Genomic DNA, 56053 nt, shown 5'->3' with positions numbered 1-56053 from the left:
GTTGGACTGGGCCTGGTAGATCGCGTTCATCGGACCGATGCCCATGGACACGGTGGGGAATTCCCAGAAGTCCGGCATCAGGCGCGGGTGCGGGTAGGAGGACAGGGCGTGGCCCTCGCGGGACTTTTCCTGCCGGAACCCGTCCAGGTCCTCCTCGGACAGGCGGCCTTCCATGAACGCGCGGGCGTACATGCCCGGGGAGGCGTGGCCCTGGAAGAAGACCTGGTCCCCGCCGCCGGGGTGGTCCTTGCCGCGGAAGAAGTGGTTGAACCCGACCTCGTACAGGGTCGCGGCCCCGGCGTAGGTGGAGATGTGCCCGCCGACACCGATCTCGGGCCGCTGGGCCCGGTGGACCATCACGGCCGCGTTCCAGCGCATGTAGGCCCGGTAGCGGCGTTCGTATTCCTCGTTGCCCGGGAACGGTGCTTCCTGGTCCACCGGGATGGTATTCACGTAATCGGTGGTGGTCACCATCGGCACCCCGACGCTCTGCGCGCCCGCGCGCTGCAGCAGGCTCCGCATGATGTATTGGGCACGCTCGGTGCCCTGTTCCCTGATCAACGCATCCAGGGACTCAACCCACTCGGCAGTCTCTTCCGGATCACGATCAGGCAGCTGGTTAGTCAACCCGCTGAGGATATGGGAGGTATCTTCTCCTGCAGCCACGGGAGCCTCATTTCATCGTCGGATGGCCCATGTTTTCGTATTGTGGGAAAACATTCTTGCTTAGCGAGATTAGCGAGCGTCGGCCGCGCGGGTCAACGTCCACTGCGATGCGAACGGCGCCCTTCCCTTGCCAACCAATTGTGACCACCGCCAGGTTTGGCGGATCTTGACCGGGCGTGATGCAAGTCATAGTCTTGTTTTCATTATTCAATATCTTGATTCCGCAATGTGGAATAACAGAAACGGCGTGACCGCTGGCCTCACCACACACGGAATCCATCCAGAATTGAGAACCTTATGCAGACCCCTCCTCCGGTGGGCGTTGACGCGGCACCCGATCTGACAGCGCCGTCAGTTGCCCACACCCACCCATCCATCAGCGCCGATGAGCTGTGCGCGGCAGCCACCGCCGCATCAGGCACCACCATCAGCCCTTCCCTCTACAACCCGGACCTCGCCCCCACGAAACGGGCCGGCCGGAGCTGGTCCGGCTACAGCATCTTCACCCTCTGGGCCAACGACGTGCACAGCCTCGGCAACTACGCCTTCGCCATCGGACTCTTCGCGCTCGGCCTGGGCGGCTGGCAGATCCTGCTGGCACTCGGCATCGGGGCTGCACTGCTCTTCGGCCTCCTCAACCTCTCCGGCTTCATGGGCGTCAAGACTGGTGTGCCGTTCCCGGTGATGAGCCGGATCAGCTTCGGCATCAGGGGAGCGCAGATCGCCGCCCTCCTCCGCGGCGCCGTTGCCGTGGCCTGGTTCGGCATCCAGACCTACCTGGCCTCCGTCGTCTTCCGCGTCATGCTCGTGGCCATGTTCCCGTCCCTGGCAGACCTGGACAAAAACTCCGTTCTCGGCCTTTCCACCCTCGGCTGGGCCGCCTTCCTCATCCTGTGGGTTGTCCAGTTGGTCATTGTCAGTTTCGGCATGGAGATGATCCGCAAATACGAGGCTTTCGCCGGTCCGGTCATCCTGGTCACCATGGCGGCCATCGCCGTCTGGATCTTCATCGAGGCCGGCGGCGCCATCGCGTGGTCCTCCAGCAACGCCCTCGAAGGCCCCGAAATGTGGCTCACCATCTTCGCGGGCGGCGCGCTCTGGGTTTCCATCTACGGCACCTTCGTCCTGAACTTCTGCGACTTCACCCGCTCCGCCGTCTCAAAGAAAGCTGTGGTCCGCGGCAATTTCTGGGGCATCCCCATCAACATGCTGGTCTTCGGGGCCATCGTGGTTGTGATGGCCGGCGGCCAGTTCAAGATCAACGGGACCATCATCGAAAGCCCTTCGGACATCGTCCAGACCATTCCCAACACGCTTTTCCTGGTGCTGGCCTGCCTGGCCCTGCTGATCCTCACCATCGCGGTGAACCTCATGGCCAACTTCGTGGCACCCGTCTACGCCCTGACCAACCTGTTCCCCAAGCACCTGAACTTCCGCCGGGCCGCCATCGTCAGCGCCGTCATCGGTTTGGTCATCCTTCCGTGGAACCTCTACAACAACCCCTTGGTCATCGTGTACTTCCTCGGTGGGCTCGGTGCCCTGCTCGGTCCGCTGTTCGGCGTGGTCATGGCTGACTACTGGCTGATCCGCCGCGGCAAGGTCAACGTGCCCGAGCTGTATACGGCATCTCCGGAGGGCGCCTACTTCTACAAAAACGGGGTCAACCCGCGGGCGATCATAGCCATGGTGCCGGCCGCCGTCGTCGCGCTTCTCATCGCCTTCGTTCCGGCACTGGCTTCGGCAGCTCCGTTCGCCTGGTTCTTCGCGGCGGGCATCGCCGCGGCGGTGTACTACTTTGTCGCCGACCGGAACCAAAAGCTGGAAGACCGCGACGGCGAAGCCATCGCCGTCGCAAGCAAGCACTAAGTGCCCCGAACCGCAAAAGGACCACCATGCGCATCCTCGTCGCCAACGTCAATACCACCGCCACCATGACCGAGTCCATCGCCGCGTCCGCTCGCAGCGTAGCGGCTCCCGGCACCGAAATCGTAGGGATCACACCACGCTTCGGCGCCGACTCCTGCGAGGGAAACTTCGAAAGCTACCTCGCCGCCATTGCCGTCATGGACGCCGTCACCTCCTATCCCGAACCGTTCGACGCCGTCATCCAGGCCGGGTACGGCGAGCACGGCCGGGAGGGGCTGCAGGAGCTCCTGGACGTTCCGGTGGTGGACATCACCGAAGCCGCCGCCAGCACCGCCATGTTCCTCGGCCACAAGTACTCCGTGGTCACCACCCTCGACCGCACCGTCCCGCTGATCGAGGACCGGCTCAAGCTTGCCGGGCTGGACGCCAGGTGCGCGTCCATTCGGGCAAGCGGCATGGCTGTCCTGGAACTGGAAGAGGAACCGGACCGGGCAGTTGAAGCCATCATCAACCAGGCACTGGAAGCGGTCAGCCGGGACAAAGCCGAGGTGATTGTCCTCGGCTGCGGCGGCATGGCCGGACTGGATGAGCAGATCCGGCAGCGCGCCGGCGTCCCCGTGGTGGATGGCGTGGCCTCTGCCGTGACCATCGCCGAATCGCTGGTCCGGATGGGCCTGACCACCTCCAAGGTGCGGACCTATGCTGCGCCGCGGCCCAAGACCGTCGTAGGCTGGCCGCTGAACAGCGCGTCAGTGCCGGCAGCGCTCTAGCAGCAGACCCAGGAGAACAGCGTGAACAATCCCCCTTCCGCCGGACGCGTGGCCGTGGTCACCGGGGCAGGCTCCGGCATCGGGCGGGAGGTGGCCCGGCAGATGCTCGCCGCCGGCTACCGGGTGGCGCTGGCCGGACGCCGCGAGGCGCAATTGAAGGAGACGGCGGACGGCCACCCGGACGCGCTGGTGGTGCCGTGCGACGTCACCCGGACCGACGACGTCGGGCGGCTTTTTGAAGCCGCCCGGCAGCGCTGGGGCCGGGTGGACGTCCTGTTCAACAACGCCGGTGTGTTCGGCCCCGCCGCAAGCGTGGACGAGATTAGCTTTGACGACTGGAACGATACGGTGGCCGTGAACCTCACCGGGTCCATGCTGTGCGCCGCCGAGGCGGTCCGGACCATGAAGGCGCAGGAGCCCCAGGGCGGGCGCATCATCAACAACGGCTCCATCTCCGCGCACTCGCCCCGGCCCCGGACCGTCGCCTACACCGTCACTAAGCATGCGATGACAGGGCTGACCAAGAGCATCGAGCTGGACGGGCGCGGCTTTGGCATCACCTGCGGCCAGATCGACATCGGCAACACGGCCACGGACATCATGGACACCATCGGCGTGGGCTCGGGAGCGCTCCAGGCGGACGGCAGCCGCCGTGTGGAACCGATGTTCCCGGTGGCCGATGCCGCCCGCGCCGTGCTGATGATGGCCGACATGCCGGCCACGGCCAGCGTCGGCTCCGTGGTGGTCACCGCCGCGGGCATGCCCTTCATCGGCCGCGGCTGAGGCGCGGCGGGCCAGAGGCGGCTAGAGGGGCAGCAGCCCGGAGAGGTCCGCTCGCAGGCCGGAGGCGGCCACCTTGCCGGCGGCGGCGGCGTCCGCCCAGCTCAGCTGTCCGGTCACCATCGCGAGCCAGGTGGCGGCGTCGCACTCTATGACGTTGGGCGGCGTGCCGCGCCTGTGCCGCGGCCCCTCCACGCACTGGGTGACGCCAAACGGTGGCACGCGCACCTCCACGGAGTTGCCCGGCGCCCGCGCGGTGACTTCCTCAAGCGAGTAGCGCACGGCGGTGGCGAGGACGTTCCGGGGGAGGGCGGCGTTCAACGGAGACGCGGCGGCCTGGCGCCAGGCCTCCAGTGCCGCTGCGCCTTCCTGAACATTGATCCGGCGGCGTGCTACGGGCATATTAACAAGATCTTTCCGGTGGACTTTCTCAGTAGTCACGCCCGCAAGGGGCGCGTAGTGGTTGCCCGCAAAGACGGGTAGCCACAAAGGCAATTAGAGTACCTCGGGCACTGGCGGAGCATAAACCCGGTCCACCATGCTCATTAACAAGGCTCAGCGAAGAGCCGGCAGCAGAGCCCGACCCCCATGAAAACGGGGCAGTCAGGGCACACCACCCCGCCGGCTGCCCAGCCCGGCATCCCTCACTGATTTTCCGCCCAGCGAAGGACTGCCCATGATCCCCCTTGTGCTCGACGACGCCCTCACCGGCCTCACCAGAAGCAACCTCAGCGAACTGTACGCCGAGTTTTCACCCTACTTTCCGCTCGCCGTGGCCGGCGTGATCGTCTGGGGCCTGTGGCTGTACCGCTTTATCCTTTCCCACCGGGCCAGGCCTATCGTCACGGACTACAGGACATCCACGTCCGTGATCGTGCCGTCGTTCCACGAGGACCCCGACATCCTGATGAGCGCGCTGGAGTCCTGGCGGCAGCAGAAGCCCGATGAAATCATCATCGTCCTCGACGTAGAGGACCTGGACGCCTACCAACGGATCACCGCCCTTGGCGACGACTCCCTCCGCCCCGTCCTTTTCCACCACATGGGCAAACGGTCCGCCTTGGGGGCAGGCATGCGGATGGCGCGGAACGACATCCTGGTCCTCACCGACTCCGACACCTGGTGGCAGCCAGGCCTCCTGGCCAACGTCCAGATGCCCTTCAAGGATCCGCTGGTGGGAGCAGTCGGCACCCACCAAAACGTGTACCAGCGGGACACCAGCATCTGGCGCCGCATCGCGGACTGGCTGGTCAACGTCAGGTACCTGGACTACGTTCCTGCTATGGGCAGGGCAGGCGCGGTGCCCTGCGTTTCGGGCCGGACAGCTGTCTACCGGCGTAGTGCCGTCATGGGGGTCATCGAGCACCTTGAGAACGAATATTTCATGGGCAAGCGCTGTATCTCCGGCGACGACGGCCGGCTCACCTGGCTGGTCCTGGCCTCCGGCTACAAAACCGTCCACCAGTCGTCCGCCCGGGCGTTGTCCATGTTTCCCTCCAGCTTCCGCGCCTTCATGAAGCAGCGCATCCGCTGGAGCCGGAACTCCTACCGCTGCTACCTCACGGCCGTTGCCAAGGGGTGGCTGTGGAAGGTCCCGTTCGTCACCAAGGTGACGGTCCTGCAGATCCTGCTTACCCCGGTCACCATGGGCCTCACGCTGGTGTACCTGGTGTTCCACCGCCTCGACCCCACGCCGTTCGGGGTGGGTGCGGCTGTTTGCTGGCTCCTCCTGGGCCGCGGCATCCGCGGCGCCTCGCACCTCCGCCGGCACCCGAAGGATCTCCTGATCCTTCCGGTCCTCGCCGTGACTGTGATCCTCGTGGCCCTGCCCATCAAGATGTACGCCTTTGCCACCATGAACAAGCAGGGCTGGCTGACGCGGCACGCCCACCAGACCGGCGGCGACGGCCAGGACGCCGCCACCCTCACACCGGGGGAGGTGGCGGCATGAGGGCCGCCAGGGCAATCGCCGCCGCGTGCCTCACCGCCGTCCTTGGCACTGTGGGATTCATCTACGCCGGCAGCATCCAGAACGGTTCCGAGGTGGACGCCCGTGGCAGGAACGAGATCGCCGCCAACGGCAAGGTGCAGGGCGTCCTCTACCCCGGCAATCCAGCCAGCGAGGCACGGCTTGTGGAGCAGGAGGATGAACGGCTCGTGTACGTCCGCACCGTCGCCTCCGCCGCCCGCTGGCGGGTGGAAGGTTTGGAAGGGCCATACTGGGTCCGGGCAGGATCAAGCTACACGCTGGTCCTGCCCGCCCGGCCGGAGGCATACACCGTGGCAGACCTGCTGGCCCTGGCCCCCAACGCCTTCCGCCAGCAGCCGGACGGTGCCTACCTGCTCTCCGAAAGCGTCGCGGTCCTGGCCGGCGCCACGCTGTCCCTGGCCTCACCGGACCCGGCCAGGAAGCTCGACCTGCGCCTGGAAAGCGGGGCCCAAACCTTCATCTCCCTCGTTGCCCTGGGCGGCTCGCTCACACTGGAGGGAACGGAGACGGCGCGGGTCAGCGTCAGCAGCTGGGACAGCACCAAAGGCGGCCCGGACAAGAACACCGTCGACGGGCGGGCCTACGTGAGGGTGATAGGAGGCCACGCCTCCTTCTCTTTCTCCGACGTTTCCAACCTGGGCTTCTGGAGCGGCAACACGGGCGGGCTCTCACTCACCGGAACCGACGCCGTGGGCACGTTCAGCGATGAACCGCCGACGCCGGGGGAGACACAGGCGGCCAGTGGCGGTGCGCAACTGCTGCCGGAGGCTGAACTTGCAACCCTCACGCAGGAGTCGGCACAGGACTACAGCGTGGTCACAGCGGGAATCGACAACCTGCGGATCAGCAACAACGCCTTCGGACTGTTCGTGACCAACGCCCGGGACATCGTCATCAGGGATACCGTCATCTCCGGCAGCCTCGTGGACGGCCTGGTCCTGCACCGCTTCGTATCCGACGCCAGCATCACCGCAACGGTTTCCTCGGACAACGCCGTCGACGGGTTCAGCGTAGGGCGTTCCACAGCCGGCGTCAGCTTCGAACGCATCCAGGCCAGGAACAATGGCCGGAACGGTATCTCAATGGACGGCAGGCCCTTGGCTGACGGTCCCAACGCAGTGGGAACCGCGGTCGACTCCTACGGCGGCAACCAGGTCACGGCCGGGGCCTTCGAGGACAACACCCGCTACGGCATAGAAGTCCTGGGCGGGACGTCGGTGGCGGTCAGCGACAACCGGGTGGCGGGCAACGAGATGGGAATCGTCGCGGCCGACGGCACCAAGGGCGTCACCATCACCGGCAATACGCTGCTGGACAATGCCCGCCAGTCGGTCGCGGTCCGCGACGGCGGTGCGACCGCCGAAGTGAAAGCGAACATCATCGCCGGTGGAGACACCGGCATCTACATCCGCGACGCAACCGCCGACGTCACGGGCAACACCCTCGAGCGGATCTCCAACCACGGGATCACCCTGCTGGGCCCGGTCCCACAGACCACGGTCACCGGAAACACCGTGGCCGGGAACGGCTCCACCGCCATCTGGAGCGAGGCGTCAGCAGGGGCCACCCTGGGCGAAAACGATGTCCTGGCCTGGGCACCTGCCTACACCGTGGACAGCATGGTCAAGTCGGTGTTCCAGCCCCTCACCTTCATCTGGTTCGTGCTCGCCGCGCTGCTCCTGGTCACCGCCGTGGCCCGCGGCAAGAACGCCGAACGCATCATCCGCAGCCCCTACGCCGACCACGTCCCGCTGACGTCCCTGGGCAGGGGAGTAGTGGCGTACGACGACGTCAGGCAGCCAAGATGACCGGCGGCAGTGTCCGGCGGGGCACCTGGGCCGTTGCCGCCGTCGTGCTTGTCGCCTTCCTGACAGGAGTTTTTGCCGTGGTGGCCCTCCAGGAAACGCCGCCCCTGGGCGGGCCGCCGCCCTCCGCAGCCACTGGTGCGTCCCAAGGCGCCCCGCTGCCTGCGCCCGATGGCAGCCGGGTCCCGGCACAGTGCCCGCCTGCCGCGGTGGCAGTGGCCACGGCAGCGGAACTCACGGAAGCGCTCGCGGCACCGGCGCCCGGAACCGTCGTCACGCTGGCTGACGGCGTGTACCAGGGAAACTTCCGGGCCACCGGTGCCGGGACTCCAGGGCAACCCATTACCTTGTGCGGCGGATCGGCCGCCGTCCTGGACGGAGGCGGCACCGAGGACGGCTATGTGCTCCACCTTGACCAGGCCTCCTACTGGACCGTCCAGGGTCTCACTGTCCGGAACGGCCAAAAGGGCGTGATGGTGGATGAGGGAACGCACATCCTCCTCCAGGGCCTGACGGTCGAAAACACGGGGGACGAAGCCATCCACTTGCGCCGGTTCAGCTCCGACAACAAGGTCACCGGGAACACCATCCGCGGCGCCGGGCTCAGGAAACCCAAGTTCGGCGAAGGGATCTACATCGGCACCGCCGAAAGCAACTGGTGCGACGTCACCGCCTGCGAACCGGACAGAAGCGACCGCAACGAAATTCGCGGCAACACCGTCTCGGGAACCACGGCGGAGAGCGTCGACATCAAGGAAGGGACCTCGGACGGCTTCCTGGCCGGCAACACCTTCGACGGCTCGGCCATGACGGAAGCCGACTCCTGGGTGGACGTTAAAGGCAAGGGCTGGCGCATCGAAGGGAATACGGGAAGAAACTCCCCGCAGGACGGATTCCAGACGCACGAGATCATTGACGGCTGGGGCACGGAGAATGTCTTCCACAACAATGTGGCGGAGGTCAACGGGCCCGGGCTCGGCTATTCACTCAAGCCCGCGCGCGACAATGTGGTCGACTGCAGCAACACGGCCTCGCAGGCTGGGCAGGGACTGTCCAACATCACCTGTACCAGCTAGGGGAAACGCCGGCCATCCGGCACATGCTCAATCCTCCATTTGAGACGGAAGCGAGAAACCAATGAACAACCTTCCTCCCTTCAGCGCGCCCAAAATCACGGTTGTCGGCACCGGCTACCTGGGCGCCACGCACGCGATCTGCATGGCCGTCATGGGCTTCGACGTCCTCGGATTCGACATCGACAAGCACAAGACCGCGCAGCTCTCCGCAGGCGAGGTGCCGTTCTATGAGCCGGGCCTGCCGGAGAAACTGGACGAAGCGCTCGCCTCCGGCCGGTTGCGGTTCAGCACGGACCTGGACGAGGTGGCGCAGTTCGGCGACGTGCACTTCATCTGCGTAGGAACCCCGCAGGCGCCCAATTCATCCGCGGCCAACCTGACCTTCGTGGATGAGGCCTTTGCCGGGCTGGCAGCCCGGATCACCCGCAAAGCGCTCCTGGTAGGGAAGTCCACGGTGCCGATCGGAACCGCAGCCCGCCTCGCAGGCATGGTGGCGGACATTTCGCCGCTGGGGCACGAGCTGGAGGTCGCGTGGAACCCGGAGTTCCTCCGTGAGGGGTTTGCCGTGCAGGACACGCTGCACCCGGACCGCCTGGTGTTCGGTGTGGCGTCCGAGTGGTCCGAGGCCATGCTGCGCCTGGCATTCGAACCGTTGCTGGCCGCCGGCACTCCGCTGATTGTGGCGGACATGCCCACGGCGGAACTGGTCAAGGTCGCTGCCAATTCCTTCCTCGCCACCAAAATCTCCTTCATCAATGCGATGGCCGAAGTCTGCGAGGCGACCTCCGCCGACGTCAGGATGCTCGCACAGGCGCTCAGCCTGGATGACCGGATTGGCGGCAGGTTCCTCAAACCCGGCCTTGGCTTTGGCGGCGGCTGCCTGCCCAAGGACATTCGCGCGTTCAAGCACCGGGCAGAGCAGTTGGGGGTCGGCCAGGCGGTCAGCTTCCTCGCGGAAGTGGATTCCATCAACAACCGGCGGCGGGTGCGAACCGTGGACCTGGTGCGGGAACTCGCCGGCGGCGACCTGGCCGGGGTCCGGGTGGCGGCCCTGGGTGCGGCCTTCAAGCCGAACTCCGACGACGTCAGGGATGCTCCCGCGCTGGACGTGGCCCGCATGCTGTACCTGGAAGGAGCCGTTGTGACGGTGTACGATCCCGAGGCGAACGCCAATGCACACCGGGCCTACCCGGACCTCAACTATGTGGATTCCCTGGAGGCGGCGGTGTCCGGGACCGACGTGGTCGCGTTGTTAACGGAGTGGGACGAGTTCCGGTTCGCAGACCCGGAAGGCCTGGGCATGCTGGTGCGGCACCGCCGGGTTGTGGACGGCAGGCATGCCCTTGACGCAGGGAAGTACCTGGCGTGCGGCTGGGAGTACAGGGCGCTGGGCCGGCCATACCAGGCTGCGCCGGCGCGGGCCGACATGGTGGCCCCGGACTTGCCCCGTAACGCCGGATCGATACCGGGCCGTTCCGCCTAAAAGGGGTTCAGTCCAGTAGCGCGGAGACGGCCGGGCCCAGGCGGATCTTTCCTACCGGGCGGCCGCCGCCCATGACCGGCTCCACCACCCGCTCCAGGACACTGGCCACGCCGGGGATATCCACGGCGCCGGCAGCGGCAAGCAACGTCAGGGCCACCAGCGAGGTGGCCCTGATGTTGCCGTCCAGGATCTTCACAGCCACGGACACGCCCTGGGCGGTGGCCATGGCCAGGACGCCTTCCGCCCCGATCTTCGCAATGATGCCCAGCTCATCCATCACCAAGGTGTTGGCCTCGCCAACGCCCTGGACGGCCCACGGGTAATCCAGCATGGACGTGGCGATGGTGGCGGTACGGGCATTGAAGCTTTGGTCGCCCGGGGCCTTGGCCAGCTGCGAGTATCCCCTGGCCAGGCCTGCCAGTGAAACGGCAGCGACGGGGGCGCCGCAGCCGTCGACGCCAAGGTGGGCGATCCTTTCGCCCGTGTACTCTTCGATCACTGTGCGGACCCGCTGCTGCAACGGGTGGTTGGGCTCCAGATAGCTGTGCGTGTCCCAGCCGTTTTCGGTGCATGCCCACAGGAAGGCCGCGTGCTTGCCGGAGCAGTTGAAGGCCAGCCGGGACTTCCCCCGCTCGGAACGCACCAGCCAGTTGCGGGCTGTCTCGTCCTGCGGCCACGCCTCGGGGCACTGCAGCTGGTCTTCACGGACCCCCGCCGCCTTCAGCATGCCTTCCACCACGTCCATATGGTCCAGGGAACCGGTGTGGCTTCCGCAGGCCACGGCCACCTGGGCCCCGCGCAGCGGGACGCCGGACTGCATGGCGGCCAGCGCCTGGAACGGCTTCATCGCGGAGCGCGCGTATATGGGTGTGTTAATGTCGCCGAGTTCTGTGACCACGGAACCGTCCGCGGACAGGAGGACAGCCGAGCCGATGTGCCTCGACTCCACAAAGCCGCTGCGTTCGATCACGGCCAGTTCGACGGCGGAGTCCACGGTAAAGGTGGCGTGCGGATTGTGCGGCATGCTGCCAGTCTAGGGGCCGGGCAGCCTTGACACAGCTTAGGAGCGTGCAGGGTCCACAAAGTACCCTTGGAGACTGTGAAGGTACTTGTCATAGGCCCTGGAGGCCGCGAACACGCCATTGTCCGCTCCCTGCTTGCAGACCCCAACGTGTCCGAGGTCCACGCTGCGCCCGGCAACGCGGGCATCAGCAAGCTGGTCCCCACGCACAACATCAACGGCAACGATCCCGAAGCGGTGGCCGCGCTCGCCACCAGGCTTGCCGTGGACCTCGTGGTGGTCGGACCCGAAGCTCCGCTCGCGGCGGGCGTGTCGGACGCCGTCCGCGAAGCCGGCATCCCGGTGTTCGGACCCAGCAAGGCCGCCGCACAGCTGGAAGCCTCCAAGGCGTTCGCCAAGGAAATCATGGCCGAGGCCGGCGTGCCGACGGCGATGGCCATGGTCGCCTCCAACGCCGAGGAAGCCGCCTCGGCCCTCGACACCTTCGGCGCCCCCTACGTCGTGAAGGACGACGGGCTCGCCGCCGGAAAGGGCGTGGTGGTCACCCGCAACCGCGACGAAGCCCTCGCCCACGCCCAGTCGTGCTTCGACGCCGGCGGGTCCGTGGTCATCGAGGAATTCCTCGACGGTCCGGAGGTCTCCCTCTTTGTGCTCTGCGACGGGCGCAACACCGTCGCGCTCTCCCCGGCGCAGGACTTCAAGCGCATCTTCGACAACGACGAAGGCCCCAACACCGGCGGGATGGGAGCCTACACACCGCTGGAATGGGCGCCTGTTGGTCTCGTCCAGGAGGTCATCGACCGGGTGGCCCAGCCCACCGTCAACGAGATGGCACGCCGCGGCACACCCTTCGTGGGCGTCCTCTTCGTGGGCCTTGCCCTGACCTCCCGCGGCACCCGCGTCATCGAATTCAATGTCCGCTTCGGTGACCCCGAGACGCAGGCGGTCCTCGCCCGGCTCAAGACGCCCCTCGGATCCCTGCTCATGGCAGCCGCCAAGGGCGAACTGGACAAGGCCGAAGAGCTGCGCTGGGCGAAGGAGACAGCGGTCGCCGTCGTCGTCGCCGCCGAGAACTACCCCGACAAGCCGCGCACCGGTGACCGCATCCGCGGGCTGAAGAAAGCTGAAGCCCTGGAGGGTGTGCACGTCATCCACGCAGGGACTGCCCTGGACGACGACGGCAAGGTGGTCTCCGCCGGCGGCCGCGTGCTCGCCGTCGTCGCGCTCGGCAGCGACTTGGTGGAGGCCCGCGAACGCGCTTACGACGGCGTGGAGCTGGTCCAGCTGGAAGGCTCGCAGTTCCGCAGCGATATTGCGGGCAAAGCCGCGCGCGGCGAGATCAAGGTTCCGTACGGCGCGACAGGATCGCTGCCGGTGGTCAAGGGAAAGGCCTGAGATGAGCGAGAACCCCGCACCCCGCGGCTTCAACACCACAACACTCGACCTGCCGGGCTGGAGGCACGTCTACTCCGGCAAGGTACGGGACCTGTACGAGCCGGCCGACGATGCCATGCGGCAGCGCGTGGGCCAGGAATGCGTGCTGGTGGTCGCCAGCGACAGGATCAGCGCCTACGACCATGTGCTGTCGAGCGAGATCCCGGACAAGGGCCGCATCCTTACCCAGCTGAGCCTGTGGTGGTTCGACCAGCTGGGCGTGGAGCACCATGTGCTGGCCTCAACCGTGGAAGACGGAGTGCCCGCCGAGGTTGAGGGCCGCGCCATGATCTGCAAGAAGCTGGACATGTTCCCGGTCGAGTGCATTGCCCGCGGGTACCTCACAGGTTCCGGCCTGCAGGAATACCGCGCGCACGGCACGGTCTGCAACATTCCGCTGCCCGAGGGCCTGGTGGACGGTTCCCGGCTGGAGAAGGCCATTTTCACCCCGTCGGCCAAGGCCGAGGTGGGCGAGCACGACGAGAACATCACCTACGACGCCGTGGTGGCCCTGGTGGGGGACGACATTGCGGCCCGCCTTAGCGAGCTCACCTTGAAGATCTACACGACGGCGGAGCGCATCGCGCGTGAGCGGGGCATCATCCTGGCCGACACCAAGGTGGAGTTCGGCTACGACGCCGTCTCCGGGTCGATCACGCTGGGCGACGAAGTCCTCACCCCGGATTCGTCCCGCTTCTGGGACGCCGCCACGTACCAGCCGGGCCAGGCGCAGCCGTCCTACGACAAGCAGTACGTCCGGGACTGGCTGACCTCCGCTGAGTCAGGCTGGGACAAGTCCTCTGATACGCCGCCGCCGGCGCTGCCTGCAGAGGTTGTTGAGCGAACCCGCAGCCGCTATGTCGAGGCCTACGAGAAGATCACCGGGAAAACCTTCGCCTGACGGAGCCCCAGCAGCTCCGCGGCAACGGTACGTATGGCCTAGCCTGCCTGCTTGGCCGGCTTCGCCTGGGCCCGCTTCTGGGCGAGCCTGATTTCCAGGATCGCGTCCAGCGCCTGCTGGACGCGGTCACCGGCACCTGCTGCGCTGAATGCTTTCTGCGCTTCTTCCAGGTGCACCAGGGCTTCATCGGGTTCGCCGGCTGCCTTCAAGGACTTCCCCAAGAGCAGTGAAACCTCTCCGGCGGTGTGCTTGGCAAGAGCGCTGCGCTCTGCGTGGATTTCGCGCAGCTTTTCGACGGCGCCAACGATGTCACCTGTGAGGTAGAGCCAGCGGGCACGGATGAACGCGACCTCCAGGGCGTCGCCCTTGGTGCCGCTGACGATGGAAAACGCCAGCTCTGCCCGCTCAATGGCGGACAGGGTTTCCGGTTCCACGATGCCTGCCGACAACCGGACCGTTGCCGACGCCTTGTTGAAACGGGCCCACAGTTCGATGTCGTTGGCAGGTGAAAGAAGCCGCGCTGCACGCTCGTGGTGCTTGACGCCCTCCTCGTAGTCGTGCCGCATGAACGCGACATTGCCGACCACCCAGGCCACTTCTCCCGCGAGCTGGGTCATGGAGTCTTCGTCCACCTTGGCCACCATGATCTGGCAGTAGCGCCAGGCATCATCCAACCGGCCGCTCTCAGCGAGGGCAGCGATCAGTGCCCGGTAGGCGCCGATAATGATTGTCGAATTCCTGGGCAGCTGGTCGGACAAGGCCACCGCTTCAAGGGCGTGGTCAACAGCCCGGGAAAGCTGCCCCTGCCGGTGGAAGACCGTCGCCAGCATCTGGCGGGCACGGACACCCAGGCCGGCGGATTCCCTGGCCATGGGATGCTCCACCAGGCGCTCGATGATCTGCTGGCACTCCTTCAGCTCATCATTTTTCAGGAGGCATTCGGCCTGCATGTAGGTCATGTTCCACCAGGCGCTGGTGTTTTTGCCTTCCAGCGCTATCCGGGCTGCGGTAGCCGCGTGGCTCGCAGCCAGGGAGTAATCCCGGAGGTCCCATGCCTGCCGTGCATACAGCCCTGCCAGTACATACTCGGCATCGCTCACCGTAATGGGCTGGCTCCACGCCTCCAAAGCCTTGGGCGCCAGGTCCAGGCGCCGCGCCAGTTCCTCAATGACTTCTGCCGTAGGTTCCCGGCGGCCGGTCTCAAGTAGCGAGATGTAACTGGGGGAGTACAGGTCCTTCCCCAGTTCTGCTTGGGTCATGCCACGTTCAAGCCGCTCAGCCCGCAGCTTCTCCCCGAATCCATTGCCCATGAGACTCCCTCCTCTTCTGGACAGACTAGGTACAGGGGCTTGACAGCCCCTGTGGAAAACATTTTACAATGTGTGTCAACAAGGACTGTGCTGGCTTTGTAACGAATCCGACTCGTATTGAGGAACTTTTATGTTGAAGAAGATTGCTGCGGCAGCAGCCCTTGCGGGGGCGCTGGCGTTTTCTGCGGTCGCTCCGGCCGTTGTGTCTGCAGGTTCCATTGATGGCGGAACGGACCGGGTAGTCGAAGCCAAGACCGGTATTTGGCCTGATCCTATGTCCACAAAGGGCAAGAAGGACACGTCAACGACTACGGACGACACTACCTACACGACGTACTCCACGGGAATCTGGCCCGACCCGATGTAAATTGCTTCCTCACCCAGGAGGCGGGGAACTGCCCCGGAGCAATGCTCCGGGGCAGTTCCTTTTAAGCGTCTTATCCGCTTTTCACCTGGAAGGGGGCCCGTCTCGTGTGACTTGCGCCAAGGGCCTGCCGTGATATAAGTGCAACAAAAAGAGGGCCTCCGGCAGGAGACCCTCTTTCGTTATGGTCGGGATGACAGGATTTGAACCTGCGACCTCTTCGTCCCGAACGAAGCGCGCTACCAAGCTGCGCTACATCCCGATCCGCTGCAAAAGCAACTTTACAAGGATAGCCGATCCCTGGTCTGGATGTGAAATCGGCCCGGGTTTGGGATCGGGCCACGGCGGCTTAGACCAGCGATTCCTTCCATGCGCCGTGCAGGTCCGCGAACTGTCCACCGCCGCCGATGAGGTCGGCAGGACTGCCGTCCTCCACAATGCGGCCGTCCTGGACCACCAGGACCCGGTCAGCGGTCTCAACGGTAGAGAGGCGGTGGGCGATGATCAGGGCCGTCCGGCCGGCTGAGCCGGTACCGGCCAGCAGCCGGGCAAGGCCGTTCTGGACCAGCCGTTCCGAGGGGATGTCCAGGGATGACGTTGCCTCGTCCAGGATCAAGACCGCCGGCCGGGCCAGGAAAGCCCGGGCGAAGCTGATGAGTTGGCGCTGGCCGGAGGACACCCGCCCGCCGCGCTTGTTGACGTCGGTGTCGTAGCCCTCCGGCAGTTCCAGGATGAAGTCGTGAGCGCCCACAGCCTTTGCCGCGTCCTCGATTTCCGCCCGCGAGGCTTCAGGGCGGCCGAGGGCGATATTGTCCGCCACGGAACCGCTGAACAGGAAGGCCTCCTGGGTGACCATCACGATGTTCCGGCGCAGGTCGGAGGTGCTGAGGTCCCGCAGGTCGACCCCGTCAAGGGCGAGCGAACCGGCTGTCACGTCGTAGAAGCGTGCGATCAGCTTGGCCAGGGTGGACTTGCCGGCACCCGTCTGTCCGACCAGGGCCACGGTCTGCCCGGCAGGGATGTGCAGGTCCAAAGTCGGGACCACCACGGGTCCGTCACCGTAACGGAATTCCACGCCCCGGAAATCGATGCGGCCCCGGGCCTCCTGCAGGGGGACGGGGTTCTTGGGTGGCCGGACGGTGGGGACCTCTTCGAGAAGTCCCGAAACTTTCTCCAGGGCCGCCTGCGCGTTCTGGAAGGAGTTGTAGAACATCGCCATCTGGTCCACCGGCTGGAAGAAGCGCTTCGTGGACAGGATCAGGGCCAGCAGCACACCCACGGCCAGGTCGCCGGCCAGCACGCGGAACCCGCCAAAAAGCAGGACCACCGCTACGCAGACGTTGCCGATCAGCACCAGCCCGGGCTGGAAGATTCCGTTGAGGTTGATGGAGCGGACGGTCACCTTGCGGTAGTCATCGGCCAGCTGGCCGTAGGTTTCCGCGTTTTCGCGCTCCTTGCGGAAGGCCTTCACGGCCCGGATGCCGGTCATGGTTTCCACGAAGTGCACGATCAGCCGGGCAGAGACGACCCGGGATTCCCGGAAGGCGATCTGTGAATGCTTCTGGTACCAGCGGGCCAGGAAAAACATGGGCACACCGGCGGCAAGCACCAGCAGCCCGCTGCGCCAGTCCAGCGCGAAGACCGTGACGGCGGTGAAGACCATGAACAGCAGGCCCGAGGCCAGCGAGCTCACCCCCGAATCGAGGAGCTCGCGGAGGGCCTCGAGGTCCGAGGTCTGCCGGGCGATGATGCGCCCGGACGTGTACTTTTCGTGGAATTCGAGGCTGAGCCGCTGGGTGTGGCGGAACACCCGGACCCGCAGGTCCAGCAGCATGGACTGGCTGAGCCTGGCGGTGGAGGTGACGTACAGGGCCGTGAGCCCCGCCGTCGCGACGGCGGCCAGCAGGTAGGCGACGCCGGTGAGGACCAGGGGGAGGTTGTCCCCGGCGCGCAGTGCGGGAAGGGCGTGGTCGATGCCGAAGGCGATCAATGCCGGTCCCGCCACCCGCGCCGCCTGGGAGAGGACGACCATGGAGATGGTCAGCCAGAACCGTACCCGCACGGGCCGGATGAGGGAGCGCAGCAAGGCGAGCGACCGCCGTCGTACTGCCCTGCTGTCGCTTTTGCTGAGGTGGGGGTTGTCTTCGTTGGCCGTGCCGAATGTTGCAGTGCTCATCGGGTCACTTCCTCGGCGTGGTCTTCAAGCGCTGACAGTTCGGAGTCCAGGTCGCGGGGTTCCGGGTCCAGGCTGGCAATGACGTAACGGTAGTGGTGGTTGCCGGCCAGCAGTTCGGTGTGGGTCCCGACAGCGGTGATGCGGCCGTCCTCGAGCAGCGCCACCCGGTCCGCAAGGGCCACCGTGGAGGGCCGGTGGGCGACGATCAGCGTCGTGGTGTCGCTGAGGACTTCCCGCAGGCGGGTTTCCACGAGTTCCTCGGTATGGACGTCGAGCGCTGACAGCGGGTCATCCAGGACCAGGATCCGGGGGCGTGCCGCGATGGCCCTCGCCAGCGCGATCCGCTGCCGCTGGCCACCGGACAGGCTGAGCCCTTCCTCACCAATCAGGGTGTCCACGCCTTCCGGAAGCGAATACGCGAAGTGCGCCTGCGCCACGTCGAGGGCCTCGTCGAGGACGGCGTCCGTCCGGTCCCTTGCGCCGAGCAGGACGTTGTCCCGGACGGAGCTGGAGAACAGGGTGGTGTCCTCGAAGGCCACTCCAACGATGCGGCGGAGTTCCTCCACATCGAAGTCGCGCAGGTCGATGCCATCAATGGTGATGGCGCCGTCCGTGACGTCGTACAGGCGGGGAACCAGCTGGATTAGGGCGCTCTTGCCGCTGCCCGTGATACCAACCAGGGCCATGGTTTCCCCGGGCCGTATGTCCAGGCTGATGTCCTTCAGAATCGGCTTGTCCGGGGCGTCGACAAAGGCGAAGGACGCATTGGCGAAACGGAGGGCGCCGGCCAGCGGGTCGGGCCGCCGGGGCCGCGGCGGACTGGTGATGGTGTTGCGGGTATCCATCACCTCGTAGTGGCGGTCGACGGCGGTCTTGGCGGTCAGTGCCATGGCCAGCAGCATCCCGGAGAACTCCACGGGGGAGGCGATGACGGCTGCGGTGGCGAAGAAGGCAACCAGCGAACCGATGCTCAGCTGCCCGCCGGCGCACAGCATGATCCCGACGACGAGCCCGGCGCCCAGGGCGAGCTCGGGCAGGAGCGTGACCGCCATAGTGAACATCGCCTGGTGGCGGGCCTTCTGGATTTCCGTCTGGCGGAGTTCCTCGGCCTGCTCGTTGAAATTTTCCAGCGCCTCCCGGCTGCGGCCGAACGCCTTCAGGACCCGGATGCCATGGACCGATTCCTCCACGGTGGTGGCGAGGTCCCCGGCCTGGTCCTGGCTGCGGCGGGCAACCTTGCTGAAGCGGGTGCGGAACCGGAAGCTGTACGCCATGATGGGGACGGCTGCGGCGAGGAAGATGAGGGCCAGCTGCCAGCTCATCACAAACATCACCGAAATGCCGATGATGACCGTCAGGGTGGTCACCACCAGCATGATGGCACCGAATGCCATCCAGCGGCGCAGGAAGTTCAGGTCCGTCATGGCACGCGAGAGCAGTTGCCCGGAGCCCCACCGGTCGTGGAAGGACACGGCCAGGTCCTGCAGGTGCCCGTACAGGGAAACCCGCATCCGGGTCTCCACCGTGGTGGCCGGGTTGATGACGAATTGGCGGCGGAGAGCCACCAGGCCTGCTTCGGCCACCCCCAGGAGCAGGATCACCCCGGCGGAGATCCAGACCGCATCCGTGGTGCCGCCAGGCCTCAGTGCTTCATTGACCAGGACGCGGAGCACCTGAGGGATGGCCAGGGCCACAACACTGGCCATGAGCGCGCAAAGGAGCCCCAGCAGCAGCCGGGGGATGATGGGGCGGACATGGGGATAGAGACGGCTGATGGATCGAAAAAATGGAGTTTGCCTGGCCATGCCCGCTTCTCAAGCTCTAAATCGAATGTAGTTTCCCGTAGCAACTACCTTATGCCATGGGGTGAGACGATTCACAGGGATGCGGCCCAGCAAGCAAGCTTGCTGATTTATACCGTTATGTAATCCACTTGCCCTAGCTGGGGGAAGTCAGCGTCAGCAGGACCGCTTCCGGTTTGCAGGCGATCCTGACCGGGGCGAAGCGCGAGGTGCCGATACCGCCCGAGACGTTGACCGGCGTCGTGCTGCCGTTGCTGGACCAGTCGTTCAAACCCTTGGCCCGCCAGGTGGGGAGGTCGCAGTTGGAGACGAGCGCTCCGTAGCCGGGGATGCAGAGCTGCCCGCCGTGGGTGTGGCCGGCGAGCAGGAGGTCCGCGCCGTCCTCCGTGAAGTGGTCCAGCACCCGCTGGTAGGGCGCATGGATCACGGCGACCCGCAGGTGGTCGTTGGCGTCCTGGTTGGTGGTTCCGCGGGGCCAGCCGGCATACCGTTCACGGTTCAGGTGCGGGTCGTCCACGCCCGAGAAATCGAAACGCATCCCATTGAGGACCACGGACTGGTGGCGGTTGGTCAGGTCGATCCAGCCGGCCATTCCGAACCCGGAGCGAAGCCGGGGCCAGTCCAGCGCCACGGGCTTGGGTTTCACCCGTGACGGGCCCAGCAGGTAGGACGCAGGGTTTTTGGGACTCGGCGCGAAGTAGTCGTTGGAGCCGGGAACAAAGACGCCGGGGAACTCCATCAGCGGGCGCAGCGCAGCCAACAGCGGGTCCACGGCTTTCGCGTGGCTGAGGTTGTCCCCGGTGTTCACCACCAGGTCAGGTTCCAAATCCGCCAGTGACCGGAGCCAGGCGGCTTTCTTCTGCTGCCCGGGGACAAAGTGGATATCGCTGATGTGGAGGATGCGGAACGGACGGCGGCCGGCCGGCAGGATTTCCAGCGTCTCCTCACGGAGGACGAACTGGTCCTTTTCCCAAAGCCCGTAGCCGATGGCGGCCACTCCGGCCGCCGCCCCCGCCCCGGCAGTGACGGCAAAGCCGCGCCCGATGCTTCGGGCGCGGCCTGCAAGGTTGGTCAGGTCCATCCGAGGCTAGCCGTTTCCGTTGCCGTTGTTGTTCCCGTTGCCGCCGGTGGTCGCTTCGGGCGCGGGTGCGGGCTGCTGGGTGGCCGGAGCGCTCGGGGCCGGCGCTTGAGTGGCCTGAGGGGCGGTGGTGGCCGGGGTACGTGTGGCGGTCCCCCCGCCGCCGTTCAGCAGGTTGCTGGGCGGTGCGGGGAACGCCTCGGTGCCGTAGCCGGGGGCGATCTGCGCCATGTACCGGGAGAACATCGGGCCGGCGATCATGTAACCGTCGATGCCCTGGTAGAACTTGCCGTTCACGGTGATGTTCTGGCCGGGTCGGCCCTGGTCGTCCAACGCGTCACCAAACCATGCGGCGGTGGCCAGGCCGGTGGTGTGGCCAACAACCCAGGTGGACCCGTTGTTGTTGGAGGTACCGGTCTTGGCGCCGATGGGGAAGTTGGTCCGGGTGGAAATCCGGGGCTGGATCAGCGAGCCGGAGCCGCGGTTCAGGACTTCCTGCAGCGCATAATTCACACCGCGTGCCACTTCCGGTTTGATGGCGTCACGGCAGTTGCTGGACTGCGCAGGCAACTGCTTGCCCGTCGCATCCGTGACTGAGGTGATGGCGATGGCCTCGCAGTACTTGCCGTCGTTCGCGAAGGTGGCGAACGCGCTGGCCATGGTCAGCGGGGAGGTCTGCGTGGAGCCGAGCAGGTTGCCCAGCAGGGACATGTTGATCTTCGGGTTTGGCTCGGAACCGTCCGCGGACGGCAGGCCGCTGTGGAGTCCGACGGCGTCAACCACCTTCTGGATGCCGCAGAAGTCCAGCTGGGCGGCCGACGCAAACGTGACCGTGTTGATGGAGTTGTACAGGCCCTCAAGTACCGACAGCGGGCGGTACCACTGCGGCTCCGCGTTCTGCAGGTCGTCAGCAGTGCCGAGTCCCTGGTTCTTCTGCGCGGTGCTGTAGCCGCCGGTGACCTTGCCGCAGGTGTGGCGCCAGTTGAAGCCCAGCGGGTACACACGCTGGGCCGAGTTGACCACGGTGTTCATCGACTTGCCCTCATTGAGCCACTCGGCGAATGTGAATGGCTTCATCGTGGAGCCAGGCTGGAATCCACCGATGCCGTTGAGGTCGCTGCCGTTCTTGTCCATCTGGTCCACGTTGAAGTTCAGCTGCGAATCGAAGCCCTGGCCCGGCAGGAACGTGGTGTTCTGCGCCATCGAAATGATCTTGCCGGAGTTCGGCTGGACGGACACCATAGCGGCGCCCCACTTGTCCGGGTTTTCGCCCGCAGAAGCATTGACCTGCTCCTGCGCTACAGCCTGGGCCTTCGGGTCAAGTGTGGTGGTGATGGTCAGGCCGCCGCCGTAGATCAGGCGCTTCCGCTGATCAAGCTCCGCACCGTAGGCCGGGTTGTTCTCCAGCAGGTGCAGGACGTAATCACAGAAGTACGGGGCGCTGGCGGCGTAGGCACAGCCCTGCTTCGGCTGGGTCACCTTCGTCTCCACCGGCGTGGCCACCGCAGCGTCGTGTTCCTCCTGGGTGATCTTCTTTTGGTTCAGCATGAGACCGAGCACCAGGTCCCGGCGCTGCTTGGCGTTGTCCGGGTTGTTGATGGGGTCGAACGCGGACGGGCTGTTCACCAGGCCCGCGAGCAGGGCGGCCTGGGGGAGCGTGAGGTCCTTGGCGCTGGTGCTGAAGAAGAACCGGGAGGCGGCTTCAATGCCGTAGGCGTCACGGTTGAAGAAGACGATGTTCAGGTAGCCCTCAAGGATCTGTTCCTTGCTGAACTCCTTTTCGAGGGCGATGGCGAGCTTCATTTCGCGGAGCTTGTCGCCCACGCCCTTGTTGACGCCGTTGAGCTTGATCTGGTCCTCGTTGCCCTCGGCCGCGAGGTTGGCGTTGAGGACGTTGTTCACGTACTGCTGCGTAATGGTGGAGGCGCCCTGCCGGTTGCCGCGGGCCGTGCTCACCAGGGCGCGGAGGATACCGGTGGTGTCCACGCCGCCGTGCTCATAAAAACGGCTGTCCTCGACGGCGATGACAGCCTCTTTGACGTAGGGCGAGATCTGGTCCAGGGCGACCTTGGTGCGGTTCTCGGTGTAGACGCTGGCGATCTCGCTGCCGTCCGCTGCCAGGATCCTGGTGGTCTGGTTGGGCGGGTCAACCTTCAACTCCGCCGGAAGTGTGTCGAAGAACTCGATGGAACCGCTCGCCGCGCTGCCCGAAACAGCGGCCGCCGGGACCAGCAGGCCGGCCACCAGGACACCGCAGATCGCACTCACGCCAAGGAAAACTAGGATCTTTCCGAGGGTGGTGGCAGTATCGAATAAGGGGTTCTTACGAGTCGCCATGTTTTCCACTTTACCGGCAAGGACTAGTCTTTCTCTCATGACCAAATGGGAGTACGCGACGATTCCGCTCATTATCCACGCCACAAAACAGATCCTGGACCAGTGGGGAGACGACGGGTGGGAACTCGTCCAGGTAGTCCCCGGTCCCGATGGAAACGGCCTCGTTGCCTACCTCAAGAGGGAGAAGCAGTAGCATGACCACCCCCGCAGAAGCCCGCCCCGGCACGGCCGAGGCACCTGTTTCCGCCGTCGAGCAGCGCCTCGCCGAGCTTGGACTCACCCTGCCCCAGGTCGCTGCGCCGGTGGCCGCCTACGTCCCGGCTGTGATCTCCGGGAACCACGTTTACACCTCCGGACAGCTGCCGTTTATTAACGGCAAACTCGAAGCTACGGGCAAGGTGTCGGCCGGGACCGAGGGCTTCGCCGACGAGCCCACCATCTCCCCCGAGGACGCGCAGCGTTACGCCGCCATCTGCGCTGTGAACGCCCTGGCCGCCGTCAAGAGCGTCATCGGGGACCTGGACCGGATCACCCGCATCGTCAAGGTTGTGGGTTTCGTCTCCTCCGACCCCTCCTTCACCGGACAGCCCGCCGTCATCAACGGCGCGTCCGAACTGCTGGGCCGTGTCCTCGGTGACGCGGGGCAGCACGCCCGTTCCGCCGTCGGCGTTGCCGTTCTTCCGCTCGACTCTCCCGTTGAAGTCGAACTGATCGCCGAATTCAGCTAGGTCCGGTCGCTTCCCTTGCCTCAGCTCGCCCGACGACTTTTTGCACTGCCCCAGGATCTTGAAGGGGCAGCGCAGAGCTGGCTCGAACACGGCGACCGGACCCCGCGGGCCGCGAGGTTCGCCTCGTCCGTGGTTCTGCTGCGCGATTCCCCCACCGGCCTGGAAACGTGGCTGGCCTACCGGCCCGGTTCCTCGCCGCTGGGGGTTCTTGCGTTCCCGGGCGGCTCGCTGGACGCCGCCGACGACGATCCCATCGGTTGGCTGGGCCCGTCACCGCAGTACTGGGCTGAGCAGATGGGAACGGACGACGTCGGGCTGGCGCGCCGGCATGTGGTGGGCGCCATCCGGGAACTCTTCGAGGAAACCGGCGTGCTGCTCGCCGGTCCCGACATGTCCAGCACGGTCGAAGCCACGTCCACCGCAGAATGGATGCGTGCCCGCCTTGCCGTTGCAGAGCAGGAGAAAACGCTCGCGCAGGTCCTGGACAAGCGGGGCCTCTTGCTCCGGACCGACCTGTTGAAATCCCTGGTGAACTGGCGTACGCCCGACTTTGCCCACCGCAGGTTCGACACCCGCTACTTCGCCGCCACCGTGCCCCTCGGCCAGGAACCCACGCTGCTGGAAGGCAAGGGTGTCTGGGGCCGATGGGTCAACGCACGCGAGGTCATCGAGGAGCGGGACAGCACCGTGCTCGGGGAAGAGGTGGGGCAGGAAAACACCGTGGGGCGCACGCTCGGTGAGCTCCTGGTTCCAGGGTCCGAGATCATGCTCGAGAAGATGGCAGCGGCCAACGGCTGCATCGCCTACCTGAGCTACAAGCGCAAAGCCCACGTCTACCAGCCCAGCCTGGTGGTGGAGGACGGCAAGATGCTCCTGGAAGTCGAAGCCGCGAAGACCACTCCCGGCGACCCCCAGCGGGAACGCTAAACCTTCCGCAGCATGGAGTAGGGGACGCTGGGCAGTGTCCCTGCAGTCCACGGCTTGGCTGGAGGCTCCACCGGGATCTCGCCGCGCCCGTCACGGACGACCAGCACAACTGTTCCGGCGATGGCAGCCAGCGCCGCCAGGCCCAGCACAATCAACAGGACAACCACACCCACGGACATCCTCATGCACCTCGTGGGTTAATTTTACGTCCGCCGGCCTCTATGCCGCTGGGCATAAGTGGGCCCCGGAGCCCAAATCGGTGCTCCGGGGCCGTGACATCTCCTACCTCATGGTGTGGTGACTAGCCCGTGATCAAGATGGCCGGAGCATTGAAGCCAGCAAAGGTCAGGGAGTACTGGTAGCTGATGGCGGTGCCGGTTACCTCTGGGGTCCAGTTGGGGTTCGGGCAACTGAAATCCGCCAGGAATTCAGCGGTGCTCGTTCCGGTCGCGCTTTGCGCCGGCACGATCAGCCTGCCGTTCTTGGTGGAGGTGATCACTGTTGAAGTGGTCGTCGTCTCGGACTCTGTGAACGGCTCAACGACCTTGCTGTTCACGCCCGGGTTGTGGCAAACGCCCGTGAACGTGCTGGTAACCGCCAGTGTTACGGTCGCGTTCGTATTGCCGACGCCCGCAATCTGGGTGCCAGTACAGGTGACGGTTAGGCCGTTCAACTCACATGTGGGCTCGCCATAGCCGTTCGCGTAGTGCGCGCCCTGCGGAGCGTTATTGAAATTCGTTACAGCCTGCGCCGCGCTCATGCCCGTTGCCAGGGCCACAAAGAATGCCGCGAACAGAACCAGGACGCGGCGAAGAGATAGCTTCATTTTCGAACTTTCTGCAGACGCCCCGGACATCAACGCCCAAGGCGAAGAAACAGGATCGGGGATCGGAACAAACCGGTCCGTGTGCGCTTTGGAGGCCGTCGAAGCCCCCAAGCTACGAGGCCGCAGCACTCTGCCTGGCTGCGCCGTTCAAATCTGGCGGGCGAACTGCAACGTTCCTGTCCCGCAACATAGATAGTTAGTGCCGTTTCCGGCCAGCTCTTCTTACTGACATCGGGATTCTTTCAATGCACTGGAATTTGCAGTTATGAATCCGCTGGTCCCCAGCCAGTAGCGGTGTGCATACCATCGTTGGCACGCGACCCGGAGACGGCTGCAGCATCTCCGCCGCGGGAAAATCTTACGTCCGGGCACCATTCCGCGGAATGAAAAGGCGCGAAGTAGGGGAGACCGAAGGGGGCTTTAGGTAGGCCTGCAGCGATGATGGAGCCACACAAAAAGGCCGCCCCGTGGGGCGGCCTTTCAGTTGTCCTGTGGCTATTTACCGGGAGCGCTGGCGGAGGCGCTGCATGTCCAGGATGACCACGGCGCGGGCTTCCAGGCGGAGCCAGCCGCGCTGGACGAACTCGGCCAGGGCCTTGTTGACGGTTTCGCGCGAGGCGCCGACCAGCTGGGCCAGTTCTTCCTGCGTGAGTTCGTGGGCAACCAGGACACCATCCGTGGCGGGGCGGCCGAAGCGGTCGGCCAGGTCCAGCAGGGCCTTCGCAACGCGGCCCGGGACGTCGGAAAAAACGAGGTCGGACAGGGAATCGTTGGTGCGGCGCAGGCGGCGCGCGAGTGCCTGCAGCAGCTGGGCGGACACCTCGGGCCGGGTGCGCAGGAGGTTGTTCAGGCTCTCGTTCTTGAGGCCGGCCAGGCGGGTCTCGGACACGGCGGTGGCGGTGGCGGTGCGGGGGCTGGGGTCGAACAGGGCCATCTCACCGAACAGCTCGCCCGGGCCGAGGATGGCCAGGAGGGATTCGCGGCCGTCGGGGGAGGTGCGGCCCAGCTTTACCTTGCCGGAGACGATGAAGTAGAGCTGGTCACCCTGGTCACCCTCGCGGAACACCGATGCGCCGCGGGAGAGGTCAACCTCGGTGAGCTCGTCCGTCAGCAGGCGGAAAGCGTCGTCGTCCAGCGTGGCGAAAAGGGGTGCTCGGCGCAGTACCTCGATGTCCATAAAATCTCCTGAGTAAAAGTATCGGCTGTGGCGCTTGTGCCATTGTTTCAGAATTTTCAAGGTTCTGTGACGAACTTGGCAGCCGAAACGCCCGAATGACGGGCCTGCACGGTCCTTCGGAGCCTTCAGATGGTTACCAGACTCCGCCATTAGAATGAGGTTTCACCTGTATAAAAGGAGCCCTTTGTGGTCGGCTTGACTGTCCTGGACCTGATCCTGATCCTGGCGCTGGTGTCCTACTTGGTCTACGGTCTGCGGAACGGGTTCCTGGTGACGGCGGGCGGCATCGCTGGTTTCGCTGCAGGCGCCATCGCCGCGTTCTTCGCCGTTCCCCTCGTCAGCGGCTTTGTCCCCGACTCCGGGTGGAGGCTGACCGCCATCGTCGCGGCCGCCGTCGTCCTTGTGGTCCTGGGGCATGGGCTGGGGACCATGGTGGGACGGCAGATCCGCGGGGCTATGCGGATCCGGCCGCTGCGCGCGGTGGACCGGCTGGTGGGCGGCGCCGTGAGCGTGGTGGTGTCTGCGCTGGTCATGTCCATGCTGGCCTTCAGCATCAGCTCGCTGGGTGTCCCGATTGTGTCGCAGCAGCTGGCCGAGTCCAAGGTCATCCGCTTCATCGACGGGCTGACGCCCACGCCCGTCAAGGCGACCATGGCGCAGCTGCGCTCCGCCGTGATCGGCAACGGGATCCCCACCCTCATCGAGGGACTGGGGCCGGGGCCTGCCGTGCCGGTTCCCAATGCCAGCACGGACACTCCGGCGCTGAACCGGGCTGCCCAGTCGGTGCTGCGGATCGCCGGCACCGCCTACGAGTGCGGCCAGAACCAGACCGGCACCGGCTTCGTGGTTTCCGAAGACCGCGTGGTCACCAATGCGCACGTCGTCGCGGGAGTGTCACAGCCGGTGGTGGAGTTGCCCGACGGCGGCGCGATGCAGGGCCGGGTGGTCTATTTCGACACCCGGCATGACCTTGCCGTACTCGCCGTCGAGGACCTGCCCGCCCAGCCGCTGGCCCTCAGCACCGACCTTCCCGGCGGCAGCCCCGCCGCGTTCGCCGGATACCCGCATGGCGGCCCCTTCCAGTCGAAGCCGGCTACGGTGCAGGACATCGCCACCGTCCTGGTGCCGGACATCTACGGCAGCAACCCGTCCCCGGAGGAGATTTACCGGCTGGCCGGTGACGTGCAGCCGGGCAACTCCGGCGGGCCGCTCCTGACCACCGAAGGCCAGGTGGCTGGTGTGATCTTCGCCAAAGCGACCTCGGACACGGAGATGGGGTTCGCCATCACCATGGATGACCTGAACCCCGTTGCCGCGCAGGCCCCGGCCCTCAGCGCGCCGGTATCCTCCGGGCAGTGCATCCAGAAGTAGTTAAAGGGACTCGGCCAGGTAGTCGATGGCCAGCCTGTAGCCGGTAACCCCTGCCCCGACGATGACCGCCGCGCACACCGGGGACAGGTAGGAGTGGTGGCGGAACTCCTCGCGCTGGTGCACGTTGGTGATGTGCACTTCCACGGCGGGAAGCTGCACGGCGGCGAGGGCGTCGCGGAGTGCCACGGACGTATGTGTGAAGGCGCCGGCGTTGATGACGATGCCTGCTGCTGTCTCCCGGGCGGCATGGATGGTGTCCAGCAGGACGCCTTCGTGGTTGGACTGGACGCACTCGACACTGAAGCCGTGTTTTTCGCCCGCGGCGGTGGCCAACTGCTCCACGTCGGCGAGGGTGGAGGTGCCGTACTTCTCCGGCTCCCGGGTGCCCAGGAGGTTCAGGTTGGGGCCGTTGATTACGAGGATGGTGCCGCGGCCGGCCTTGGCAGCGGGGGAAGCTTCAGTCATGCCTGCCAATCTATCGGCTGACGCCAAAGGCCGCGCATTCTTACTTCCGGAGAATGCGCGGCCTTTGAGGAAGTTTGACTGGCCAGGAACCTAGGCGGCCGTGACTTTGATCAGCAGGGCGTGCTCCGGGTTGAGGATGGGCATGGGAAGCCCGACCTCAGCAAGGAACCGCCCGTTGGCCACAGCCCCGCCCGACAGCCAGGCCGGCGGTTGGGTCTGGGTATAGGTGTGGCCGTAGTCGGCGTCAGCCTCCGTGGGGAAGATGGCCTCGACACGGTATGTCCGGTCTGCCTCGAGCCCGGGTAGGCCGATGCGCCCGGGTTCCTCGGCAGCGGCGGTGCGAGTGCTGACCAGGGCGAACAGGCCCGCCGTCGTGCCCTGCCCGGCGCCGCCCGCGGAACCGGCCACGACGCCATGGAGCAGGAGCGAGTCGTCAGCGAGGTCAGCGTTAACGCGGCGGCCGCTGTGGATCAGGTCGCGGTGCTCCTTGTACAACGCAACCACGCGGCGAAGCTCGTCCCGCTCGGCTCCCTGCACGCTGCGGACGTCCCATTCCATGCCGAAGTGGCCGAACAGCGCAGTGATGGCGCGGAAAGACAGGTCGTGGGTGCGGGCGGTTGTGTGCGAGGTGGTGGGTCCGATGTGGCTGCCCACCAGCTCGGGCGGGACCACGGCGCCGGTCCAGCGCTGGATGGTCTGCCGTTCCAGCGCATCGTTGCAGTCCGAGCCCCAGATCCGGTCGGTCCGTTCCAGGATGCCCAGGTCCACGCGCGCGCCGCCGGAGGAGCAGCTTTCGATTTCGACGCCGGGATGGGCCTTGCGGAGCTCGTCGAACAACCGGTAGGCGGCGAGGGTCTGCGCATGGACGGACGCGCGCCCGGCGTGGCCGTGTTCCAGCAGGTCCCGGTTCTGGTCCCACTTCAGGTAGCTGATGTTGTTTCCGGCCAGCAGCGCTGAGATCCGGTCGAAGATGTACTGCCAGGCCTCCGGGTTCACCAGGTCGATGACGTGCTGGTTACGCCATTCGAGCGGCAGCCGGCCGCCATCCTTGTGCGCCACGGCGGAGGGGCCGACGATCCAGTCCGGATGCGCGCGGGCAACGTCCGAGTCCAGGTTGACCATCTCCGGTTCCACCCACAGCCCGAACTCCATGCCGCGGGAGGTGACGGCCTCAATCAGCGGGGTGAGCCCGTTCGGCCACAGGGTCTCGTCGACGTACCAGTCGCCCAGTCCGGCGTGGTCGTCGCGGCGGCCGCGGAACCAGCCGTCGTCGAGCACGAAGCGCTCCACGCCCAGGTCCGCGGCGGAGTCGGCCAGCTCAATCAGGGTGTCCAGGTTGTGGTCGAAGTACACCGCCTCCCAGGTGTTCAGCACCACCGGGCGGCGCTTGCCGGAGGCATGACCGGTGGAGGCTGCGGGCAGGACATGGTGCGGGCGGGACCGGAACCAGCTGTAGAAGGCCTCGGTAATGCCGTCCAGGCCGCGGTCCGAGTAGGCGGCGAACAGGGACGGGGTGGTGTAGCTGCCGCCGGCCTGGAGGATGACCTCGGCCGGGCCCAGGAGTTCGGAGCCGCCGATCATGGTGCGGCCGTCGCCGATCGTGTCGGCAAACTGCTCGTGGTTGCCGCTCCAGCCCAGGTGCGTGGCCCAGACCTTGCCGTGCCGGTTGCCGAAGCCGGCGGTGCCGGCGGCGAAGAGGAGGGACGAGTCGTGGCCCGTTCGGCCGTGCCGCCCGGTCCGCACCCAGGTGCCCTGCTGGATCGGCCGGCGCTGCGGGTGCCGTTCGCGGCACCAGCGGCCGGTAAGGTCGAGAAGTTCGACGGCGTCCGGCGCCACCGGGAGGACAGTCGCCAGTTCGTCCACCTGGAAGGGCGTGGTGCCCGCATTGGTGACGGTGTGGCGCAGTTCCAGCAGGCCGCCGTCGTGAAGCCTCAGGGAGGACGCGACGCTGACGCCCGTGTCGGCGTCGGACTGCACGATCGTGGCCGCGTTGCCCTCCGCGGTGACGGACGTGGTGCGCAGGCGGCACGAGAAGTCGAGCCCCGATCCGGCGTCGGTGATGCGGTGGCCGCGCAGGCCGGGCCGGCCGCGCCAGGAGGAGGACGCCTGGGGGAGGAGCCCGGCGGGGACACGGGCGTCGATGGCCGAATGCGGGACGGGAGCGGTGAGGATGGCCAGGTCGGGGAGGTCGGCACCGAGATCGGCGCCCCAGTGGATGACCTCGGCCTCCCCGCTGTCGAAGCTGATCAGCAGGCTGGTGCCGGCGGAACGGAGGTGCAGGGGATCCATGGGGGGAGTCACTTTCGTCGTCGTACTGTGGCGCCTGCGAAGGCGCCGTCAAAGTTCAGGTAAGGGGGGCCGGGGGGGGGGGGAGGAGGAACGGCGGCACCCGGCAGGGGGTGGCTACGACCACATACGCAGCCACGTCTGGGGTGGTGTTACTTGAAGAGGGCGTTGACCTGCTCGTTGGCCGCCGTCAGGGAGCTGGCAGGGGCCTTGCCCGACACCACGGCGTCCATGGCCGGCTCCATGATGCCCTTGACCTTCGCCGTGTTATCCGTGATCGGGTACAGGAACGTGGTCTTGTTCTTGACGTGCTCGGTGAACGCGGTGACGTCCACGCCCTTGGCCGCGAACGCCTCGGCAGCCTTGTCGGAGGAGGCCTTCAGGGCCGGGAACACCACGGCCTTGGAGGCCACCACGTCCTGGCAGGCGGAGGAAGCCAGGTACTCGACCCATTTGATGGAGGCGTCCTTCTTCTTGGTGCCTGCCCAGATGGAGTCAGCCAGGCCATTGAACATGGAGGCGCGCTCGCCTTCGGGGCCCACGGGGGTGGGGGCGATACCCACTTCGATGCCCTTGTAGCCGGTGTACTGGCCGATCATCCACGAACCGTGGGCGTTGATGGCGGACTTGCCTGCAGCGAACGTGTCAGCCATGGCCGCGCCGACAGTGGTCTCCAGCTTGGGCATGTAGCCCTTGTCAGCGAGGCCGGCGAACCAGTCCATGGAGGCCTGGAACTTGGGATCGTCATAGTTGTAGCGGGTGCCCCACGGGTTCTTGTCCGTGTGGGACCAGCCGGTGGTGTTGGTCAGGTAGCTCCACTCGGTCTGGCCGGAGGAATCGCCGCCGCCGTTCAGGCCCAGGCCGTAGACCGCAACGTTGTTCTTGTCGAAACCGGCCTCGTCGCCCCGCTTGCCGCTCTTGTCCACGGTGAGGTGGGCGATGACGTCCTCGTACGTGCCGCCGTCCTCGGGGTTCCAGGTGAGGTCCTTCATCTGGTCCTCGGAGATCCCGGCGGAAGCCAGCATGGCCTTGTTGTAGAAGAGGCCGATGGTGTCCCAGTCCTTGGGCAGGCCGTAACGCTTGCCGTCCTGGCCCACCCACAGGTCCGCAAGGCCCTCGTTGTAGGCCGCGAGGTCTATGCCGTCCTTCTCCACGGCGTCGTCGATGGCCAGCAGCTGCTTGTTCTCGGCCAGCTCGCCGTACCGGCCCAGGTGGTTGGTGAAGACGTCCGGTGCGGTGCCGCCCACGAAGCCGTTGGTGAGGGTGCTCCAGTAGTCGTCCCAGCCCCGCTGGGTGATCTTGACGGTGATGTCCGGGTTGGCCTTGGTGAAGTCGTCAGCGCATTGCTGGTAGGCGGGCAGCTGGTTGGCGTCCCACAGCCAGTAGCTGATCTCGCCCTTCGCGGATTCGGCCGAGCCGCCGCTTCCGCAGGCGGACAAGGCGAGGACTGCTGCCGCGGCAGCGGCAAGGGCGCCGGTTGCTTTCTTCATGGGAGGTCCTTTCGAGGTGCTTTCGGGCAGGCCGCCATGGCCTGGGCCGGGATAGAGGGGTGAGCGGGAATTACTTGATGCCGGAGAAGCCGATGGAGTTGACGATCTTCTTGCCGAAGGCGGCGAAAAGAATGAGGACGGGCAGCGCCGAGATGAGGGTCGCTGCCATGAGGCCGGACCAGTCGGGTGCGCCCTGCGGTGACTGGGATTTGAAGACGCCGAGCCCCACCTGCAGGACGCGGACATCATCCTGGGATCCGACCAGCAGGGGCCAGAAGTATTCGTTCCACTGGCCGATGAAGGTGAGGAGCGCAAGCGTGGCGATCGGGGCGGCGGCGTTGGGCAGCACGATCTGGAAAAAGATGCGAAGGTGCTTGGCGCCGTCGAGCATTGCTGCTTCCTCCACCTCGCGGGACATGTTCAGGAAGAACTGGCGGAGGAAGAAGATGGCGAACGGGGTCATGAAGACGTACGGGAGGACCATTCCGAGCATGGTGTTCAGCAGGTCCAGGTTCTTGATGAGCAGGAAGTTGGGCAGTGCCGTGAAGATCGGCGGGACCAGCATGGTGCCCAAAAACAGGCTGAAGACTGCGTTGCGGCCTTTCCAGCGGAGCCGGGCGAAGGCGTAGGCGGCCATCGCGCTGAAGAACACGGCTCCGGCGGTGGTGATGGAGGAAAAGAGCAGGGAGTTGCGCAGGTAGAGCCAGAAGTTGATCTGCGCGCCGGACCCGCCCTCGGCGACGGCTTCGGCCGGGGTCTGCAGCCCGAACACCCGCATGAAGGCGCCGAAGCTGAATTCGGCCGGCAGCAGGCTGGTGGCGTTGGCGGCCAGCGCAGTGTTGGTGGACAGGGCCGTCCGCAGGACCCACAGGAAGGGAAGGACGGAGACGGCGATGGCCAGGATCACGAGCGCCCAGGCGCCGGCGCGGCGTGCGTTGAACGGCCCGCGCCTTGAGGTACGACGGCGGGTGGCCGGCTTGGCCAGTGGGCTGCGGCTTGCGGTGGTGGTCATGGGAGGACTCCTTAGTCCAGGTCCGACTCGTTGCCCTTGAGGAACTTCATCTGGATGAAGGCCACGAGGGCGAGGATGAGGAAGAGAATGACGGCGATGGCCGAGCCGTAGCCGAAGTCCGACTCGGTGAACGCGCGCTGGTAGATGTAGTACTGGATCACGCGGGTGGCGTTGACCGGGCCGCCGCCTGTGGTTACGGCGACGGTGTCGAAAACCTGGAAGGAACCGATGACGGTGACCACCAGGACCAGCACCAGGACGGGGCGCAGGAGCGGGACGGTGATCTTGCGGAAGGTCTGCCATGCGGAGGCGCCGTCCAGTTTTGCCACCTCGTAGACATGGCCTGGAATGGCCTGCAGGCCGGCGAAGATCAGCAGGGCGGTGTAGCCCATGTGCCGCCAGGTGTTGATCAGCGCCTGGGTGGGGATGGCCCATTCCTCGCTGCCGAAGAACGCAATCCGGGACAGCCCGCTCCACTCGATGAACTGGTTGACGACACCGATCTGGTAGTCCAGCATCCAGAACCACAGAAGTGCGGCGATGATGTTCGACATCAGGTACGGCAGGAGCAGGGCGCCGCGGATAAGCGTGGACTTCGCCACCTGGTGCATTAGCAGGGCCAGGCCGAGGGCGAGGGCCGTCTGAAGCGCGATGTTCAGGAAGACGTACTGCCCGGTGACGGCGAGCGAGTTCCAGAACAGGGGATCCTTGGCGATTGCCTGGTAATTCTCCACGCCGACCCATTCCGGATCGCCGAGAATGTTGTACTCCGTGAAGCTGAGGTAGATGCCGCGGATGGTGGGGAACAAGTAAAAGAAGAAGAACCCGATCAGTGCCGGTGCGATGAAGAAGAGGGCGATTCTGAGGTCGCTGCGCCGGGTCCTGTGCAGCGGGGTCCGGTGCAGCAGTGTCCGCGTCAGGCCGTGCTCCCGCGAACGAAGATTCCTGGTAAGGGTGGTCATCGTCGACCCTTCCTGAGTGTGATGTGTGTAACAACCTGCCCAGCAATCTACACGAGTAGATTGCCGGTGGCAAGAGAGTACCTTGCCACTTTTGTGGCCAATTGCCATCCTGTTGCCGGAGTTGTTGACTCGAGTAGATACGGATGAAACACTGAAAGCCGCGGCCTTAGCGGAGGAGAGCGCTTGCCGCCGCCGGCCCAACCCATGAAAGGCAGACAATGACGTTCTCAATCGGCGTAGTAGGCGCAGGGCAGTTCGGCACCCAGTTCGCGCACCTGTTCGATCTTCATCCCGGGGTCAGCGCGGTCTACGTTGTGGACGAACGCCCGGAGCGGGCCGTGGAGGCAGCGGAACGCTACGGCCTGGCCGGGACCATAAGGGACTTTGCAGGCCTGCTGGCGTCCGACGTCGACGCTGTCGCCATCTTTACCCAGCGATGGACGCACGGACCGCTGGTAGAGCAGGCCCTCCGGGCAGGGAAGCACGTGTACTCGGCGGTTCCCATGGCGGTGACGGAGGAAGAGATTGCCCGCATAATAGACGCCGTCCGGGATACCGGCCTGGTGTACATGATGGGCGAAACCAGCTACTACAACCCGGCCACCGTCTACGCCCGGGAACAGCATGCGGCCGGCAAGTTCGGCCGGATCTTCTACTCCGAGGGTGACTACGTCCACGACATGGACCTGGGGTTCTACGATGCCTACCAGTACAGTGGTGGCGAGCGGTGGAAGGAAACCGCCAGCTACCCGCCCATGCTGTACCCGACCCATGCCATCGGCGGGGTCCTGGGAGCCGTCCCGGTGCACGCGGTCAGTGTCAGCTGCGTCGGTGTCCGGGACACCCGCAACGACGGCGTCTTTGACCGGGCGGTCAGCATGTTCGGCAATGACTTCTCCAACGCCACGGCGCTCTTCGAATTGAGCGACGGAGGCGCGATGCGCACCAATGAAATGCGCCGCGTGGGCTATCCCTCCCACATCCGTGAGTCCCGGTTCCGGTTCTTTGGCACGGAGGCCAGCTTTGAACAGCTCGCCAAGGTCACCGTGTGGCAGGACAAGCAGAACGTGCACGACATCTCGGAGCAGATGGAAACGCGGCCCAGCATTCCGCTCGACGATCCGTCCCTGGCCAATGTGGCGCCGGAGCTCCGTGACGCCTTTGTGTCCGGGCTCGCCCCGGTCCATGACGCGGGACGGCTGCCGAAGGAGTTCCTGGGAGCCCCCAACGGACACGAAGGCAGCCACCACTTCCTGGTTGACGACTTCGTCACCGCCGTCAACGAGGGCTCACTGCCGCCGGTGAACGCGTGGGTTGCGGCCCGCTTCACCCTCCCCGGCATCGTCGCGCACGAGTCCGCCCGGCAGAACGGCGTACGGCTTCCCATCCGTGACTTTGGTGATGCGCCGGGCACCAGTAGCTAGCATGAAGACCATGACTTCCCCGGTAGCGCAGGCCCCCCGCGGCGGCCCCGTGACCCGCAAAGACGTGGCCAGGTACGCCGGCGTCAGCACCGCCGTCGTCAGTTACGTGGTCAATGGCGGCCCGAAGAAGGTGGCGCCAGCCACCGAAGCCAAGGTGCAGGACGCCATCCGGGTCCTGGGCTACAGGCCCAATGCTGCGGCCCGGGCGCTCAAACTCGGATCCAGCGAGACCCTCGGGTTGATCATTCCGGACAACACCAACCCTTTCTTCTCCCTTTTTGCACATGCGGTAGAGGACGCGGCAGCGGAGCTCGGTTACGCGCTGGTGCTCAGCAACTCGGATGGGAACCTTGCCAAGGAAAGGCGCAACATCCGCAACCTCGCCGCCCGGCAGGTGGACGGTGTACTGCTGGCCAGTGTCCTTTTTGAACCGGACCTGGAAGCGCTCGAGACCGCGGACATCCCCGCAGTGCTGCTGAACCAGGAACATGACGCCCCGGGCTTCAACAGCATCGGCGTGGACCTTGCAGCAGGTGCCCGGATCGCCGTTGAACACCTGATCGGCCACGGGCACACCAACATAGGCCTGGCGATGGGTACCAACGTTTCCGGCAGCCTTGACGGCCGTGAAGTGGGCTGGAGGCAGGCTTTGCAGGAGGCGGGACTGCAGGAAGGGCCTATTGCCTACAACGGATTCACCTGGCCCGGGGGTTACCTGGCCGGGCAGCGCCTGCTGGCGTCGGTGAACAGGCCGACGGCCATCTTTGCCACCTCCGATACACAGGCGGTGGGGCTCTTGAGGGCTGTCCATGAGGCGGGCCTGGCCGTGCCGGGCGAGATCGCCGTCGTGTCCTTTGACGGCTCCATCGAAGCCGAATACTCGTGGCCGCCTCTGACCACTGTCGAGCAGCCTGTGGCTGCCATGGCGGAGGCTGCGGTTGCGGCATTGGTCGAAGCCAGGCGCGGCGGCAAGCCCCGGCACCGGCTGTTTCCCACCAAACTGCAGATCCGGCAGTCCTGCGGCTGCCCTTGAGGGGTGGCTCCTGACACGGCCGGGGCCGCGCCAAGCCGCATCCCCCGTTAAACAGCAATCCGCCACCTCCGCGGGCAGCGGAAGTGGCGGATTGCTTGGCCGGTGAGGACCGGTTACATAAGAGCAGCCTTTTTGGCTGTTACTCCTTGACGGGGATCGACTGCGATTTCAGCGACTCAATCGTCTTCTTTTCGCCGTTCTTGAGCGCATCCAGGAGCGTGCCGTCGCCACCCAGGGCCTTACCGAAGCCATCCGAGACATCGGTGTAGGTCTGGGTCATGGTCGGTCCCCAGGTGAAGTTGGGTTCGACGTTGGAGGATGCTTCAGCGAATACCTCGTAGATCTTCTGCCCGCCGAAGTAGTCAACGCCGCTGGTGAAGGCGTCGAGTTCCGTTGCCGACTTTGCGGCGGGGTAGAGACCGCCCAGCTCGTTGGCCAGTGCCAGGGCCTCAGGATCGGTGTTCAGCCACAAAGCGAACTTCGCAGCCTCATAGGGGTGCTCGGACCCCTTCAGGACCGCGGTGGATGAACCGCCCCAGTTGCCTGCGGCCTTGGCGCCGTCTTCCCACTGCGGCATGGGGGCAACGGCCCACTTGCCGGCGGTGTCAGGAGCACCGCTGGCCAGGGTGGAGGCACCCCATACTGCCGAGACCCAGGTCCACTGCTGTCCTTCGTTGAAGGAGGCGTTCCACTCATCGGAGAAGGAAGGAAGCGTTGACACCTGGCCCTTGTCCAGCAGGTCCTGCCAGTAATTGGCCACCTTCTCGGATTCCTGGCCCGTGAGGTTGACGTCCCACTGGTCGTCCGCGCTGGAGAACCACTGCCCGCCGGCCTGCCAGACGTTGCCCGCGAACCAGTTGACGTCGCTCCGCGGGAAGTTGGTGATGTAGGACCCGCGGGCCTTGATCTGCTCCGCCGCCGCGGCGTATTCGTCCCATGTTGTGGGCACTTCGATGCCTGCTTCCTTGAACAGGTCAGCCCGGTAGAACATCGCCATGGGGCCGCTGTCCTGCGGCACGGCGTAAACGGCGTTTTCCTCGCCGAAGGTGACCTGGCCCCAGGTCCAGTCAACGAACTTGTCCTTGGCATCGGCCACCCCTTCGCAGGCGGCGATGTTCTCCAGGCCGTCCTGTACCCGGAAGTTGGGCAGGGCGTCGTACTCGATCTGGCCCAGGTCCGGGGCGTTGCCGGCCTGCAGCTGGTTGAAGAAGTTCTGGTACGTTCCGGAGTTGCCGTTGGGGCCGGTCTGCACCTTGACCTGGATGTTTTCGTTTTCCTGGTTCCACAGGTCCACGACTTTTTCCATGCCCGGTACCCAGGTGGTGAAGGTCAGTTCGACCGGGCCGGAAGCGGGTTCACAGGATCCTGTTGCCTGGGTGTCCGGGGTGCCCCCGCCGCCGGAGCAGCCGGCGAGGGCCAGCGCTGAAACAATGGCAAAGGCTGCGGTGGCTTTTCCGTAATGCGCGCGCATTTCTATTCCTATCAATGGGTGTTGTGCCGCAGCGGGTGCGGCGGGATGGTGGGGTTGGGGGAAGGGCGGAGGAGGTTATTTGACGCTTCCGGCGCCCAGTCCGCTGCTCCAGAAGCGTTGAAGCCCGAGGAACGTCGCGATGAGCGGGAGGATGGAAACGAGTGCACCGATGATCACGAGGACGCGGAGCTCCGGTATCTGGCTGATCTGGCTGTTCCATGCGTACAGCCCCAGGGTGACGGGAAACAGCACCTGGTCGCGGAGCATGATCAGGGGCAGGAAGAAGTTGTTCCAGATCGCCACGAACTGGAACAGGAAGATGGTCACGAGCGCCGGGGCCATCAGGCGGGTGGAAACGGTAAAGAAGGTCCTGACCTCCGAGGAACCGTCCAGGCGGGCCGCCTCCAGGAGTTCGGTGGGGACGCTCGCCGCGGCGTAGATCCGGGCAAGGTAGACGCCGAAGGGGCTGACCAGGCTGGGCAGGAACACCGCCCAGAGGGTGTTGGTCAGTTTCACTTCGCTGAAGATCAGGAACAGCGGCAGGGCGAGCGCCGTTGCAGGAACCAGGACGCCGCTGAGCACGATATTGAAGATCGCCTCCCGGCCGCGGAACTCGTACTTCGCCAGGGCGTAGCCGCACATGGCGGCGATGACGGTGCCCAGGAGGGCGCCGAGTCCGGCGTAGAGGGCGCTGTTGGCGAGCCACCGGCCGAAGACTCCGTCGCCGTAGGTGAAGAGGCTGCCCAGGTTGGCGAAGAACGTGGGGATGGAGTCCATGGTGAACCACAGCGGCGCAGTGCCCGTGATCTGCCCGCCGGTCTTGGTTGAGGAGACCAGGAGCCACCAGATGGGGATCAGGAAGTACAGCGTGAAGACGCCCATGACGAGCATGGCGGCGCCACGGGACATGATGCTTTGCCTCGGCCCGCGCGGATTGGCCCCGGGCCTGGTGGAGGTTTTTTCTGTTGCCGTGGCTGTTGCTGCACTCACTGGGAGACCTTCCGCTGGGTTGCCTTCAGGAAGACAAAGGAAAGAACGAACGTTGCCAGCGCCAGCACCACCGAGAACGCTGCTGCGAGGTTGTAGTTCGGTACCGACGCGGTGGTGTAGACGGCGAGGTTGGGCGTGAACGTGCTGCTGATGGCGGAGCTGAAGCTGCGGAGGGTCTGGGGTTCGGCCAGCAGCTGCAGGGTGCCGATGATGGAGAACACGCCGGTGAGGATGATGGCAGGGACCACCAGCGGGATTTTGATCCGCCAGGCGATCTGCAGGTTGCTGGCGCCGTCCAGCCGAGCTGCCTCGTAGATTTCCGTGGGGATCGCCAGCAGGGATGAATAGATGATCAGCATGTTGTAGCCGACGTAGACCCAGGTGACGATGTTCGCCACGGCCCATAGCACCAGCTCGGCTGACAGGAAGTTCACTCCGGAAGTGATGGCCTCGAAGGGGGAGAGCGACGGGGAATACAGGAAGCCCCACATGATGGCGGCAATGACGCCGGGGACGGCGTAGGGCGCGAAGAATGCGAGCCGGAAGAACTTCTTGCCCTTCAGCAGGGGTGAGTCAAGCAGCAGGGCGAAAACCAGGGCAAGCCCGAGCATGATGGGCACCTGGACCACCCCGAAGAGGAGTACCCGTCCAACGGCCTGCCAGAATTCACTGTTCTGGAACACCTGCTGGTACTGGACGAAACCGCCGAATACCTGCTGGGGAGGACCGAAGGTCCCTTTGCGTTCCACCGTGAGCAGGGACTGCACCACGGCGAAAATGATGGGAACCGCGTAGAAGGCGAGAAACAGGACACCGAAGGGCGCCACGAACAGCAGAATGGCCCGGCGGTGGGACGAGATGGTCCTGGTTTTCCGGGTCTTCGGCGCCCCCTGGGCCGGTGCCGGAGCAGTGCTTGGTCTGGTCACTTTCAATTATCCTTTTGGCCGGTGCTTGGGCCGGTTGGGGGTGTTGGGTTGGAGATGCGGACCACGCGCACGGCGCCCGCAGGAACGACGACGGCGGAGGAGACTTCCTCGCCCGCAAGGAGTTCGTAGCCGCGCGCCGGGTGTTTGTGCTCGTCCGCTGAATGGTTGATCAGGAACAGGTAGCTGTTGTCCGGTCCGGACCTGACGACCACTTCGAGGCCTTCGGGGCCGGCCAGGGTGCTTATCCCTGCATCCGCGGCCGCCTCGGTGACAATCTCGCCCAGGGCGGCAGGTGTGAGTACGGTCCCGATGTACCAGGCGTTGCCGGCGCCGTGGCGGTTGCGGGTGACGGCGGGGGAGCCGGCCAGGTGCCCCTCGGTGAAAGACAGTTTTGCTTCGGCGCCTTCGAGGCGGGTGGCCTCGGTCCAAAGTGCGGCTTCGGTGCCGTTGTCCAGGCTCACGGTACGTTCCGGGGGCAGCGGGTAAAACTCCTCGGAGCGGATGCCGAGCAGGCTCCGGAATGCTCCGGGGTAGCCTCCGGTGAGCACCTTTTCGTTTTCGTCGACGATGCCGCTGAAATAGGTTACGACGGCGGTTCCTCCGTTCCGCACGAAGTCGGCCAGTGCGGTGGACTCGCTGTCCCGGACAAGGTAGAGGCCCGGAACGGCCGCCAGCTTGTAGCCCGACAGATCGGCGCCGGGGGCGACAACGTCCACGGTGATGCCGGCTTCCCGCAAGGCCCTGTGCATGGCGTGGACCTGGTCGAGGTACTTCACGTCCGAAGAAGGGTGGGACTCCTGGTCGTAGGCCCACCAGGCCTCCCAGCTGAACACCAGTGCGGCCTCCGCCTGCACCGTGGTTCCCGCGAGCTCTCCCAGCTTCCCGAGGATGGCGCCCAGTTCCAGCACCTCGCGCCAGATGCGTGAGTCCGTTCCTGCGTGGGGAAGCATCGCGGAGTGGAATTTTTCACTGCCCTGCACGGAAGCCCGCCACTGGAAAAAGCAGAGACCGTCGGCTCCCCGGGCAACATGCACCAGCGAATTGCGGAGCATTTCCCCGGGTTCCTTGGCAATGTTGCGGGGCTGCCAGTTGACCGCCGAGGTGGAATGTTCCATCAGCAGCCATGGCTGTCCCAGGCTCAGGCCGCGGGTGGCGTCGGCGGCGAATGCCAGCTCGGCTGTGGGGGCGTCAAGCCTGTGGTCCAGGTAGTGGTCATTGGCGATGACGTCCATGTGCGGGGCCCAGGACCAGTAGTCCTGGCTGCGGATGTGGGCAGTGACCATGAAATTGGTGGTGACGGGAACACTGCTGTGCTCCCTGAGGAGTTCAGCTTCGGACTGGTAGTAGCCAAGGAGTTCATCGGAGCTGAACCGATGGAAGTCGAGTACCTGGGTGGGGTTGTTGGTGGACACGGTGGTCCGGGGCGGCAGCACCTGGTTCCAGTCCGTGTAACGCTGCGACCAGAAAGTGGTGCCCCATGCGGAGTTGAGCGCGTCCAGCGTGTCATAGCGGGCAACGAGCCACGTGCGGAAGGCGGCGGCGGAAACGTCGCAGTAGCAGAGGGCGTTGTGGCAACCCAGTTCATTGGAGACGTGCCAGAGCCGGACGGCAGGGTGGGCGCCGTAGCGGCGGACCATCTCGCCGACCAGCCGGAGGGCGTGTTCCCTGTACCGCGGCGAACTGGGGCACCACGCCTGCCGCCCGCCGGGCCATGCCCGTACACCCGAGGCGGACTGCGGAAGGATCTCCGGGTGCAGGCTGGTCAGCCAGGCAGGTGTGGAGGAGGTGCCGGTGCCGAGGTTGACCCCAATTCCGTTGGTGTGGAGGAGATCCAGGATCTCGTCCAGCCGGTCAAAAGAGTATTGTCCCGGGGAGCTTTCAAGCTCTGCCCAGCCGAAGATGTTGACGGCCACCAGGTTCACGCCGGCCTGCTTCATGAGGCGGACGTCTTCCTCCCAGACTGCCCTGTCCCACTGCTCCGGGTTGTAATCACAGCCGTAAACGAGCTCTCCGTTGCCGGACAGTTCCGTGACGGGCGTTCTGCTGGGACTCAATCCTGCTCCTTCGACATGCAGCAGACGTGCAATCCGAGGGAGGCCCTTGGTCTTGACGCTGTTGTCTAAAATCTGTGAACGCTCCCAGGATGCGCACGCAAGTGTGAGCTGTGCGATGTGGGAACGTTCACAGACTATCTGTGTGAATACCCCGTGTCAACGGCGGAAGCATGGAACATGCCTGCTTTCGCTCGGCTACAGTACAGATATGTCCTTGACCCGCACCCGACCCCGCCGCGCCACCATCAACGATGTAGCGCGCGCCGCCGGGCTGTCGAGAGGGACTGTTTCCAGGGTGGTCAACGGCGAAAAATACGTTTCCGAAGAAGCGCGGCAGGCGGTGGAAGAGGCTATCGCCGAAGTGGGCTACGTCCGCAACAGTGCAGCACGGAACCTGGTCAAACAGGAGTCCCGGGCAATCGGCCTGATCATCCATGAGCCGCACTCCCTGCTCTTCGAGGACCCGAATATCGGCTCGATCCTGCTGGGGGCCAATGAGGTGCTCTCCAGGGCCGACTACCAGCTGGTGTCCCTCATCATCGATTCCGACCGGGACAGCCGCCGCGTTGCGGACTACCTGCGTGGCGGCCTGGTTGACGGTGCCGTCATCATCTCCGCCCGCGCCTCGGACCCCATCGCGGCCGCTGTCGCGGATATCGGGTTGCCGGCGGCCTTTGTGGGGCATCCTGACGGTACCCCGGACCTGCCGTACGCTGCGATCAACAATGTGGAGGCGGCCCGCAGTATCACCAGCAGGCTCCTGGAGACCGGGCGTAAGCGGGTGGGCATGATTGCCAGTGCGCTCGACCGCGACTCTGGCCAGGATCGCCTCACCGGATTCCGGGCGGCGATGGGTGGGGATTTCGATCCGGGGCTGGTGGTGGAGTACCCCCTGTATACCTACGCTGCGGGGCTGGACGGCATGCAGGAGCTCCTTCGCCGGGAGCCTTCGATCGACGGGGTTTTCGCGGCGTCGGACGCGGTGGCAGCAGGGGCTATGACCGCACTCCAGGAGGCCGGCCGGCGGGTGCCCGAAGATGTGGGCATCGTCGGTTTCGACGACAGCAGCTGGGCGCTGCGGTGCAGGCCGCAGCTTTCTACGGTCCGGCAGCCCGCGGATCTTCTGGGAAGCACCGCCGCCGAACTCGTCCTTGCGCAGCTCAACGGACTTCCGGGCACACCGAGGGTCCTGGAAACCACGATCATGTGGCGCGATTCCGCCTGACATCGCGGAGCGGCGCCCAGCCGGAGCTGTACCTGGCTGCGGTCATTCAGCGGGAGAAGTGTCCCGGGCAATCCGCAGCTTCGTGGTTTCGCCCAGGATGCGGCGGGCATCGGCCCCCAGCCCCGCATCGCTGATAACCTCGTCCACGCTGTCCAGCGAGGCGATGGAGCTGATGCCCAGCATGCCCCACTTGGTGTGGTCCGCCAGGACGACAGTCTTGCGGGCAGCCGCCACGAAGGCACGGTCGGTCTCCGCCTCGAGCAGGTTGGGGGTGGTGAAGCCGGCCTCGGCATCCATCCCATGGACACCCAGGAAGAGCACGTCCAGGTGAAGCTGCTTCAGGGCCCCGGTGGCGATGGGACCCACCAGCGCGTCCGATGGCGTGCGCTCGCCGCCGATCAGGATCACGGATGAGGCGTACCGGGCCGGGCCGGACGACGCGGCAAGATGGAACAGGTCCGCGATCCTTACCGAGTTGGTGACAACAGTGACCCGCGGGCCGCCGGCAAGTTCTTTGGCCAGTGCCCACGTCGTGGTTCCGGCACTGAGCCCCACGGCCATCCCTTCCTGCACCAGCCGGGCAGCCTCCACAGCGATGGCGCGCTTCTCGGCCGTCAGCTGGGTGGATTTCAATTCAAACCCGGGCTCGTGGGTGCCGGCATCGCCGGGCAGCTTGGCGCCGCCGTGGATGCGTTCCAGCCGGCCGCCCTCCTCCAGGACTTCGATGTCGCGGCGGACGGTCATCAGTGAGACACCGAGCTGCTGGGCCAGGTCCGAAACCCGCACAACCCGCTCGCGCTGGAGCGCGTCCAAAATCGCCTCGTGGCGGGCAACGGCAAGCATACGGGCTGGTCCTTCGGGCAGGGTGACAGGGGGCTGCTCCCAGTCTAAGTGCCTACCACGCTGACGCGCGGGAGTCATCCTCCGCGTGCTGCTCGTCCCTCGCTTTGACGCACGCTTCCGGATAACCCCCACGCATCAGCTTGTGCGTTAGTCCCGGGTGGGAGCTGCGCCCGCCCTGCTCGCGGTCGCCAGATACTGCCTTATTTTCTAAGTGAGGCCGCGATCTGCTGCATGATCGTGGGATCCGACAGGGTGGTGGCGTCGCCGGGGTCGCGGCCTTCTGCGACGTCCTTGAGGAGGCGGCGCATGATCTTGCCGGACCGGGTCTTGGGCAGTTCCGGGACCACCAGGATGTTCTTGGGCTTGGCAATCGGGCCGATTTCCTTGCCGACGTGGTTGCGGAGCTCCTGAACGGTTTCGTCGCCGTTGTTCGCGGCGTCGCCGCGGAGGATCACGAACGCGACCACGGCCTGTCCGGTGGTTTCGTCGCTGGCGCCCACGACGGCGGCCTCGGCCACGGCGGGATGGCTCACCAGGGCGGATTCGATCTCAGTGGTGGAGAGCCGGTGCCCGGAGACGTTCATGACATCGTCCACACGGCCGAGGAGCCAGACGTCGCCGTCCTCGTCCTTCTTGGCGCCGTCGCCGGCGAAGTACATGTTCTCGAACCGGGACCAGTAGGTGTCCTTGAACCGTTCCGGATCGCCCCAGATGCCGCGGAGCATGGACGGCCACGGTTCGCGGATCACCAGGAACCCGCCGTGCCCGTCCGGGACGGACTCGCCCATTTCGTCGACGACGTCCACAGCGATGCCAGGCAGCGGAACCTGGGCGGAGCCGGGCTTCGCGGCCGTCACACCAGGCAGCGGGGCGATCATCTGGGCACCGGTTTCGGTCTGCCACCAGGTGTCCACGATCGGGGCCTTGCCCCCGCCGATCACTTCCCGGTACCACATCCACGCTTCCGGGTTGATGGGCTCACCCACGGAGCCGAGCACGCGCAGGGAGGTGAGGTCGTACTTGTCCGGGATTTCCCGGCCCCACTTCATGAAGGTGCGGATCGCAGTGGGGGCGGTGTACAGGATGGAGACCTTGTACTTTTCCACGATCTCCCACCAGCGGCCCTGGTGCGGGGAGTCAGGAGTACCTTCGTACATGACCTGGGTGGCGCCGTTGATGAGCGGGGCGTAGGTGACGTAGGAGTGGCCGGTGACCCAGCCGACGTCGGCCGTGCACCAGTACACGTCCGTCTCCGGGTGCAGGTCGAAGACGGCTTTGTGGGTGTAGGCGGTCTGGGTGAGGTAGCCGCCGGTGGTGTGCAGGATGCCCTTGGGCTTGCCGGTGGTGCCGGAGGTGTAGAGGATGAACAGCGGGTGCTCGGAGTCGTGCCCGACGGCGGTGTGCTCGGCTGACGCGGCGTCCACCGTGTCCGCCCACCAGTGGTCCCGGCCCTCGGTCCAGTCAACGTCCTGGCCGTTGCGCTTGACCACCACCACGTTCTGTACGGTGTGCCCGTCGCTGGCAAGCGCCTCGTCCACGGCAGGCTTCAACGCGCTGGGCTTGCCGCGCCGGTAGGTCCCGTCGGCGGTGACCACGAGTTTGGCCTCAGCGTCCTCGATGCGGGAACGGAGGGCATCGGCGGAGAACCCGCCGAAGACCACCGAGTGCACGGCACCGATCCGGGCGCACGCCAGCAGCGTGATCACGGCCTCCGGAATCATGGGCAGGTAGACGGCTACCCGGTCGCCCTTGGCAACGCCCAGGGACTCGAAGGCGTTCGCGGCCTTCTTCACTTCCTCAGTGAGTTCCGCGTAGGTGTAGCTGCGGGTGTCGCCTGGTTCGCCCTCGAAGTGGATGGCGATCCGGTCGCCGCGGCCGGCCTCGACATGCCGGTCCAGCGCGTTGTACGCCGCATTGACCTCGCCGCCGACGAACCACTTCGCGAACGGCGGGTTGGACCAGTCCAACGCCTCGTCAAAGTCCTTGCTCCAAGTGAGCAGCTCCCTGGCCTGCTTTGCCCAGAAAGCCGGCCGGTCGGCGTCGGCCGCCTTGTATTCGTCAGCACCAACAACGGCGTTGGCGGCGAACTCCGGTGACGGCGGGAACGTCCTGGTCTCATGCAGCAGGTTTTCAAAGGCGTCGCCCTGCTGTGCACCCTGTCCTGCGGGGGCGGAGGGAACGGTGGCCGTGGAGCTTGTGTCCTGGGACATGTGAACCTCATCATTCATCGATCTTTGCTGCGCGGGATGCAGGCCACGGCCGGCCAGGCCGCAAGCACGACACCGGGCACCGGCCGATCACGGACATACCGCAAAGAGCTGTTCCGGAAATAAGACTAATGCCTGCCTCCGCATGTATGTGTTGGGTGTCACAGAGCAGCCAGCGAGCGGCGTCCATTGTGCGGTGAGTGGTCTGCCGCGGCGCTCCGGCCGGGCTGGTCCAGCTAGTGATCAGCCCGGCTGTTGACTAGGCTGAAATGGAATTGTGACTTCACATCGGACCGCGGCGTGCAGGCTTTCACACCGCCTGGCTGCAGCGGTTCCAGTGTTACGACGGGACGGTTCAGGGGCTCCTGCCCCGGCACCGCCACGCTAAGGAGAGCAGAATGAACCAGCAAAGCTACGGCCAGAAAACCGGCCCCGACACCGCCGCAGGTTCCGGCGCTACGGGTCCAGCCAACGGCGCGGGCCGGCAGGCCGGGACCGCTGGCGCGCCGGCAGCCACCGGCCTCGCCAAGGACGCCAACCAGGCTGTGCTGGGCCCGTTCACCGTGCGGGACCTCGCCGTCTTCGCCGCCACCCTCATCCTGTTCATCGCCTCGCTGCTGCCCATCTTCGGCGGCCGCTACAACCTGTGGAACCTGAACAACCTGTTCTTCCTGGGACTGGGCGCCATCCTTCCGCTGATCGTCAGCGCGCTGTTCGCGGCCCGCCGGCTCGCTCCGGCCACAAAAATCCGCGTCGGGTCCCTCTCGGTCGACCAGTTCGCATCCGTCGTGGCGTGCTTCGCCGTCGCTTTCTTCTTCCTCTCCGTCGCCGGCGCCTACGTGCCGAGCCTCCTGGTGGGCCTTATCGGTGCGCTGGTGCTGTTTGCCGCCACGGTGTTGGGCCGTTTCCTCCCGTACCTCTCCGGGGACTTCAAGGACCGGGCCGAAGCGCCCGCGCACATCGTCGCCCGCGACGCCGCCGTGCCGGTCCGGAAGCCGCGCGCTCCCAGGGAGCCCAAGCCCGGGTCCGACAACAAGCCCGGCGGAAAGCTGCTCAGCGCTGCCGGCGGAAAACTCGGATCTGCCGGCGGGAAGCTGTTCGGTGGCGCGGGTTCAGGGTCCTCCGCGGTCCAGCCCGGGTCACCGGCCGCGGCCGAACCCGCAGGCCAGCCTGGTTCCGCCGTGCGGGAACCCGCCGCCCAGGGCGCATCACACCACGCACCGGCAACCGCGGCGGTTCCCCAGGCGACCGCAGGAGCGGGTGCCGCCGGCGCAGCTGCCGCAGGACACAACTTCACTGCTCCCGACGTTTCCGGCCGCGCGCCCGAAGTCGATGCCGGCCCGCCCACCCAGGCCGCCGACGTCGTGCGCCCTGCCTCCGCAGCGGCAGCGGAGGACACCCAGTTCGGGGACGTTCCCGCGGCCGCCGGGGGATCGTCCTCAACGGAGGGCGGCGGGCAGCACGGACATCACGACGGCGGCGCGCAGCTGGCTGCCGCTGCCCCGGCGGCGAGGGGCACCTGGGAACCGCCGGCCGCCACCGCCGTCCACCAGCAGATCCGCACCGAGGAACCCATCGGAGCTACGGTGGATCCCTCCAGCCGGCATGACGAGCTGGACGACCAGCCCATCCACGAGGCGTTCTGGTTCGCCGTGGCCCAGCACCGCACCGCCTACGATCCCCGTACCGGGGCGCCGGCGTTCGTCATCGAGCCGGGCGGGTGGGTGCTTGCCCTCGAGGACCGTGGCCACGAGTTCCTGGTCCAGCACACTGACGGACGGCTCGGGGTCCTGCGCGACCTCAGCAACATCGAGCGCGGCTAGCCTCCATGGCCGCGCTGGGCCAACCCCGCCGCCGGGCCGCCACCACCGGCAGCACGCCCGTGTCCGCCGGCCGGGCTGCGTCTGCCCGGCAGGCAGTGTCTCCCCGCCAGACGGTGTCTACCCGCCAGACGGCGGGGATGCCGGTGGTTTCGTCCGAGTCGATGCTGGCGCTTAAGCGGCGTGCCCGGCGGATCAACAGGGCTCTGGCGGAAAAGTACCCCTACGCCCACGCGGAGCTGGATTTCACCAACCCGTTCGAGCTGCTGGTGGCCACAGTGCTGTCCGCGCAGACCACCGACGTGACGGTCAACCTGATCACGCCTGTACTGTTCGGCCGCTACCCGGACGCCCGCGCAATGGCCGAGGCGGACCCCACAGCGCTGGAAGAAATCATCAAACCCACCGGGTTCTTCCGCGCGAAGGCCCGGAACATCCTTGCCCTGGCCACCCGCCTGGTGGACGAGTACGACGGTGTGGTCCCCGGACGGCTCGAGGATCTGGTCACCCTGCCAGGTGTGGGCCGGAAAACGGCCAACGTAGTGCTCGGCAACGCCTTCGGTATCCCCGGAATCACCGTGGACACCCATTTCGGCAGGCTGGCCCGCCGGTTCGGCTGGACCCAGTCTGAGGACCCGGTCCAGATCGAATACGACGTGGCTGAGCTGTTTGAGCCCAGGGACTGGACCATGCTTTCGCACCGGGTGGTGTTCCACGGCCGGCGCGTCTGCCACTCCCGGAAGCCAGCTTGCGGGGCCTGCCCTGTAGCCAATCTGTGCCCTAGCTACGGGCTGGGCGAGACGGATCCGGTCAAGGCGGCCAAACTGTTGAAGTACGAACTTGCCCCCGGCAGCGAGGCTTTGCTGGCTGAACTGCTGGCCAACACGGAACGCGCCGCTGAAATCAGGATGGCGTCGCGCAAGAGGACTCCGTGAGCGCCCGCGAGGACCTGCTGGACCTGGTCCGGCGGGTGGAGTCCGGGACGGACTCAACCCCGGATCCCCGCTGGGCGGCCCTCACCGTGGATGAAGAGTTGGCCCGGAGGGCGGCTGTGCTGATGCTTTTCGGTTCACTCGATGACGTGCCCGCGTCCTCCGATAAGCCCCTGGCGCCGGCCGACCTTGACGTCTTACTGCTGGAACGGGCCCATACGCTCGGTTCGCATCCGGGACAGGTCGCCTTCCCCGGCGGCAGTATCGACGCAGGGGAGTCCCCGGTTGAGGCGGCCCTGCGCGAGGCAGTGGAGGAAACCGGGCTCGATGCCGGCGGCGTGGAAGTCCTGGGCACCCTTCAGCACCTCGGACTGCCACACAGTAACTTCCTTGTGGCGCCCGTGCTTGCCTGGTGGCGTTCGCCGTCGCCGGTCCGGGTGGTGGACTACGCGGAGTCCGCCCAGGTTTTCCGGGTGCCGGTGCGGGACCTGCTCGACCCGGAGAACCGGGTGATGGCAACGGTCCGCCGCGCCGGGCGCACGTTCGACAGCCCTGGGTTCACGGTCAACGGTGTTGTGGTGTGGGGGTTTACCGGAATTGTCCTGAGCGGGCTTTTCGACCAGCTGGGCTGGTCCGTCCCGTGGGACCACAACCGGCTGCACCCGGTCATGGTGTGAAGGGTAATCAGGGCAGCCACGCGCGCCATTGAGCGCGGCTGCCCGGCATAGGGAGGGGGCCCGGCCGTGCCGGGCGCCCCAAAGCATTCGGAGCCTCAGGCCTGCTGGTGCCTCAGGTCAACCACCACGCCGGTGGCGGCGTTCTCCCGCATCGCCTTGATGCCTTCCAGCAGTGTGTTCAAGGACTTGAAGTTGGGTGACACGGCAACGATGTTGCCTTCTGAATCGGTGAGCCGCAGCCTGTACGACTCGTCTCCTACTCGGTGAATTTCGAACCTGCCCGCCATGTGCCGGACCTCCCCTGGTGTGCGTCGTTGCATCAGCCTTCGGACCGATCTGCCTCAGTCGCGCTTAGAACTGTAACGCCCGTCACGCTCCCCGTCGAGCTACTGCCGGGTAGGTTACTTTTCCGTCATGTGGGTAGGAATGCGGAGTTAAGGCGCAGCTATTTGGCCTGGTCATAGGAGTCCACCACGGCAACGCTCACCGGGAATTCCACGGGGATGGGACCGAACAGCAGCTCCTTCGCGGCGTTGGCGGCCTCCTCTATGGCTTGGATGCATGCATCCACCGCCTGGGCGGGTGCGTGGACCATGACCTCGTCGTGGAGGAAAAAGACCAGCTCGGCGCGGGTGCCGTCCGCGCGCAACGCACGCAGCCGCCGTCGTAGTTCCGCGAGCCAGCACGCCGCCCAGTCTGCGGCCGAGCCCTGGACCACGAAGTTGCGGGTGAAACGGCCCCGGGACCGGGCAATCGATTCAGCCCGGCGCTGCTCCTCCGCGCTGGAAGACCGCTGGCTCTGGAACCAGCGCTCCGACGGCGGCGGGCTGCTGCGGCCCAGCCGGGTGGTCACCGTCCCGCCCGCTTCGCCTTCCCGTGCGGCCCGTTCCACGAAGTCAACAGCCCGCGGGTAGGTGCGCGCCAGCTGCGGCATCAGCCGGCCGGACTCCCCGGACGTGGCGCCGTACATCGCGCCGAGCAGCGCCACCTTCGCCTTGGCCCTGTCACCGCCGAACCCCTTCGCGGCGATGCCGGCGTACAGGTCCTGGTCACGGGCGGCCTCGGCCATGATGGGGTCCCGGGCCAGGGCCACGAGCACCCGTGGCTCCAGCTGCGACGCATCCGCGACAACCAGCTTGCAGCCAGGGTCGGCGTGCACCGCGCCGCGGACCTGCCGGGGAATCTGCAGGGCGCCACCGCCGCGGGACGCCCACCTCCCGGACACCACGCCGCCCACTACGTACTCCGGGCGGAACCGGCCGCCGGACACCCACGCGTCCAGCCAGGCCCAGCCGTTCGCCGTGTGCAGCCGCGAAAGCTTCTTGTACTCCAGCAGAGGCGCGATGGCAGGATGGTTTGACTCCCGCAGCTCCCATTTCCGCGTGCTTTTAACCTCGATGCCGTTGCGGTGCAGGACCCGCATCAGCTCCTGCGGTGAGTCAGGGTTCAAGGCGGGTGCATTCAGCAGCTGCCTTAGCTCGGTGGCGAGCGCTTCCAGGCGGGCGGGCCGGTGGCCCGCGGCCGGGCGGGGGCCCAGGTGGGCGGCCAGGATCTTTTCGTGCAGGTCCTCACGCCAGGGGACGCCGGAGTGCTGCATTTCCGCTGCGGTCATGGCTGCCGCGGACTCCGCTGCCAGCAGCAGCTGCAGCCGGTTGCGCAGGTTCCCTTCGGTGCTGACCGCGGCCAGTGCTTCCTGCTGGGCCGCGTACTCAACCTGAAGCTCTTCAACGGCGGGCCCGGTTGACTGTCCGGTATGTGGTTCGTCAAAGAGGGCCCCCTGGTCCGCCGGCGGGCGCGGCGGCAGGAGCGATTTGGGCGGGAGGACGGGATCCTCCAGTGGAGTCCTGTCCGCGGTCTTCGCATAGTCCGTGTGGGCGGTGAACTGCGAAAAGGCCAGGATGTTTCCGCAAAGGGTGAGGTCGTGGCACCGTTCAAGCTCCACGCCGGCGGCCAGCAGGTCCGGGTACCAGTCCTGGGTGCGGTGCCAGATCCAGCGCGGCCGCTGCCCGGCGGGACGCGCCTCCAGGCCACGCACGACGGCGGCAAGGTCGCCGCGGGCAACGACGTGCGGTTCGGAATTGTCCGGCAGGGGACGGCCTGCCTGGGTGACTTCCTGCATGGCCACGCCGTTCGGGTGGGCGGCGAGCAGCAGGTACATGCTCCAATTGTGCCCTGCCGCCCTGTGCCCTGCTGCCCTGTGCCCTGCAGTCCAGTGCCCTGCCGCCCTGTCGCCGCTTGGCCGGTTGCCTGCTGCCGGATTCCCGGTGCACCGCCCGCTTTTCCACATAGCGCCCGGTGTGGCTTCTGTGCCGCGGACGGGGTGGGGAGAGTGGGTTCCATGAGCAGGCACCAGCTGACACCTTCCCACGCCGCATCCCTTGAACCGGGGGAGGGTACAGGACAAACTGCCGATTCCTGGCTGCCGGACGGCTCGGAGGAGGTGTTGCTGGTGACCTCGTCGGCGGTCCTCCGCGCCGAGGTGGAGCGGATTGTGGCTGCCGCGGGCGCCCGGTTGCGGGTTGCCGCTGATGCCGCAGGCAGTGGCAGGTACTGGGACAGCGCCGGGGCGGTATTGGTGGGCAGTGACATCCGGGAACTGCCGCCCCGCCGCAGGGCACCCGCTGTTTTGGTGGGTCTGGACGGTGAGGGCGACAGTCTCTGGCACCTGGCCGCAGCCCTGGGTGCGGAGCGGGTCGCGGTCCTGCCCGACGCCGCGGCCTGGCTGGCCGACCATCTGAGCCGTTCCCGTTCTCCCGGGCCGGGCGGCCTTGTCCTTGGTGTCACCGGCGGCTGCGGCGGCGCCGGGGCCACCACGGCTGCGGTGTGGATAGCCCAGGCGGCGGCAGGGCTTGGTATCCGGGTGCTGCTGGTGGACGGCGACCCCTGGGGCGGCGGGGTGGAACTCGCCGTAGCGGCGGAGGATGCCCCCGGTCTGCGCTGGCCTGACCTGGCCGAGGCGCGGGGCAGCATTGACCCGGTGCAGCTCGCTGATTCCCTTCCCGTTGCCGGAGGCTTTTCCTTCCTGTCCTGGCCCGCCAGCAGGGAACCGTGGGAACCGGTGGCTGCCGCCACCACCGCTGGTGTCCTGGACGCTGCCCGCCGCGGGTATGAATTGGTCGTTGTGGACATCGGGCGGAGGACGGAACCGCTGCAGTCCTTTGCGTGGGACTGCGACCGGATCCTGGTGGTGGTGCCCGCGCAGCTGAAAGCGGCGGTGGCAGCGGTGCGCCTGCTGCAGGAGTTCCCGCCGGTCGAGGCCGCCCTCCTGGTCCGCGGGAGACCGGGTGCAGCTTTGGACGGCTCCGTGCTGTCCGGTGCCATTGGAATCCCGGTTGAGGGCAGGGTGCCTGAACTGCGCGGGGTGGGCGCGGCCACGGAATCCGGACGGCTTCTGGACCTGGGCAGGCGGCGCAGCGTCCGACGCTTTGCCGGTTCCGTCCTCGACGCCCTCGGCGACGGGGTGCCGGCGGGTGAGCTGGCATGATCCAGCAGGGACCGGCAGGCGAAACCCGCGTGGGGAACCGGCGCCGGGACAGCCGTCTCATGGAAGGCCGGGCGCGCCGGGCCGTGGACGCCGGCCTGCTGGAAACAGTCCGGGAGTCCATGATGGCCGATTCCGCTGCAGTGACGCCGTCCCGGGTGGCAGCCGCCGTGCAGGCCACGGGCAAACTGCTGGGCACTGCAGGCTCCCTCGCGGCTGCGGAACGGATCAGTGCCGAGTTGAACGGGCTTGGGCCGCTGCAGGAGCTGACCCGGGACCCGGCCACCACAGACATCTTCGTCAACGCCACCGACTCGGTGTGGGTGGACCGGGGCCGCGGCATCGAGCGGGTCCGGGTCTGCTTTGACAGTGAATCCCAGCTCCGGGCGCTGGCATGCCGGCTCGTCGCGGCAGGCGGGCGGAGACTGGACGACGGCTCGCCGTGCGTTGATGTGCGCCTTGCCGGCGGCTATCGTGTCCATGCCGTCCTGCCTCCGGTCTCGACGGCCGGGACACTGCTGAGCATCCGGATCCGGCGGGAACGGGTCTTTACCCTCGATGAACTGGGCGCCGCCGGGCTTTTCGGGCCGCGGGTCCGGGAGGCCCTGGAGGCGGTGGTGGCCCACCGGTTGAGTTTCCTGATCAGCGGCGCCACGGGATCCGGGAAGACCACCCTGCTGTCCACCCTCCTGGGCCTGTGTTCTGTGGAGGAACGGCTGGTCGTGATCGAGGATGCATCGGAACTCAATCCGGTGCACCCCCACGTCGTGTCCCTGGAATCGCGGCACGGAAACCTCGAAGGCGGGGGAGCGGTGGACCTCGGTGAACTTGTCCGGCAGGCCCTGCGGATGAGGCCGGACCGGCTGGTGGTGGGCGAGTGCCGCGGCGCGGAAGTCCGTGAGCTTCTCACCGCCATGAATACCGGCCACAGCGGAGGCGGCGGCACCATCCATGCGAACACGGCCACGGCCGTCCCGGCCCGGCTGACGGCGCTTGGCGCTCTGGCCGGGCTGGGTCCGGATGCGGTCAGGCTTCAGGCCTCCAGTGCGCTCGACGTCGTGATTCACGTTGAACGGACGGCGAGGGGACGGGAAGTGTCCTGCATCGGCGTTGTTGCCGACGGCCCGGACGGACTGGCAGTTGTCCCGGCGCTCGAATCTCCGGACGGGGTACCCGGCCCGGCGTGGCCTGTGCTCGCTGGCCGGCTGGGACTGGACGCCGGTGATGTTCCATGATCTTTCTTCTGTCCGCGGTCCTGGCGTCCGCAGCCGTGCTGCTGCTGAAACCTCCAGGCGGCGCACCGGCAAGGCTGCGCCGGGCAGCGGGACCGGGTGCAGCGCAGCGACGCGGCCCCGTCCGGTGGTCCATTCCCTGGAGCCGGCCTTCAGTAAGAAGACGTCAAGGGCCTGGGGTGTCGGCCATGACCCTTGTGGTCCAGCAGCTTGCGGCGCTGCTCAAGGGCGGCAGGGCGCCGGGCCGGCTGTGGGACGAGCTCTGTGCGCTGTACGGTCCCGCCAACGGGCAGTCACAACCCGGGCGGGAGGGTGGCGGTCCGGGCCAGGGTCTCACGCCCGCATCGGTCGCCGTACTCGGCGCAGCCAAGGCTGCCGCGGCCACTGGGTCCCCGGTGTCCGAGGCTATCCGCAGAGCTGCGCCGCCGGCGGCGGCGGGGGAGCGGGAGGCCCGGATCTGGTGGGAACTGGCCGCCTGCCTCGATGTCGCCGAGGCAAGCGGCTGTCCCCTTGCGGACGTGCTCAGCAGGTTTGCCGCACAGCTGGAGGTGGAGGACGACGCCGACGCCGCGCGCCAGACCGCCCTGGCCGGTCCCAAAGCAACCGTCACCCTCCTGACCTGGCTTCCGCTGATGGGATTGGGCCTGGGGACAGCATTGGGCGTGGATCCGTTCGCCGTCCTGCTGGGTACGCCGCTGGGCCTGGCAGCCCTGGCGGCCGGCGTTGCCCTGACTGTCGCGGGAAGGGTCTGGTCAGCCCGGCTGGTCGCCGCCGCGGCCGGAGCAGGTGTGGCGTGACAGTCCACAACGCTGGGGCCATCGCGGTTTTCCTTGCGCTCGCTGCCGCCGCCTGCCTTGCCTGCGCCGGGCAGGGGAGCACCAGGAGCCGGCTCCTCGGACTCGGTCCCGGACCGCCGCAGATGGAGGCCGGTGCAGGTATCGGGGCAGAAGGCAGGTCCTCTGCCGGGCGCCGGGAGGGGCCTGGCCTTCGGGACACCGCCATGATGCTCGAACTGGTGGCGGCGATGCTGGACGCCGGGTCCAGCATCGGACGCTCGCTGGAACTGGTGGCATCCTCCGCCTCGGCCCGCTACACCGGGGCGCTCCGGCCGGTGGTGTCGGCCTTGGCCATCGGCGCGGACTGGGACACGGCCTGGCGCAGCTCAGCGGTTGCCCTCCCAGAGGTGCTGGAATTGCGTGATGCCCTGGGGTTCGCGGCACTGACTGGTGCACCGTCGTCGGCGATCCTGTATGCCCAGGCAGCCCGGCTTCGGCGCGAAAGATTCCGGGCCGCCGAGAAACGCGCGGCGTCGCTGGGAGTGAAGCTGGTGGTCCCACTCGGCCTCTGCTCGCTTCCGGCCTTCATCTGCCTTGGCGTGGTCCCCGTGCTGCTGGCCCTGGTGCCGACCGGCAGCTGAACCAAATCGGGGCCGGGTCCGTTGCGGCCTGTCCCGGGACGGAAGCCGCTCCGGCAGCGCCGCATGGAACCGGGACCACTCCGGCGTGCAGTGCCCGCCGCGCGTCTTGTCCTCCACACCGGTCCGCACGCCGGCCTTATCCACTTAGCCGGCCAGCTCCCTTACCGCCGCCTGGACGGACCGGAAGAGTCAAAGCAGCCGGCAACATCACCGGCCCC

The 56053-nt window shown here is 66.4% G+C and carries 48 protein-coding genes and 1 tRNA gene (1 of these 49 cut by a window edge); 24 read left to right on the top strand and 25 right to left on the bottom strand.

The features are described from left to right. Positions 1 to 666 carry part of the coding region annotated (aceE, locus tag ACYQ1Z_RS16715) for a pyruvate dehydrogenase (acetyl-transferring), homodimeric type (protein WP_459793667.1) on the bottom strand (this coding region is incomplete at its 3' end). 1110 nt of the annotated region lie to the left of the window's left edge, so 666 of the 1776 annotated nt are shown. Positions 667 to 963: 297 nt separating this feature from the next. Here aceE and ACYQ1Z_RS16710 point away from each other — a divergent pair. From ACYQ1Z_RS16710 to ACYQ1Z_RS16700, 3 genes are read left to right on the top strand one after another with little or no spacing between them, the layout of a single operon-like run. Next, positions 964 to 2532, top strand: coding sequence for an NCS1 family nucleobase:cation symporter-1 (locus tag ACYQ1Z_RS16710; RefSeq protein ID WP_459793666.1), 1569 nt, complete (start codon positions 964 to 966; stop codon positions 2530 to 2532). Between the two features lie 26 nt (positions 2533 to 2558). Then, entirely contained in the window at positions 2559 to 3302 is a 744-nt protein-coding gene (locus tag ACYQ1Z_RS16705) for an aspartate/glutamate racemase family protein (protein WP_459793665.1), read from the top strand. 21 nt (positions 3303 to 3323) lie between these two features. Then, on the top strand, positions 3324 to 4085 hold the full coding sequence (locus ACYQ1Z_RS16700) for an SDR family oxidoreductase (protein WP_459793664.1): 762 nt from the start codon (positions 3324 to 3326) through the stop codon (positions 4083 to 4085). Between the two features lie 21 nt (positions 4086 to 4106). On the opposite strand, the gene ACYQ1Z_RS16695 is transcribed toward ACYQ1Z_RS16700, so the two are convergent. Then, on the bottom strand, positions 4107 to 4484 hold the full coding sequence (locus tag ACYQ1Z_RS16695; protein ID WP_459793663.1) for a sterol carrier family protein: 378 nt from the start codon (positions 4482 to 4484) through the stop codon (positions 4107 to 4109). 274 nt (positions 4485 to 4758) lie between these two features. Here ACYQ1Z_RS16695 and ACYQ1Z_RS16690 point away from each other — a divergent pair, with 274 nt between their 5' ends. From ACYQ1Z_RS16690 to ACYQ1Z_RS16675, 4 genes are all read left to right on the top strand, one after another. Then, the gene (locus ACYQ1Z_RS16690) at positions 4759 to 6033 is read left to right on the top strand and encodes a glycosyltransferase (protein ID WP_459793662.1); all 1275 of its coding nucleotides are present in this window, start codon (positions 4759 to 4761) and stop codon (positions 6031 to 6033) included. Continuing rightward, the gene (locus ACYQ1Z_RS16685) at positions 6030 to 7880 is read left to right on the top strand and encodes a right-handed parallel beta-helix repeat-containing protein (protein WP_459793661.1); all 1851 of its coding nucleotides are present in this window, start codon (positions 6030 to 6032) and stop codon (positions 7878 to 7880) included. The genes ACYQ1Z_RS16690 and ACYQ1Z_RS16685 overlap by 4 nt, the downstream gene beginning before the upstream one ends. Next, positions 7877 to 8953, top strand: a complete 1077-nt coding sequence (locus tag ACYQ1Z_RS16680; RefSeq protein WP_459793660.1) for a right-handed parallel beta-helix repeat-containing protein — start codon at positions 7877 to 7879, stop codon at positions 8951 to 8953. Before ACYQ1Z_RS16685 ends, ACYQ1Z_RS16680 begins: the two co-directional genes overlap by 4 nt. A 61-nt stretch (positions 8954 to 9014) precedes the next feature. After that, positions 9015 to 10436 (top strand): UDP-glucose dehydrogenase family protein, encoded by a 1422-nt coding sequence (locus ACYQ1Z_RS16675; protein WP_459793659.1) that lies wholly within the window; start codon positions 9015 to 9017, stop codon positions 10434 to 10436. 7 nt (positions 10437 to 10443) lie between these two features. On the opposite strand, the gene ACYQ1Z_RS16670 is transcribed toward ACYQ1Z_RS16675, so the two are convergent. Then, positions 10444 to 11460: an asparaginase gene (locus ACYQ1Z_RS16670; protein WP_459793658.1), complete on the bottom strand. Its 1017-nt coding sequence runs from the start codon at positions 11458 to 11460 to the stop codon at positions 10444 to 10446. 75 nt (positions 11461 to 11535) lie between these two features. On the opposite strand from ACYQ1Z_RS16670, the gene purD reads away from it, so the two are divergent. Then, positions 11536 to 12852, top strand: a complete 1317-nt coding sequence (purD, locus tag ACYQ1Z_RS16665; protein WP_459793672.1) for a phosphoribosylamine--glycine ligase — start codon at positions 11536 to 11538, stop codon at positions 12850 to 12852. Between the two features lies 1 nt (position 12853). Then, positions 12854 to 13792 (top strand): phosphoribosylaminoimidazolesuccinocarboxamide synthase, encoded by a 939-nt coding sequence (locus ACYQ1Z_RS16660; RefSeq protein ID WP_459793657.1) that lies wholly within the window; start codon positions 12854 to 12856, stop codon positions 13790 to 13792. A 38-nt stretch (positions 13793 to 13830) separates the two neighbouring features. On the opposite strand, the gene ACYQ1Z_RS16655 is transcribed toward ACYQ1Z_RS16660, so the two are convergent. Then, entirely contained in the window at positions 13831 to 15102 is a 1272-nt protein-coding gene (locus ACYQ1Z_RS16655) for a helix-turn-helix domain-containing protein (protein WP_459793656.1), read from the bottom strand. Between the two features lie 130 nt (positions 15103 to 15232). Here ACYQ1Z_RS16655 and ACYQ1Z_RS16650 point away from each other — a divergent pair, with 130 nt between their 5' ends. Next, positions 15233 to 15469, top strand: a complete 237-nt coding sequence (locus ACYQ1Z_RS16650) for a hypothetical protein (RefSeq protein ID WP_459793655.1) — start codon at positions 15233 to 15235, stop codon at positions 15467 to 15469. A 182-nt stretch (positions 15470 to 15651) separates the two neighbouring features. On the opposite strand, the gene ACYQ1Z_RS16645 is transcribed toward ACYQ1Z_RS16650, so the two are convergent. The 5 genes from ACYQ1Z_RS16645 to ACYQ1Z_RS16625 all read right to left on the bottom strand — a co-directional run bounded on the left by ACYQ1Z_RS16645 (position 15652) and on the right by ACYQ1Z_RS16625 (position 22859). After that, positions 15652 to 15728, bottom strand: a tRNA-Pro gene (locus ACYQ1Z_RS16645). An 87-nt stretch (positions 15729 to 15815) separates the two neighbouring features. Then, positions 15816 to 17642, bottom strand: coding sequence for an ABC transporter ATP-binding protein (locus ACYQ1Z_RS16640; protein ID WP_459793654.1), 1827 nt, complete (start codon positions 17640 to 17642; stop codon positions 15816 to 15818). Beyond that, the gene (locus ACYQ1Z_RS16635) at positions 17639 to 19447 is read right to left on the bottom strand and encodes an ABC transporter ATP-binding protein (RefSeq protein WP_459793653.1); all 1809 of its coding nucleotides are present in this window, start codon (positions 19445 to 19447) and stop codon (positions 17639 to 17641) included. Before ACYQ1Z_RS16635 ends, ACYQ1Z_RS16640 begins: the two co-directional genes overlap by 4 nt. Before the next feature lie 133 nt (positions 19448 to 19580). Beyond that, positions 19581 to 20525, bottom strand: a complete 945-nt coding sequence (locus ACYQ1Z_RS16630) for a metallophosphoesterase (protein ID WP_459793652.1) — start codon at positions 20523 to 20525, stop codon at positions 19581 to 19583. Positions 20526 to 20531: 6 nt separating this feature from the next. Beyond that, the gene (locus ACYQ1Z_RS16625) at positions 20532 to 22859 is read right to left on the bottom strand and encodes a transglycosylase domain-containing protein (RefSeq protein WP_459793651.1); all 2328 of its coding nucleotides are present in this window, start codon (positions 22857 to 22859) and stop codon (positions 20532 to 20534) included. 37 nt (positions 22860 to 22896) lie between these two features. Here ACYQ1Z_RS16625 and ACYQ1Z_RS16620 point away from each other — a divergent pair, with 37 nt between their 5' ends. From ACYQ1Z_RS16620 to ACYQ1Z_RS16610, 3 genes are read left to right on the top strand one after another with little or no spacing between them, the layout of a single operon-like run. Beyond that, positions 22897 to 23052 carry a DUF4177 domain-containing protein gene (locus ACYQ1Z_RS16620; protein ID WP_003797879.1) on the top strand — a complete coding sequence of 52 codons (156 nt, stop codon included), beginning with the start codon at positions 22897 to 22899 and terminating at the stop codon, positions 23050 to 23052. Position 23053: 1 nt separating this feature from the next. Then, complete coding sequence (locus ACYQ1Z_RS16615; protein ID WP_459793650.1) at positions 23054 to 23587, top strand: RidA family protein; 534 nt, start codon at positions 23054 to 23056, stop codon at positions 23585 to 23587. Between the two features lie 15 nt (positions 23588 to 23602). Then, a complete protein-coding gene (locus tag ACYQ1Z_RS16610; RefSeq protein WP_459793649.1) occupies positions 23603 to 24514 on the top strand; it encodes an NUDIX hydrolase in 912 nt (303 codons plus the stop codon). On the opposite strand, the gene ACYQ1Z_RS16605 is transcribed toward ACYQ1Z_RS16610, so the two are convergent. The 3 genes from ACYQ1Z_RS16605 to ACYQ1Z_RS16595 all read right to left on the bottom strand — a co-directional run bounded on the left by ACYQ1Z_RS16605 (position 24511) and on the right by ACYQ1Z_RS16595 (position 26517). Continuing rightward, the gene (locus ACYQ1Z_RS16605) at positions 24511 to 24699 is read right to left on the bottom strand and encodes a hypothetical protein (RefSeq protein WP_459793648.1); all 189 of its coding nucleotides are present in this window, start codon (positions 24697 to 24699) and stop codon (positions 24511 to 24513) included. The two genes, ACYQ1Z_RS16610 and ACYQ1Z_RS16605, sit on opposite strands and share 4 nt — an antisense overlap. 116 nt (positions 24700 to 24815) lie before the next feature. Continuing rightward, positions 24816 to 25340 (bottom strand): hypothetical protein, encoded by a 525-nt coding sequence (locus ACYQ1Z_RS16600; RefSeq protein WP_459793647.1) that lies wholly within the window; start codon positions 25338 to 25340, stop codon positions 24816 to 24818. A 499-nt stretch (positions 25341 to 25839) separates the two neighbouring features. Then, positions 25840 to 26517 carry a Crp/Fnr family transcriptional regulator gene (locus ACYQ1Z_RS16595; protein WP_009359192.1) on the bottom strand — a complete coding sequence of 226 codons (678 nt, stop codon included), beginning with the start codon at positions 26515 to 26517 and terminating at the stop codon, positions 25840 to 25842. 186 nt (positions 26518 to 26703) lie between these two features. On the opposite strand from ACYQ1Z_RS16595, the gene ACYQ1Z_RS16590 reads away from it, so the two are divergent. After that, positions 26704 to 27888 carry a MarP family serine protease gene (locus ACYQ1Z_RS16590; RefSeq protein ID WP_459793646.1) on the top strand — a complete coding sequence of 395 codons (1185 nt, stop codon included), beginning with the start codon at positions 26704 to 26706 and terminating at the stop codon, positions 27886 to 27888. Here the strand turns inward: ACYQ1Z_RS16590 and aroQ are convergent, their stop codons facing one another. From aroQ to ACYQ1Z_RS16565, 5 genes are all read right to left on the bottom strand, one after another. Continuing rightward, the gene (gene aroQ / locus ACYQ1Z_RS16585; RefSeq protein ID WP_459793645.1) at positions 27889 to 28353 is read right to left on the bottom strand and encodes a type II 3-dehydroquinate dehydratase; all 465 of its coding nucleotides are present in this window, start codon (positions 28351 to 28353) and stop codon (positions 27889 to 27891) included. Positions 28354 to 28443: 90 nt separating this feature from the next. Beyond that, positions 28444 to 30642: an alpha-galactosidase gene (locus ACYQ1Z_RS16580; protein WP_459793644.1), complete on the bottom strand. Its 2199-nt coding sequence runs from the start codon at positions 30640 to 30642 to the stop codon at positions 28444 to 28446. Between the two features lie 149 nt (positions 30643 to 30791). After that, the gene (locus tag ACYQ1Z_RS16575; RefSeq protein WP_459793643.1) at positions 30792 to 32129 is read right to left on the bottom strand and encodes an ABC transporter substrate-binding protein; all 1338 of its coding nucleotides are present in this window, start codon (positions 32127 to 32129) and stop codon (positions 30792 to 30794) included. A gap of 70 nt (positions 32130 to 32199) precedes the next feature. Further along, positions 32200 to 33141, bottom strand: coding sequence for a carbohydrate ABC transporter permease (locus tag ACYQ1Z_RS16570; RefSeq protein ID WP_459793642.1), 942 nt, complete (start codon positions 33139 to 33141; stop codon positions 32200 to 32202). Positions 33142 to 33152: 11 nt separating this feature from the next. Next, positions 33153 to 34103, bottom strand: a complete 951-nt coding sequence (locus ACYQ1Z_RS16565; protein ID WP_459793641.1) for a carbohydrate ABC transporter permease — start codon at positions 34101 to 34103, stop codon at positions 33153 to 33155. A gap of 218 nt (positions 34104 to 34321) precedes the next feature. On the opposite strand from ACYQ1Z_RS16565, the gene ACYQ1Z_RS16560 reads away from it, so the two are divergent. Further along, positions 34322 to 35527, top strand: coding sequence for a Gfo/Idh/MocA family protein (locus ACYQ1Z_RS16560; protein ID WP_459793640.1), 1206 nt, complete (start codon positions 34322 to 34324; stop codon positions 35525 to 35527). A gap of 10 nt (positions 35528 to 35537) precedes the next feature. After that, positions 35538 to 36560 (top strand): LacI family DNA-binding transcriptional regulator, encoded by a 1023-nt coding sequence (locus ACYQ1Z_RS16555; protein ID WP_459793639.1) that lies wholly within the window; start codon positions 35538 to 35540, stop codon positions 36558 to 36560. Positions 36561 to 36699: 139 nt separating this feature from the next. On the opposite strand, the gene ACYQ1Z_RS16550 is transcribed toward ACYQ1Z_RS16555, so the two are convergent. From ACYQ1Z_RS16550 to ACYQ1Z_RS16535, 4 genes are all read right to left on the bottom strand, one after another. Further along, positions 36700 to 38031 carry an ABC transporter substrate-binding protein gene (locus tag ACYQ1Z_RS16550; protein WP_459793638.1) on the bottom strand — a complete coding sequence of 444 codons (1332 nt, stop codon included), beginning with the start codon at positions 38029 to 38031 and terminating at the stop codon, positions 36700 to 36702. Between the two features lie 75 nt (positions 38032 to 38106). Next, positions 38107 to 38940 (bottom strand): carbohydrate ABC transporter permease, encoded by an 834-nt coding sequence (locus ACYQ1Z_RS16545; RefSeq protein ID WP_459793671.1) that lies wholly within the window; start codon positions 38938 to 38940, stop codon positions 38107 to 38109. Between the two features lie 77 nt (positions 38941 to 39017). Further along, positions 39018 to 39953: a carbohydrate ABC transporter permease gene (locus tag ACYQ1Z_RS16540; RefSeq protein ID WP_459793637.1), complete on the bottom strand. Its 936-nt coding sequence runs from the start codon at positions 39951 to 39953 to the stop codon at positions 39018 to 39020. Continuing rightward, positions 39950 to 42001 carry a beta-galactosidase gene (locus ACYQ1Z_RS16535; protein WP_459793636.1) on the bottom strand — a complete coding sequence of 684 codons (2052 nt, stop codon included), beginning with the start codon at positions 41999 to 42001 and terminating at the stop codon, positions 39950 to 39952. Before ACYQ1Z_RS16535 ends, ACYQ1Z_RS16540 begins: the two co-directional genes overlap by 4 nt. 208 nt (positions 42002 to 42209) lie before the next feature. Between ACYQ1Z_RS16535 and ACYQ1Z_RS16530 the strand changes: the two genes are divergently transcribed. Further along, positions 42210 to 43226 carry a LacI family DNA-binding transcriptional regulator gene (locus ACYQ1Z_RS16530; protein ID WP_459793635.1) on the top strand — a complete coding sequence of 339 codons (1017 nt, stop codon included), beginning with the start codon at positions 42210 to 42212 and terminating at the stop codon, positions 43224 to 43226. Positions 43227 to 43268: 42 nt separating this feature from the next. Here ACYQ1Z_RS16530 and ACYQ1Z_RS16525 read toward each other — a convergent pair whose 3' ends face one another. Together ACYQ1Z_RS16525 and acs are read right to left on the bottom strand one after the other, a co-directional pair. Then, complete coding sequence (locus ACYQ1Z_RS16525) at positions 43269 to 44069, bottom strand: DeoR/GlpR family DNA-binding transcription regulator (RefSeq protein ID WP_459793634.1); 801 nt, start codon at positions 44067 to 44069, stop codon at positions 43269 to 43271. Positions 44070 to 44269: 200 nt separating this feature from the next. Beyond that, a complete protein-coding gene (gene acs / locus ACYQ1Z_RS16520) occupies positions 44270 to 46279 on the bottom strand; it encodes an acetate--CoA ligase (RefSeq protein ID WP_459793633.1) in 2010 nt (669 codons plus the stop codon). 395 nt (positions 46280 to 46674) lie between these two features. Between acs and ACYQ1Z_RS16515 the strand changes: the two genes are divergently transcribed. The 3 genes from ACYQ1Z_RS16515 (at position 46675) to ACYQ1Z_RS16505 (ending at position 49705) form a co-directional block, all read left to right on the top strand. Further along, entirely contained in the window at positions 46675 to 48099 is a 1425-nt protein-coding gene (locus tag ACYQ1Z_RS16515) for an energy-coupling factor transporter transmembrane component T family protein (protein ID WP_459793632.1), read from the top strand. A 137-nt stretch (positions 48100 to 48236) separates the two neighbouring features. Beyond that, the gene (nth, locus tag ACYQ1Z_RS16510; protein ID WP_459793670.1) at positions 48237 to 49031 is read left to right on the top strand and encodes an endonuclease III; all 795 of its coding nucleotides are present in this window, start codon (positions 48237 to 48239) and stop codon (positions 49029 to 49031) included. Next, positions 49028 to 49705, top strand: a complete 678-nt coding sequence (locus ACYQ1Z_RS16505; RefSeq protein ID WP_459793631.1) for an NUDIX hydrolase — start codon at positions 49028 to 49030, stop codon at positions 49703 to 49705. The genes nth and ACYQ1Z_RS16505 overlap by 4 nt, the downstream gene beginning before the upstream one ends. Before the next feature lie 95 nt (positions 49706 to 49800). Here ACYQ1Z_RS16505 and ACYQ1Z_RS16500 read toward each other — a convergent pair whose 3' ends face one another. Both ACYQ1Z_RS16500 and ACYQ1Z_RS16495 read right to left on the bottom strand, forming a co-directional pair. Next, positions 49801 to 50025, bottom strand: coding sequence for a YegP family protein (locus ACYQ1Z_RS16500; RefSeq protein ID WP_459793630.1), 225 nt, complete (start codon positions 50023 to 50025; stop codon positions 49801 to 49803). Between the two features lie 125 nt (positions 50026 to 50150). Then, positions 50151 to 51863: a bifunctional 3'-5' exonuclease/DNA polymerase gene (locus tag ACYQ1Z_RS16495; RefSeq protein WP_459793629.1), complete on the bottom strand. Its 1713-nt coding sequence runs from the start codon at positions 51861 to 51863 to the stop codon at positions 50151 to 50153. A gap of 180 nt (positions 51864 to 52043) precedes the next feature. Here ACYQ1Z_RS16495 and ssd point away from each other — a divergent pair, with 180 nt between their 5' ends. The 4 genes from ssd to ACYQ1Z_RS16475 all read left to right on the top strand — a co-directional run bounded on the left by ssd (position 52044) and on the right by ACYQ1Z_RS16475 (position 55835). Continuing rightward, positions 52044 to 53189, top strand: a complete 1146-nt coding sequence (gene ssd / locus ACYQ1Z_RS16490; RefSeq protein ID WP_459793628.1) for a septum site-determining protein Ssd — start codon at positions 52044 to 52046, stop codon at positions 53187 to 53189. A 59-nt stretch (positions 53190 to 53248) separates the two neighbouring features. Then, positions 53249 to 54421 carry a TadA family conjugal transfer-associated ATPase gene (locus ACYQ1Z_RS16485; RefSeq protein WP_459793669.1) on the top strand — a complete coding sequence of 391 codons (1173 nt, stop codon included), beginning with the start codon at positions 53249 to 53251 and terminating at the stop codon, positions 54419 to 54421. Positions 54422 to 54606: 185 nt separating this feature from the next. Continuing rightward, the gene (locus ACYQ1Z_RS16480; RefSeq protein ID WP_459793627.1) at positions 54607 to 55215 is read left to right on the top strand and encodes a hypothetical protein; all 609 of its coding nucleotides are present in this window, start codon (positions 54607 to 54609) and stop codon (positions 55213 to 55215) included. Next, positions 55212 to 55835, top strand: a complete 624-nt coding sequence (locus tag ACYQ1Z_RS16475; protein ID WP_459793626.1) for a type II secretion system F family protein — start codon at positions 55212 to 55214, stop codon at positions 55833 to 55835. Before ACYQ1Z_RS16480 ends, ACYQ1Z_RS16475 begins: the two co-directional genes overlap by 4 nt. Positions 55836 to 56053 lie beyond the last annotated feature (218 nt).

This window comes from Arthrobacter sp. AD-310 (genome assembly GCF_054656615.1).
This window is presented reverse-complemented; position numbering and strand designations above follow the sequence as displayed.

What these genes read in the sequence shown, in the direction of transcription:
- ACYQ1Z_RS16675 (WP_459793659.1), top strand. Translation starts at nt 9,015, where the DNA reads ATGAACAACCTTCCTCCCTTCAGCGCGCCCAAAATCACGGTTGTCGGC.
- ACYQ1Z_RS16595 (WP_009359192.1), bottom strand. Translation starts at nt 26,517, where the DNA reads ATGGACATCGAGGTACTGCGCCGAGCACCCCTTTTCGCCACGCTGGAC.
- ACYQ1Z_RS16695 (WP_459793663.1), bottom strand. Translation starts at nt 4,484, where the DNA reads ATGCCCGTAGCACGCCGCCGGATCAATGTTCAGGAAGGCGCAGCGGCA.
- ACYQ1Z_RS16525 (WP_459793634.1), bottom strand. Translation starts at nt 44,069, where the DNA reads ATGCTTGCCGTTGCCCGCCACGAGGCGATTTTGGACGCGCTCCAGCGC.
- ACYQ1Z_RS16480 (WP_459793627.1), top strand. Translation starts at nt 54,607, where the DNA reads ATGACCCTTGTGGTCCAGCAGCTTGCGGCGCTGCTCAAGGGCGGCAGG.
- ACYQ1Z_RS16600 (WP_459793647.1), bottom strand. Translation starts at nt 25,340, where the DNA reads ATGAAGCTATCTCTTCGCCGCGTCCTGGTTCTGTTCGCGGCATTCTTT.
- acs (WP_459793633.1), bottom strand. Translation starts at nt 46,279, where the DNA reads ATGTCCCAGGACACAAGCTCCACGGCCACCGTTCCCTCCGCCCCCGCA.
- ACYQ1Z_RS16635 (WP_459793653.1), bottom strand. Translation starts at nt 19,447, where the DNA reads ATGGCCAGGCAAACTCCATTTTTTCGATCCATCAGCCGTCTCTATCCC.
- ACYQ1Z_RS16630 (WP_459793652.1), bottom strand. Translation starts at nt 20,525, where the DNA reads ATGGACCTGACCAACCTTGCAGGCCGCGCCCGAAGCATCGGGCGCGGC.
- nth (WP_459793670.1), top strand. Translation starts at nt 48,237, where the DNA reads ATGCCGGTGGTTTCGTCCGAGTCGATGCTGGCGCTTAAGCGGCGTGCC.
- ACYQ1Z_RS16640 (WP_459793654.1), bottom strand. Translation starts at nt 17,642, where the DNA reads ATGAGCACTGCAACATTCGGCACGGCCAACGAAGACAACCCCCACCTC.
- ACYQ1Z_RS16615 (WP_459793650.1), top strand. Translation starts at nt 23,054, where the DNA reads ATGACCACCCCCGCAGAAGCCCGCCCCGGCACGGCCGAGGCACCTGTT.
- ACYQ1Z_RS16650 (WP_459793655.1), top strand. Translation starts at nt 15,233, where the DNA reads ATGTTGAAGAAGATTGCTGCGGCAGCAGCCCTTGCGGGGGCGCTGGCG.
- ACYQ1Z_RS16580 (WP_459793644.1), bottom strand. Translation starts at nt 30,642, where the DNA reads ATGGATCCCCTGCACCTCCGTTCCGCCGGCACCAGCCTGCTGATCAGC.
- ACYQ1Z_RS16655 (WP_459793656.1), bottom strand. Translation starts at nt 15,102, where the DNA reads ATGGGCAATGGATTCGGGGAGAAGCTGCGGGCTGAGCGGCTTGAACGT.
- ACYQ1Z_RS16575 (WP_459793643.1), bottom strand. Translation starts at nt 32,129, where the DNA reads ATGAAGAAAGCAACCGGCGCCCTTGCCGCTGCCGCGGCAGCAGTCCTC.
- ACYQ1Z_RS16560 (WP_459793640.1), top strand. Translation starts at nt 34,322, where the DNA reads ATGACGTTCTCAATCGGCGTAGTAGGCGCAGGGCAGTTCGGCACCCAG.
- ACYQ1Z_RS16570 (WP_459793642.1), bottom strand. Translation starts at nt 33,141, where the DNA reads ATGACCACCACCGCAAGCCGCAGCCCACTGGCCAAGCCGGCCACCCGC.
- ACYQ1Z_RS16670 (WP_459793658.1), bottom strand. Translation starts at nt 11,460, where the DNA reads ATGCCGCACAATCCGCACGCCACCTTTACCGTGGACTCCGCCGTCGAA.
- ACYQ1Z_RS16705 (WP_459793665.1), top strand. Translation starts at nt 2,559, where the DNA reads ATGCGCATCCTCGTCGCCAACGTCAATACCACCGCCACCATGACCGAG.
- ACYQ1Z_RS16620 (WP_003797879.1), top strand. Translation starts at nt 22,897, where the DNA reads ATGACCAAATGGGAGTACGCGACGATTCCGCTCATTATCCACGCCACA.
- aroQ (WP_459793645.1), bottom strand. Translation starts at nt 28,353, where the DNA reads ATGACTGAAGCTTCCCCCGCTGCCAAGGCCGGCCGCGGCACCATCCTC.
- ACYQ1Z_RS16605 (WP_459793648.1), bottom strand. Translation starts at nt 24,699, where the DNA reads ATGAGGATGTCCGTGGGTGTGGTTGTCCTGTTGATTGTGCTGGGCCTG.
- ACYQ1Z_RS16530 (WP_459793635.1), top strand. Translation starts at nt 42,210, where the DNA reads ATGTCCTTGACCCGCACCCGACCCCGCCGCGCCACCATCAACGATGTA.
- ACYQ1Z_RS16685 (WP_459793661.1), top strand. Translation starts at nt 6,030, where the DNA reads ATGAGGGCCGCCAGGGCAATCGCCGCCGCGTGCCTCACCGCCGTCCTT.
- ACYQ1Z_RS16515 (WP_459793632.1), top strand. Translation starts at nt 46,675, where the DNA reads ATGAACCAGCAAAGCTACGGCCAGAAAACCGGCCCCGACACCGCCGCA.
- ACYQ1Z_RS16500 (WP_459793630.1), bottom strand. Translation starts at nt 50,025, where the DNA reads ATGCAACGACGCACACCAGGGGAGGTCCGGCACATGGCGGGCAGGTTC.
- ACYQ1Z_RS16565 (WP_459793641.1), bottom strand. Translation starts at nt 34,103, where the DNA reads ATGACCACCCTTACCAGGAATCTTCGTTCGCGGGAGCACGGCCTGACG.
- ACYQ1Z_RS16550 (WP_459793638.1), bottom strand. Translation starts at nt 38,031, where the DNA reads ATGCGCGCGCATTACGGAAAAGCCACCGCAGCCTTTGCCATTGTTTCA.
- ACYQ1Z_RS16680 (WP_459793660.1), top strand. Translation starts at nt 7,877, where the DNA reads ATGACCGGCGGCAGTGTCCGGCGGGGCACCTGGGCCGTTGCCGCCGTC.
- ACYQ1Z_RS16690 (WP_459793662.1), top strand. Translation starts at nt 4,759, where the DNA reads ATGATCCCCCTTGTGCTCGACGACGCCCTCACCGGCCTCACCAGAAGC.
- ACYQ1Z_RS16660 (WP_459793657.1), top strand. Translation starts at nt 12,854, where the DNA reads ATGAGCGAGAACCCCGCACCCCGCGGCTTCAACACCACAACACTCGAC.
- ACYQ1Z_RS16555 (WP_459793639.1), top strand. Translation starts at nt 35,538, where the DNA reads ATGACTTCCCCGGTAGCGCAGGCCCCCCGCGGCGGCCCCGTGACCCGC.
- ACYQ1Z_RS16710 (WP_459793666.1), top strand. Translation starts at nt 964, where the DNA reads ATGCAGACCCCTCCTCCGGTGGGCGTTGACGCGGCACCCGATCTGACA.
- ssd (WP_459793628.1), top strand. Translation starts at nt 52,044, where the DNA reads ATGAGCAGGCACCAGCTGACACCTTCCCACGCCGCATCCCTTGAACCG.
- ACYQ1Z_RS16625 (WP_459793651.1), bottom strand. Translation starts at nt 22,859, where the DNA reads ATGGCGACTCGTAAGAACCCCTTATTCGATACTGCCACCACCCTCGGA.
- ACYQ1Z_RS16545 (WP_459793671.1), bottom strand. Translation starts at nt 38,940, where the DNA reads ATGTCCCGTGGCGCCGCCATGCTCGTCATGGGCGTCTTCACGCTGTAC.
- ACYQ1Z_RS16495 (WP_459793629.1), bottom strand. Translation starts at nt 51,863, where the DNA reads ATGTACCTGCTGCTCGCCGCCCACCCGAACGGCGTGGCCATGCAGGAA.
- ACYQ1Z_RS16485 (WP_459793669.1), top strand. Translation starts at nt 53,249, where the DNA reads ATGGAAGGCCGGGCGCGCCGGGCCGTGGACGCCGGCCTGCTGGAAACA.